This window comes from Streptomyces sp. NPDC028907 (genome assembly GCF_055564995.1).
On record NZ_JBVHVE010000025.1, the window covers coordinates 1 to 57671 of the forward strand.

47 protein-coding genes and 1 pseudogene (1 of these 48 running past the window's edge) are annotated in these 57671 nt (G+C 70.5%); 16 read left to right on the forward strand and 32 right to left on the reverse strand.

The annotated features are described in order from the left end of the window. The 13 genes and pseudogenes from ACZ4UU_RS42870 to ACZ4UU_RS42930 all read right to left on the reverse strand — a co-directional run. Window positions 1-164 (reverse strand): annotated as a pseudogene (locus tag ACZ4UU_RS42870) (ABC transporter ATP-binding protein); the annotation flags it as partial. A 41-nt stretch (window positions 165-205) separates the two neighbouring features. Continuing rightward, the gene (locus tag ACZ4UU_RS42875) at window positions 206-1306 is read right to left on the reverse strand and encodes an aliphatic sulfonate ABC transporter substrate-binding protein (protein WP_471908863.1); all 1101 of its coding nucleotides are present in this window, start codon (window positions 1304-1306) and stop codon (window positions 206-208) included. A gap of 207 nt (window positions 1307-1513) precedes the next feature. Next, window positions 1514-2848, reverse strand: a complete 1335-nt coding sequence (locus ACZ4UU_RS42880; protein WP_471908864.1) for a sulfate adenylyltransferase subunit 1 — start codon at window positions 2846-2848, stop codon at window positions 1514-1516. Between the two features lie 2 nt (window positions 2849-2850). After that, window positions 2851-3798 carry a sulfate adenylyltransferase subunit CysD gene (gene cysD / locus ACZ4UU_RS42885; protein ID WP_471908865.1) on the reverse strand — a complete coding sequence of 316 codons (948 nt, stop codon included), beginning with the start codon at window positions 3796-3798 and terminating at the stop codon, window positions 2851-2853. Beyond that, the gene (gene cysC / locus ACZ4UU_RS42890; RefSeq protein WP_471908866.1) at window positions 3795-4382 is read right to left on the reverse strand and encodes an adenylyl-sulfate kinase; all 588 of its coding nucleotides are present in this window, start codon (window positions 4380-4382) and stop codon (window positions 3795-3797) included. Before cysC ends, cysD begins: the two co-directional genes overlap by 4 nt. Window positions 4383-4385: 3 nt before the next feature. Continuing rightward, entirely contained in the window at window positions 4386-5096 is a 711-nt protein-coding gene (locus ACZ4UU_RS42895) for a phosphoadenylyl-sulfate reductase (protein WP_471908867.1), read from the reverse strand. Beyond that, on the reverse strand, window positions 5093-5272 hold the full coding sequence (locus ACZ4UU_RS42900) for a hypothetical protein (protein ID WP_471908868.1): 180 nt from the start codon (window positions 5270-5272) through the stop codon (window positions 5093-5095). The genes ACZ4UU_RS42895 and ACZ4UU_RS42900 overlap by 4 nt, the downstream gene beginning before the upstream one ends. A 31-nt stretch (window positions 5273-5303) precedes the next feature. Then, a complete protein-coding gene (locus ACZ4UU_RS42905) occupies window positions 5304-7001 on the reverse strand; it encodes a nitrite/sulfite reductase (protein WP_471908869.1) in 1698 nt (565 codons plus the stop codon). A 127-nt stretch (window positions 7002-7128) separates the two neighbouring features. Then, complete coding sequence (locus tag ACZ4UU_RS42910; RefSeq protein ID WP_310591794.1) at window positions 7129-7212, reverse strand: putative leader peptide; 84 nt, start codon at window positions 7210-7212, stop codon at window positions 7129-7131. A 127-nt stretch (window positions 7213-7339) separates the two neighbouring features. After that, window positions 7340-7912 (reverse strand): GNAT family N-acetyltransferase, encoded by a 573-nt coding sequence (locus ACZ4UU_RS42915; protein ID WP_471908925.1) that lies wholly within the window; start codon window positions 7910-7912, stop codon window positions 7340-7342. Between the two features lie 71 nt (window positions 7913-7983). Then, the gene (locus tag ACZ4UU_RS42920) at window positions 7984-9273 is read right to left on the reverse strand and encodes a hypothetical protein (RefSeq protein WP_471908870.1); all 1290 of its coding nucleotides are present in this window, start codon (window positions 9271-9273) and stop codon (window positions 7984-7986) included. 158 nt (window positions 9274-9431) lie between these two features. Then, window positions 9432-10721, reverse strand: coding sequence for a helix-turn-helix domain-containing protein (locus tag ACZ4UU_RS42925; protein ID WP_471908871.1), 1290 nt, complete (start codon window positions 10719-10721; stop codon window positions 9432-9434). A gap of 358 nt (window positions 10722-11079) precedes the next feature. After that, entirely contained in the window at window positions 11080-12714 is a 1635-nt protein-coding gene (locus tag ACZ4UU_RS42930) for an acyl-CoA dehydrogenase family protein (protein WP_471908872.1), read from the reverse strand. Between the two features lie 135 nt (window positions 12715-12849). Between ACZ4UU_RS42930 and ACZ4UU_RS42935 the strand changes: the two genes are divergently transcribed. Next, entirely contained in the window at window positions 12850-13995 is a 1146-nt protein-coding gene (locus tag ACZ4UU_RS42935) for a YihY/virulence factor BrkB family protein (protein WP_471908873.1), read from the forward strand. 19 nt (window positions 13996-14014) lie between these two features. On the opposite strand, the gene ACZ4UU_RS42940 is transcribed toward ACZ4UU_RS42935, so the two are convergent. Then, a complete protein-coding gene (locus ACZ4UU_RS42940; protein ID WP_471908874.1) occupies window positions 14015-14866 on the reverse strand; it encodes a Rossmann-fold NAD(P)-binding domain-containing protein in 852 nt (283 codons plus the stop codon). An 81-nt stretch (window positions 14867-14947) separates the two neighbouring features. Between ACZ4UU_RS42940 and ACZ4UU_RS42945 the strand changes: the two genes are divergently transcribed. Together ACZ4UU_RS42945 and ACZ4UU_RS42950 are read left to right on the forward strand one after the other, a co-directional pair. Beyond that, complete coding sequence (locus ACZ4UU_RS42945; protein WP_471908875.1) at window positions 14948-15925, forward strand: AraC family transcriptional regulator; 978 nt, start codon at window positions 14948-14950, stop codon at window positions 15923-15925. Window positions 15926-16057: 132 nt separating this feature from the next. Continuing rightward, window positions 16058-16735, forward strand: a complete 678-nt coding sequence (locus ACZ4UU_RS42950; protein ID WP_471908876.1) for a helix-turn-helix transcriptional regulator — start codon at window positions 16058-16060, stop codon at window positions 16733-16735. Here ACZ4UU_RS42950 and ACZ4UU_RS42955 read toward each other — a convergent pair. The 3 genes from ACZ4UU_RS42955 to ACZ4UU_RS42965 form a co-directional block, all read right to left on the reverse strand. Further along, on the reverse strand, window positions 16712-17119 hold the full coding sequence (locus ACZ4UU_RS42955) for a VOC family protein (protein ID WP_471908877.1): 408 nt from the start codon (window positions 17117-17119) through the stop codon (window positions 16712-16714). The genes ACZ4UU_RS42950 and ACZ4UU_RS42955 overlap by 24 nt on opposite strands. Window positions 17120-17181: 62 nt before the next feature. Beyond that, window positions 17182-17814 carry a VOC family protein gene (locus ACZ4UU_RS42960; RefSeq protein WP_471908878.1) on the reverse strand — a complete coding sequence of 211 codons (633 nt, stop codon included), beginning with the start codon at window positions 17812-17814 and terminating at the stop codon, window positions 17182-17184. 67 nt (window positions 17815-17881) lie between these two features. Next, a complete protein-coding gene (locus ACZ4UU_RS42965) occupies window positions 17882-18907 on the reverse strand; it encodes a DUF5954 family protein (protein ID WP_471908879.1) in 1026 nt (341 codons plus the stop codon). Between the two features lie 157 nt (window positions 18908-19064). On the opposite strand from ACZ4UU_RS42965, the gene ACZ4UU_RS42970 reads away from it, so the two are divergent. Then, complete coding sequence (locus ACZ4UU_RS42970; RefSeq protein ID WP_471908880.1) at window positions 19065-19715, forward strand: ThuA domain-containing protein; 651 nt, start codon at window positions 19065-19067, stop codon at window positions 19713-19715. Between the two features lie 63 nt (window positions 19716-19778). Here ACZ4UU_RS42970 and ACZ4UU_RS42975 read toward each other — a convergent pair whose 3' ends face one another. The 9 genes from ACZ4UU_RS42975 to ACZ4UU_RS43015 form a co-directional block, all read right to left on the reverse strand. Further along, a complete protein-coding gene (locus ACZ4UU_RS42975) occupies window positions 19779-20936 on the reverse strand; it encodes a ferritin-like domain-containing protein (protein WP_471908881.1) in 1158 nt (385 codons plus the stop codon). A gap of 190 nt (window positions 20937-21126) precedes the next feature. Continuing rightward, entirely contained in the window at window positions 21127-21591 is a 465-nt protein-coding gene (locus ACZ4UU_RS42980; RefSeq protein ID WP_471908882.1) for an SRPBCC family protein, read from the reverse strand. A 312-nt stretch (window positions 21592-21903) separates the two neighbouring features. Next, window positions 21904-22956 (reverse strand): LacI family DNA-binding transcriptional regulator, encoded by a 1053-nt coding sequence (locus ACZ4UU_RS42985; protein WP_471908883.1) that lies wholly within the window; start codon window positions 22954-22956, stop codon window positions 21904-21906. 162 nt (window positions 22957-23118) lie between these two features. After that, complete coding sequence (locus ACZ4UU_RS42990; protein ID WP_471908884.1) at window positions 23119-24726, reverse strand: glycoside hydrolase family 43 protein; 1608 nt, start codon at window positions 24724-24726, stop codon at window positions 23119-23121. Further along, entirely contained in the window at window positions 24723-25661 is a 939-nt protein-coding gene (locus ACZ4UU_RS42995; protein ID WP_471908885.1) for a carbohydrate ABC transporter permease, read from the reverse strand. The genes ACZ4UU_RS42990 and ACZ4UU_RS42995 overlap by 4 nt, the downstream gene beginning before the upstream one ends. Then, a complete protein-coding gene (locus tag ACZ4UU_RS43000; RefSeq protein ID WP_471908886.1) occupies window positions 25661-26545 on the reverse strand; it encodes a carbohydrate ABC transporter permease in 885 nt (294 codons plus the stop codon). The genes ACZ4UU_RS42995 and ACZ4UU_RS43000 overlap by 1 nt, the downstream gene beginning before the upstream one ends. Before the next feature lie 10 nt (window positions 26546-26555). Continuing rightward, window positions 26556-27893 (reverse strand): ABC transporter substrate-binding protein, encoded by a 1338-nt coding sequence (locus ACZ4UU_RS43005; RefSeq protein WP_471908887.1) that lies wholly within the window; start codon window positions 27891-27893, stop codon window positions 26556-26558. Window positions 27894-28343: 450 nt separating this feature from the next. Continuing rightward, window positions 28344-29435, reverse strand: coding sequence for a LacI family DNA-binding transcriptional regulator (locus ACZ4UU_RS43010; RefSeq protein WP_471908888.1), 1092 nt, complete (start codon window positions 29433-29435; stop codon window positions 28344-28346). Between the two features lie 601 nt (window positions 29436-30036). Further along, a complete protein-coding gene (locus ACZ4UU_RS43015) occupies window positions 30037-31050 on the reverse strand; it encodes a hydroxyacid dehydrogenase (RefSeq protein WP_471908889.1) in 1014 nt (337 codons plus the stop codon). Between the two features lie 594 nt (window positions 31051-31644). On the opposite strand from ACZ4UU_RS43015, the gene ACZ4UU_RS43020 reads away from it, so the two are divergent. From ACZ4UU_RS43020 to ACZ4UU_RS43050, 7 genes are all read left to right on the forward strand, one after another. Further along, the gene (locus ACZ4UU_RS43020) at window positions 31645-32994 is read left to right on the forward strand and encodes an extracellular solute-binding protein (RefSeq protein WP_471908890.1); all 1350 of its coding nucleotides are present in this window, start codon (window positions 31645-31647) and stop codon (window positions 32992-32994) included. Continuing rightward, window positions 32991-33998, forward strand: coding sequence for a carbohydrate ABC transporter permease (locus ACZ4UU_RS43025; protein ID WP_471908891.1), 1008 nt, complete (start codon window positions 32991-32993; stop codon window positions 33996-33998). The genes ACZ4UU_RS43020 and ACZ4UU_RS43025 overlap by 4 nt, the downstream gene beginning before the upstream one ends. Then, window positions 33995-34861: a carbohydrate ABC transporter permease gene (locus tag ACZ4UU_RS43030; protein ID WP_471908892.1), complete on the forward strand. Its 867-nt coding sequence runs from the start codon at window positions 33995-33997 to the stop codon at window positions 34859-34861. The genes ACZ4UU_RS43025 and ACZ4UU_RS43030 overlap by 4 nt, the downstream gene beginning before the upstream one ends. 34 nt (window positions 34862-34895) lie before the next feature. Then, window positions 34896-36428, forward strand: a complete 1533-nt coding sequence (locus ACZ4UU_RS43035; RefSeq protein WP_471908893.1) for a glycosyl hydrolase family 28 protein — start codon at window positions 34896-34898, stop codon at window positions 36426-36428. Continuing rightward, window positions 36425-39775, forward strand: coding sequence for an alginate lyase family protein (locus ACZ4UU_RS43040; protein ID WP_471908894.1), 3351 nt, complete (start codon window positions 36425-36427; stop codon window positions 39773-39775). The genes ACZ4UU_RS43035 and ACZ4UU_RS43040 overlap by 4 nt, the downstream gene beginning before the upstream one ends. A 27-nt stretch (window positions 39776-39802) precedes the next feature. Further along, window positions 39803-41050, forward strand: coding sequence for an alginate lyase family protein (locus tag ACZ4UU_RS43045; RefSeq protein ID WP_471908895.1), 1248 nt, complete (start codon window positions 39803-39805; stop codon window positions 41048-41050). Between the two features lie 127 nt (window positions 41051-41177). Continuing rightward, a complete protein-coding gene (locus ACZ4UU_RS43050; RefSeq protein WP_471908896.1) occupies window positions 41178-42758 on the forward strand; it encodes a carboxylesterase/lipase family protein in 1581 nt (526 codons plus the stop codon). A 93-nt stretch (window positions 42759-42851) separates the two neighbouring features. On the opposite strand, the gene ACZ4UU_RS43055 is transcribed toward ACZ4UU_RS43050, so the two are convergent. From ACZ4UU_RS43055 to ACZ4UU_RS43065, 3 genes are all read right to left on the reverse strand, one after another. Then, window positions 42852-43904, reverse strand: a complete 1053-nt coding sequence (locus tag ACZ4UU_RS43055) for a LacI family DNA-binding transcriptional regulator (protein ID WP_471908897.1) — start codon at window positions 43902-43904, stop codon at window positions 42852-42854. 88 nt (window positions 43905-43992) lie between these two features. After that, window positions 43993-44910 (reverse strand): homocysteine S-methyltransferase, encoded by a 918-nt coding sequence (gene mmuM, locus ACZ4UU_RS43060; RefSeq protein ID WP_471908898.1) that lies wholly within the window; start codon window positions 44908-44910, stop codon window positions 43993-43995. Window positions 44911-44971: 61 nt separating this feature from the next. Further along, a complete protein-coding gene (locus tag ACZ4UU_RS43065; RefSeq protein ID WP_471908899.1) occupies window positions 44972-47086 on the reverse strand; it encodes an autotransporter in 2115 nt (704 codons plus the stop codon). 202 nt (window positions 47087-47288) lie between these two features. On the opposite strand from ACZ4UU_RS43065, the gene ACZ4UU_RS43070 reads away from it, so the two are divergent. Both ACZ4UU_RS43070 and ACZ4UU_RS43075 read left to right on the forward strand, forming a co-directional pair. Beyond that, a complete protein-coding gene (locus tag ACZ4UU_RS43070) occupies window positions 47289-48395 on the forward strand; it encodes a glycoside hydrolase family 43 protein (RefSeq protein ID WP_471908900.1) in 1107 nt (368 codons plus the stop codon). Window position 48396: 1 nt separating this feature from the next. Then, the gene (locus tag ACZ4UU_RS43075; protein WP_471908901.1) at window positions 48397-49809 is read left to right on the forward strand and encodes an RICIN domain-containing protein; all 1413 of its coding nucleotides are present in this window, start codon (window positions 48397-48399) and stop codon (window positions 49807-49809) included. Window positions 49810-49816: 7 nt separating this feature from the next. Here ACZ4UU_RS43075 and ACZ4UU_RS43080 read toward each other — a convergent pair whose 3' ends face one another. Further along, window positions 49817-51481, reverse strand: coding sequence for a rhamnogalacturonan lyase B N-terminal domain-containing protein (locus ACZ4UU_RS43080; RefSeq protein WP_471908902.1), 1665 nt, complete (start codon window positions 51479-51481; stop codon window positions 49817-49819). A 218-nt stretch (window positions 51482-51699) separates the two neighbouring features. On the opposite strand from ACZ4UU_RS43080, the gene ACZ4UU_RS43085 reads away from it, so the two are divergent. Continuing rightward, window positions 51700-52758 (forward strand): rhamnogalacturonan acetylesterase, encoded by a 1059-nt coding sequence (locus ACZ4UU_RS43085; protein WP_471908903.1) that lies wholly within the window; start codon window positions 51700-51702, stop codon window positions 52756-52758. A 69-nt stretch (window positions 52759-52827) separates the two neighbouring features. Then, window positions 52828-54519, forward strand: coding sequence for a DUF2264 domain-containing protein (locus ACZ4UU_RS43090; RefSeq protein ID WP_471908904.1), 1692 nt, complete (start codon window positions 52828-52830; stop codon window positions 54517-54519). Here the strand turns inward: ACZ4UU_RS43090 and ACZ4UU_RS43095 are convergent. After that, entirely contained in the window at window positions 54509-55171 is a 663-nt protein-coding gene (locus ACZ4UU_RS43095; RefSeq protein WP_471908905.1) for a hypothetical protein, read from the reverse strand. The two genes, ACZ4UU_RS43090 and ACZ4UU_RS43095, sit on opposite strands and share 11 nt — an antisense overlap. 81 nt (window positions 55172-55252) lie before the next feature. After that, window positions 55253-56644: a hypothetical protein gene (locus ACZ4UU_RS43100; protein WP_471908906.1), complete on the reverse strand. Its 1392-nt coding sequence runs from the start codon at window positions 56642-56644 to the stop codon at window positions 55253-55255. Window positions 56645-57328: 684 nt separating this feature from the next. Here ACZ4UU_RS43100 and ACZ4UU_RS43105 point away from each other — a divergent pair. Continuing rightward, window positions 57329-57671: the 5' portion of an NUDIX hydrolase gene (locus tag ACZ4UU_RS43105; protein ID WP_471908907.1), read on the forward strand. 83 nt of this gene lie beyond the right edge of the window; the window shows 343 of its 426 coding nt (coding positions 1-343); the start codon lies at window positions 57329-57331; its stop codon lies beyond the right edge, outside the window.

Below are 57671 nucleotides of genomic sequence, written 5' to 3' on the forward strand. Positions count from 1 at the left end.
CCGAGGAGGGTGACGAACTCACCGGGCGCGACATCGAGCGTGATGTCGTCCAGGACGAGCTGCTGCCCGGCGGGGCCGGCGAAGGACTTCGAGACGTGGTCGATGCGCGCGGCGTGCTCGACGGACGCATCCGTGTCGGCGGCCTTGGCGAGGGCGGTAGCCATGGTCGTCACCTCCTGGGGAACTCGGAATCCGGAAACGGGACTTACTCGACGCCGAGCCCGGCGTCGTCGAACTCGGGTTCGCCCTCGGCCTTGAGGACCCTGTTCAGCGGTGTCAGGTCGTAGATGCCGGTCAGGTCCGGCTTCTGGAGCAGCCCCGCCTCGAACGCGTGCTGGGCCTCGGTGTTCAGCGTGGCCGCGAGCGGGTCGTCGGTGACCTGGATGGACTGCCACGCCGGGTCGAGCACGTCGGTCGGCAGCGCCTTCCCGGTGTCGGACTTCAGCTGCGCGTTCGCCGCGGCCTTCGCCTTCTCCGGGTTGTCGTCGATCCACCGGTTGGTCCGCACCGAGGCGCGCAGTACGGCCTCGACGGCCTCGGGGTGCTCCTTGAGGAAGTCCTGCCGCACGATGACGTTCGTGATCACGAACTTCTTGTCCGGCCACAGGTCGGCCTCGTCCAGCAGCACCTTCCCGCCCTCGGCGACCAGCTTCGACGCGGTCGGCTCCGGCACCCACGCACCGTCGATCGACCCCGACCGGTAGGCGTCCGGCGTGATCTTGTTGTCCGTACGGACGACGGACACGTCGCCCTTGCCGCTCTGCGCGTCGACCTTCCAGCCCTGCTCGGCGACCCAGTCGAGGAACGCCACGTCCTGGGTGTTGCCGAGCTGCGGCGTGGCGATCCTCTTGCCCTTGACGTCCTTCAAGGACTTGATCTTGTCGGGGTTGACGACGAGCTTCACGCCGCCCGAGGCCGAACCCGAGATGATCCGCAGATTCGTGCCGTCCGACCTGAGGTAGCCGTTGATGGCGGGGGAGGGGCCGATCCAGCCGATGTCGATGGACTTGGAGTTCAGCGCCTCGATCTCCGAGGGACCGGCGTTGAACGTGGCGTACTGCGCCGTCGTCCCGCCCAGCTCCTTCTGGAACAGCCCCTCGTGCCGCCCGACCAGTGCCGTGGCGTGCGTGAGGTTGCCGAAGTAGCCGATCCGCACCGAGTCCAGGCCGTCGACCTTGGCCGCCCCGGCGATGGCGTGCTCCGTGTTCTCCTTGGCCTGGGAGCCGTAGCCGCAGGCCGCGAGGGCCAGCAGCGGCAGCGCGGCCAGGACGGCGAACGTCCGTCGCAGGGCGGGGGTGGCAGGCACGGGAGGTGTTCCTCTCGGTGGCCCGGCGTCACGCCCGTGTCAGGTCGTGGCCGGGGAGTCGGCGGGATTGTGGGGACCGGCGCACACACGGTGCGCGCACGTCAGCGCGCACATCGCGCCACTCCGCCCTGCCCGCTGCCGAGGACGCCGCTGCCGACGCGGCCGCCCTCCTTCGCGAACGTGGAGTACACGTCGTGGGCCTTCATGTCAGAAGTCCCACCCGTCGTCCTCGGCCTCGTCCTTGACCGGCTCCGGCGAGGCGAACGACTCGCCGACCATGCCCGCGGTGAGCGTGGTGCCGTCGCTGGGGTCGATCAGGATGAACGATCCGGTGCGGCGCGAGTCGGCGTAGGAGTCGACCGGCAGCGGCTCGGCGGTACGGACCTTCACCCGGCCGATGTCGTTGGCGACGAGCTGCCCCGGGTGCGGGTGCAGGGACAGGTCGTCCAGCGTGAGCCGGGACGGGATGTCCTTCACGATCGCCTTGACCGTGCGCGTGCCGTGCTTGAGCAGCACCCGGTGACCGACGGTCAGCGGCGCGTCGGCGACATGGCAGACGGTGGCCTCGATGTCCTGCGTGGTCGGCGGCGCGTCCTTGGTCGGCACGATCAGGTCGCCGCGCGAGATGTCGATGTCGTCCTCCAGCAGGAGGGTCACCGACTGCGTGGTCCACGCGATGTCGACCGGCTCGCCCAGCAGGTCGATGCCGGAGATCTTCGACGTACGGCCCGACGGCAGCACGGTCACCGACTCGCCGACCCGGAACGAACCGGCGGCGATCTGACCGGCGTAACCCCGGTAGTCCGGGTGCTCCGCGGTCTGCGGCCGGATCACGACCTGCACGGGCAGCCGGGCGTGGCAGTGGCTCAGGTCGTGGGTGACCGGGACCGTCTCCAGGTGCTCCAGGAAGGTCGGGCCGCCGTACCAGTCCATGTTCGCCGACGCGTCCACCACGTTGTCGCCGGCCAGCGCCGAGATCGGGATCGCGGTGATCTCCGGGACACCCAGTTCCAGCGCGTACGCCGTGAACTCCTCGGCGATCGCGGCGAAGACGGACTCCTGGTAGTCGACCAGGTCCATCTTGTTCACGGCGAGCACGACGTGCGGCACCCGCAGCAGGGCCGCGATCGCCGCGTGCCGGCGGGTCTGCTCGACCACGCCGTTGCGGGCGTCGACCAGGATCACCGTCAGCTCGGCCGTCGACGCGCCCGTCACCATGTTGCGGGTGTACTGCACATGGCCCGGAGTGTCGGCCAGGATGAACCGGCGGCGCGGGGTCGCGAAGTAGCGATACGCCACATCGATGGTGATGCCCTGCTCGCGCTCGGCGCGCAGACCGTCCGTCAGCAGCGCCAGGTCGGGCGCCTCCTGGCCGCGGTTGCGGGAGGCGTGCTCGACGGCCTCCAGCTGGTCGGCGAGCACCGACTTGGAGTCGTGCAGCAGCCGGCCGACGAGCGTGGACTTTCCGTCGTCGACGGAGCCCGCGGTGGCGAACCGCAGCAGTGTGGTGGCCGAGAGCTCCTCGGTCGTGATCGTGCTCATGCTTAGAAGTACCCCTCGCGCTTGCGGTCTTCCATCGCGGCCTCGGAGAGCTTGTCGTCGGCGCGGGTGGCGCCGCGCTCGGTGAGCCGGGACGCGGCGATCTCGGCGATGACCTGTTCCAGGGTCACCGCGTCGGAGTCGACGGCACCCGTGCAGGACATGTCGCCGACGGTCCGGTAGCGGATGAGCCGCTTCTCGACGGTCTCGCCGTCCTTGGGCCCGCCCCACTCGCCCGCCGTCAGCCACATGCCGCCCCTGGCGAACACGTCACGCTCGTGCGCGAAGTAGATCTGCGGCAGCTCGATCCCCTCACGGGCGATGTACTGCCACACGTCCAGCTCGGTCCAGTTGGACAGCGGGAACACGCGGACGTGCTCGCCGGGCGCGTGCCGGCCGTTGTACAGGTTCCACAGCTCGGGCCGCTGCCGGCGCGGGTCCCACTGCGAGAACTCGTCCCGCAGCGAGAAGACGCGCTCCTTGGCCCGCGCCTTCTCCTCGTCGCGCCGACCGCCGCCGAAGACCGCGTCGAACTTCTCGCTCTGGATCTTCTCCGTCAGCGGCACCGTCTGCAGCGGGTTGCGCGTGCCGTCCGGGCGCTCCTTGAGTACCCCCCGGTCGATGTAGTCCTGCACCGACGCGACGTGCAGCCGCAGGTTGTGCTTCTCGACCGTACGGTCGCGGTACTCGATGACCTCGGGGAAGTTGTGCCCCGTGTCGACGTGCAGCAGCGTGAACGGCACCGGCGCCGGCGCGAACGCCTTCAGCGCCAGGTGCAGCATGACGATGGAGTCCTTGCCGCCGGAGAACAGGATCACCGGCCGCTCGAACTCGCCCGCCACCTCACGGAAGATGTGGACGGCCTCGGATTCCAGCGCGTCCAGGTGGGAGAGGGCGTACGGGGAGTCCGTACCGTCCTCGCCTCCCTTGACCGTGGCAACGGTCGTCGTCATGCCAGTCCCCTCTCGGTGAGCAGCGCGTGGACCGCGCCCGCGGATTCCTGGACGGTCTGGTTCTGCGACTCGATCCGCAGATCGGGCGACTCGGGCGCCTCGTACGGGTCGTCGACCCCGGTCAGCCCCGTCAGCTCGCCCGCGGCCTGCTTGGCGTACAGCCCCTTCACATCGCGTACGGAGCACACCTCGACCGGAGTGGCCACGTGCACCTCGAGGTACGCCGTCCCGCCCTCCTGGTGGCGCTTGCGTACCGCGTCACGGCTGTCGGCGTAGGGCGCGATCACCGGGACGAGCGCCGTCACGCCGTTACGGGCGAGCAGTTCGGCGAGGAAGCCGATGCGCTGCACGTTGGTGTGCCGGTCCTCGCGGCTGAAGCCGAGGCCCGCCGAGATGAACTCGCGGATCTCGTCGCCGTCGAGCACCTCGACGCGGTGGCCCTCCTCGCGGAGCCGGCCGGCCAGTTCGTAGGCGATGGTGGTCTTGCCGGCGCTCGGCAGACCCGTGAGCCAGACGGTGGCTCCGCTCGTCACGTGGTTCTCCAAATTCGCAGAAGGCGTGGGAAACGCCGAGGACTCGGTCATGGGTCAGCCGTGCAGTCCGCACTCGGTCTTGGCTCGGCCCGCCCAGCGGCCGGCCCGGGCGTCCTCGCCCTGCAGGACCCGGCGGGTGCAGGGCGCGCAGCCGACGGAGGCGTAGCCGTCCATCAGCAGCGGGTTGGTGAGGACACCGTGCTCGGTGACGTAGGCGTCGACGTCGTCCTGCGTCCAGCGGGCGATCGGGGAGATCTTGACCTTCTGGCGCTTCTCGTCCCAGCCGACGACCGGGGTGTTCGCCCGGGTCGGGGACTCGTCGCGGCGCAGGCCGGTCGCCCAGGCCACATAGTCCTTCAGGCCCCGCTCCAGCGGCTCGACCTTGCGCAGCTTGCAGCACAGGTCGGGGTCGCGGTCGTGCAGCTTCGGACCGTACTCGGCGTCCTGCTCGGCGACCGTCTGGCGCGGGGTGAGCGTGATGACGTTGACGTCCATCACGGCCTCGACCGCGTCGCGGGTGCCGATGGTCTCCTCGAAGTGGTAGCCGGTGTCGAGGAAGACGACGTCCACGCCGGGCATCGCGCGGGAGGCGAGGTGGGCGACCACCGCGTCCTCCATCGACGAGGTCACGCAGAAGCGCTTGCCGAAGGTGCCGACCGCCCACTGCAGGATCTCCAGCGCGGAGGCGTCCTCCAGGTCACGGCCCGCCTGCTCGGCGAGCGCCTTCAGATCGTCGGTCGTGCGCTCTTCCTGAAGCGTCGTCATATCCGTTTTCCCCCTGCGTCGTTGTGCTGAAGGCCCTGGGCGAGCAGCCCGAGGAACTTCAACTGGAATGCGCGGTTGCACGCCGCGCATTCCCACGCGCCGTGACCCTGCTCGCTGGGACGGAGGTCCTCGTCACCGCAGTAGGGGCAGTAGAAGGGGGCGGCCCGCTCGCTCATGGCCCCTCCTTTCGCTGTCGTTCGCTGACGCTCACGACAGTGCCTCCTCGGAGGCGCGCGCGGCCCAGGCGGCGAACCGCTCGCCGTCCTCGCGCTCGTCCTGGAAGCGCTTCAGCACGCGCTCGACGTAGTCGGGCAGCTCGTCGGAGGTGACCTTCAGACCACGCACCTTGCGGCCGAAGCCGGCCTCCAGGCCCAGCGCGCCACCGAGGTGCACCTGGTAGCCCTCGACCTGCTCGCCCTGGTCGTTGAGGACCAGCTGGCCCTTGAGACCGATGTCCGCCACCTGGATACGGGCGCAGGCGTTCGGGCAGCCGTTGAGGTTGATGGTGATCGGCTCGTCGAACTCCGGGATGCGGCGTTCGAGTTCGTCGATCAGCTGGGAGCCGCGCGCCTTGGTCTCGACGATGGCGAGCTTGCAGTACTCGATGCCGGTGCAGGCCATGGTGCCGCGCCGGAACGGGGACGGCTTGGCCGTCAGGTCCAGCGCCTCCAGGGCCTCGACCAGCGGCTCGACCTGCGCCTCCTCGACATCGAGGACGATCATCTTCTGCTCGACGGTGGTGCGGACCCGGTTCGAGCCGTGCGCCTCGGCCACCTCGGCGATCTTCGTGAGCGTGGCGCCGTCGACCCGGCCGACGCGCGGCGCGAAACCGACGTAGTAGCGGCCGTCCTTCTGCCGGTGCACACCGACGTGGTCGCGCCAGCGGCCCGCGGGGTCGGCGGGCGCGGGACCGTCGACGAGCTTGCGCCCCAGGTAGTCGTCCTCCAGGACCTGGCGGAACTTCTCCGGGCCCCAGTCGGCGACGAGGAACTTCAGGCGGGCGCGCGTCCGCAGGCGCCGGTAACCCCAGTCACGGAAGATGCCCACCACGCCGGCCCACACCTCGGGCACCTCGTCCAGCGGCACCCAGGCGCCGAGGCGGACGCCGAGCTTCGGGTTGGTGGACAGCCCGCCGCCTACCCACAGGTCGAAGCCGGGGCCGTGCTCGGGGTGCTCGACACCGACGAAGGCGATGTCGTTGATCTCGTGGACCACGTCCAGGAGCGGGGAGCCGGAGATCGCCGTCTTGAACTTGCGCGGCAGGTTGGAGAACTCCTTGCTGCCGATGTACCGCTCGTGGATCTCGTCGATCGCCCAGGTGCCGTCGACGATCTCGTCCTCGGCGATCCCGGCGACCGGCGAGCCGATGACGACACGCGGGCAGTCGCCGCAGGCCTCCGTGGTGGACAGCCCGACCGCCTCCAGGCGGTTCCAGATCTCCGGCACGTCCTCGATGCGGATCCAGTGCAGCTGGATGTTCTGCCGGTCGGTGATGTCCGCGCTGCCGCGCGCGAACTCCTCGGAGATCTCGCCGATCACCCGCAGCTGCTGGGTGGTGAGGCGTCCGCCGTCGATCCGCACCCGCAGCATGAAGTACTTGTCGTCCAGCTCCTCCGGCTCCAGGATCGCGGTCTTGCCGCCGTCGATCCCGGGCTTGCGCTGGGTGTACAGGCCCCACCAGCGCATCCGGCCGCGCAGGTCGTTGGGGTCGATCGAGTCGAAGCCCCGCTTGGAGTAGATCGTCTCAATGCGTGTCCGCACATTGAGACCGTCGTCGTCCTTCTTGAACTGTTCGTTGCCGTTCAGCGGGGTGTGGTGCCCCGCGGCCCACTGACCCTCACCGCGGTGACGGCTCACCTTGCGGCGGGGAGTCGCGGCGGCAGGTTTCTGCGGGGTGGCGGCCATGGTTGATACGTCCTTCGGGACAGGCGGAATGCGGCTCTGACCTGCGCATACGGGCGCATGGGTATAGGTGCGCGTCATTGCGCGGGAATGAAGCGAGAAGAGAGAGATGTCGGGCGCTGCGGGGCTGTCAGCGCGCCGGACAGATGGCGCTGGACATGCGGCCGAGGTCGACGTGCCGCCGACTCACCAAGGCAATTCCAGTTCCAGACATGACGGAAGCGTGTCACGGCGATCTGGACAGAGTCCAGCTTCGTCCAAGATGCGGACACCCTTGTCCCGGAGAGTGAGACAAGGGTGGTGTTGGTCACATGGCCTGTATCGGGCCTTTCCTCCCCAGCTCAGCCGGGGTAGGCGCCCGGCCACGGACCGGGCGTGGCCACCACGGCCTCCTCCTCGACCTTGGTGTCGAAGAGCTTGAAGCCACGACGCTGGTAGTTGGCCATGGCGTGCTCGCCGTCCTTGCTGCATGTGTGCAGCCAGACCCGCTTCGTCTGGGCGAGGCCCGGCCAGCGGTCCGCGAGGTCCCAGGCGCGGGCGGCGCCGTACGACAGCAGGTGCCCGCCGATGCGGCGTCCGCGGAAGGCCGGGATCAGGCCGAAGTGCTCGATCTCCACGACGCCGTCGTCCTGCGGGCTCAGCTCCAGGTAGCCGGCGGGCGTGCCGCGGTCGTAGGCCACCCAGGTCTCGACTCCAGCGCGCTCCAGGTGTGCCTGCCATTGCGCGTACGTCCAGCCGAGCTGGTCGGTCCAGAGGATGTCGCCGCCCACAGAGGTGTACAGGAAGCGGCTGAACTCGGGGGAGGGCACCTCGGAGCGGACGATCTTCACGTCGCCCTCCGGGGTCTGGGCCGGGAGGAGGTCGGTGGGCGCGGTCTGTTCCAGGGACCAGGTGGTCACGGCGATGTTGGGCATGTCGGCCAGGGAACCACCCGAGTGGCCGATCTGTCGATCGGCGGCCACGCGGGCCGCCCCTGGCCGGGCGGCTACCCCAGTGCTCGGTCGATCGACGTCAGCGGCACGGCGAACAGCATCCGCCCTGACTGGGACCAGACCTCCCCGGTCGCCTCCCAGTACGACAGCGGGCCGGCCCGGACGCCCCAGCAGCGGGGCGCGTCCTGCGAGCCGCAGCGGGTCGCCTCGGCGCCGTCGGTGTCCTGGCGCCACAGGCTGCCCTGCCGGTCCGTGGAGCCCGGGGCGCGGCTGACGTACCAGTCGGAGCGCTCCGTCCCGGCGGAAGGGCGGGACAGGACGCCCGCGATGCCGGACGCCTCCGTCTCGTACGCCTCGACCGCGGACGCGGATCCGGTGGCGTCGGTGGAGAGCAGGCCGGCGCGGGCCGGGTCCTTGCTGAAGTCGTAGCGCCACAGACGGGCGTGCCGGTCGCTGTCGACGGCGGTCCGCTCGCTCGCGACCAGGCTGTCGGGCGCCGTGGCCCGGTCCAGGGAGATGCCGCCGAGCGCGGGAGCGCTGCTTCCGCCGGTCAGCCGGTACGAGCCGACGGCCGGCAGGACGAACCGGTAGCCGTGCGCCGACCAGCCATCCTTGACGCGGCCCACCGCGGAGCTGTCCACCGTGGTGCGCTGGACGCGGTTCATGTCGTACACGTACAGGCCGTCGCCCGCGGTGACCAGCAGCTTGTCCTGGTACCAGACCATCCCCGACAGGCGGGACGGCAGGGCGCGGTAGTCGCGTCCGCCGTCCACCGGGACGACCAGGAGGGCCGACGCGTACCTGAGGCGGCTCAGGTCGTTCGCGTCGACGAAGGCGACCCGGGCGAGACCGCGGTCGGCGGTGCCCTGGCTCCAGCCGGAGAGCAGCACCCGGTTGTCGTTCCACCAGCCGTCGTCGTCGGCGTCGCCCGAGGTGGTGATCGCCCCCGCCCGCCAGGTCCGGGTGTCGGCGGCGTCCCAGCAGTACGCGCGGGTGGCCGCCGGCGAGATCGGCAGTGCCGTGCGCTCGTCGGCCGTGCAGCCGGACGCGGTACGCAGGCTCCGGTCGGCGGTCTCCAGGACGGCACTGACACCGACCGGCCTGCCCATCCCGGAGGCGAGTTCGTCGAGGGTGGCCTGCGGGACCAACTGCTCCTGCAGCCGGAGTGCGCGGGTCTCCGCCGCCCTGGTGAGGGGCTCCAGCGCCCCGGGGTTGTCGCCGACCGTGGCCTGTGACGCGCTGATCATCGTGGCGGCGGCGGTGAGCGCGAGGGCGGTTCCGGCGAGGAACGCGCGCACCGCGCGGCCCTGCTTGCGTCGACGATGTCTGCCGCGGTGCTTCATCACAACCTCCCGAGGCGGGCCAACTGCGGCTATTGGTCTGTGCGTTGACCAAAGGAGCAGGTGGGGCGGCCCGTACAGGGATGCTACGGCAGTTGAGCGTGGTTGCGGACTAAGACCCCGCAAATATGCGGAAGATGTACTCCGCGGGCCGTCCTGACTCAGGACACGTCGGCCGAGATCCGCCCCCGGGCCACCGCGGGTGCCGTCGAGTGCGGCAGCAGATCGCGCGGGTCGTCCGGCAGCAGCACCTCGACCTCCGCGTCCTCGCGGAAGCGGTACGGCCGATGCTCCAGGAACGCCCCGAGGTAGCGCCGTACCCGGGACATCTCGGCGCGCACTGTCACCGTACGCCCCGCGTCCCCGAACACGTCCTCGGCCAGCTCCGCGGCGCTGCGGCCGACCCGGTGCAGGGCCAGCAGGTACAGCAACTCGGCATGCCGGGGACTCAGTTCGTGGCTCCAGGACCCGGCGCCGCCGGACACCGTCACCGACCAGCGGCGCGGCTGGGTCAGGTCCAGCGCGATCCGTGTCGCCGCGGCCGGAACCGGCTCCACCGAGGCCCGCAGCAGCCAGCCGCCGGCCAGCGGCTCCACCGAGCACAGGCCCAGCGGCGGCAGCCACCGTCGGCCCGGCGACAGCGACTTGGGCAGCGCGATCCGGTGCGTGTACGGCATTCCGGACACCGCTGCCGTCCAGCCGTCGCGGTCCACCACCAGCGCCCGGCCGGGCAGCCGCGCCAGCACCGGCGCCGCCACCGCACGCAGCCGCTCAAGCGAGGTCAGATGCAGCTCTCGCAGCCGGGCCTCGGCGAGCTTGGCCACCGAGTCGACCCAGGCGAGCGTCGCCGGATGCATGGTCTCCAGCGGCCCGCTGATGTCCACCACGCCGATCAGCCTGCCGTCCCGGGGATCCGTGATGGGGGCGCCGGTGCAGGTCCAGGAGGTCTGCGAGCGCTGGAAGTGCTCGGAGGCGAAGACCTGCACGGGCCGGCGCACGACCGCCGGGGTCCCCACGCCGTTCGTGCCGACGACGCTTTCCCGCCAGTCGGCGCCGAGTTCGAAGCCGAGGTGGTCGGCCTTGCGCAGCACGGAGGAGTTGCCCTCCCGCCACAGCACCCGGCCGTCGTCGTCGGCGACGACCATGATGTGGTGGGCGACGTCCGCGACCGACAGCAGGCCCTCGCGCAGCACCGGCAGGACATGTCTGAGCGTGGTGTCCTCCCGGCGCCGCTGCACCTCCTCGCGGGTCAGCAGCCCGGACCTGAAGTCGTGGTCCGGGTCGACGCCGCTGCGCAGCATGCGTGACCAGGACTGCTCGATCACCGGGCGCGGCGCGACGGGGGCGCGCCGGCCGGAGAGCGTGGCGGCGCGGACCTCGCTGAGTACTCGGGCCGCCCGCGCCGCGTCCACGGCGGCCAGCTGCGTCACGTCCGTCGGCGAGTGCGCCAAGGGTCCTCTCCGTTCGGGTGTGTCCTGACCGTGTGTCTCATAGTGCCGCCCGCCGCTCGCGGAGGCACACACTCCGCACACAGACGCCAACAAGTTGCAACCCCTTGCAACCCTGGTGGACGGCTCTGGCCTGGTTGAAACTTGAGCAACGCCGTCCCGAGCGGCGTTCGCGGCCTCGAACGGGCCATGGTGGGGGTGGTGCCGTGTCGGCGCAGCACCACCCCCTACCTCCGGCGGTTGGGCCGTTGCGCCTTGGGCGGGCGCCGCGTGGGGTTTCGGGCGGCTGCGGGTGCGTCGTGGCTGGTCGCGCCCGCGCGGCGGAGCCGCAGATTGATACAGCCCCGCGCCCCTGGGTCGGTCAGCTCACCGGCGTCGCCCGGTTCACGATGGCCACCTGAGCGAGGTTGTGGGGCAGTGTGCCGAAGGCAAGGCCTCCGTCGGTGCCCAGGCGCGACGCGCAGAAGGAGTCTGCCACCTCCGGGGGAGCGAAGCGGACGAGCAGGGAGCCCTGAAGGACCAGTGCCAGTCGTTCCGTCAGCCGCCGGGCCCGTCCCTCGATGCCCTCCAGGTCGGCCAGTTCTGTCAGGAGGGCCTTGATCGCCGTGTCGAGGCGGTGGTCGGCGCCGCGGGCCTTGCCCACTTCCTGGAGGTAGGCGTTGAGGGCGGCGGGCTCGCGTTGCAGGGCGCGCAGGACGTCCAGCGCCTGGACGTTGCCGGCACCCTCCCAGATCGAGTTCAGGGGGGACTCGCGGACCAGGCGGGGCATGCCGGACTCCTCGACGTAGCCGTTGCCGCCCAGGCATTCGGCGGCCTCGACCGTGAGGGGTGTGCAGCGCTTGGTCACCCAGTACTTGGCGGCCGGTACCGCGATCCGCAGCAGGGCGCGCTCCTGTTCGCCGCCGTCGTCGTAGGCGGCGGCGAGGCGCAGTGCGAGGACCGTCGCCGCCTCGGACTCGACGGCCAGGTCGGCCAGGACGTTGCGCATCAGGGGCCGGTCGACGAGCTTTCCGCCGAACGCCTCCCGGTGGGCGCAGTGGTGGACCGCCTGCGCGACGGCCTGCCGCATCAGGCCCGCCGAGCCGAGGACACAGTCGAGGCGGGTCGCCGCCACCATCTCGATGATGGTGCGCACCCCGCGGCCCTCCTCACCGACCCGGCGCGCCCAGGTCCCGTCGAACTCGACCTCGGCGGAGGCGTTGGAGCGGTTGCCCAGCTTGTTCTTGAGACGCTGGATCAGGAAGACGTTGCGGCTGCCGTCCTCCAGTACGCGTGGGACGAGGAAGCAGGTCAGCCCCGCGGGCGCCTGCGCGAGGACCAGGAAGCCGTCCGACATCGGCGCCGAGCAGAACCACTTGTGGCCGGTCAGCGTGTACGTGCCTGCTTCGGCGAGCGGGGTGGCGGCCGTCGTGTTGGCGCGCACGTCGCTGCCGCCCTGCTTCTCCGTCATGCCCATCCCGAACAGGGCTCCGGCCTTCCGCCCGGCGGGCCGCAGCTCACGGTCGTAGATCATGGACGTCAGCCGTGGCTCCCACTCGGCGGCCAGGCCGGGATCCGTGCGCAGGGCGGGGACGGCGGCGTGGGTCATGGACAGCGGGCAGCCGTTGCCGGCCTCGACCTGGGTCCAGAGGAGGAAAGCCGCCGCCCGTCGGACGTGGCCGCCGGGACGCGCCCAGGCCGCGGTCAGCCCCGCCGCGACGCCCTTGCCGAGCAGCCGGTGCCAGGCCGGATGGAAGTCGACCTCGTCGATCCGGTGGCCGTAGCGGTCATGGGTGCGCAGCGTCGGCGGGTGCTCGTTGGCCAGCACCCCCCACTCCTGCACCTGCGCCGACCCGCTGGTCTTCCCGAGCGCCGCCAGCTCGCCCCGGACCTCGTCCAGCAGCTCCGGGTCGAGGTGACGTTCGACGGCTTCGCTCAGGGCGCGGTCGGAGGTGTAGGCGTCGTACCCGACAAGGGGCGGGGGCTGGTTGGTCACGGTGTGCGTGCTGCCTGCCATGGCTGTGAACCTATCCCTCCACGAGGCGTCGGTCTCCACCGTGACACGGCCCCGGCGAGGGGGACCGGGCAGGCGGCGAGGATCGCACCCGGCGCCGCGGTGAGTGCGCCCCCGCACGGCGGATACCTTTAGGTCGTGCAGCCAGCAAGTGAATCGTCCCCTCAGCAGCCCTCCGGGCGCCTCCACCGGGCGCGGGTCCTCTACCGGAACGTCTCGAAGCGCCGGACCGCCTGGCTGTTGATCAAGGACACCGTCAACTCCTGCATCGAGTACCGCATCCTGGGACTCGCCGCCGAGGCCGCGTTCTTCACGCTGCTGTCCGTGCCGCCGCTGCTGCTCAGCATGATCGGCCTCCTCGGCTACGTCGACGACTGGACCGGCACCGACACCATCAGCAGCCTGGAGGCCAACCTCATCGAGGCCTCGCGCACCGTCCTGTCCGACAAGGGCGTGCGCCAGATCGCCCAGCCGATCCTGGACGACGTGATGCACGGCGGTCGTCCCGACGTCATCTCCGTCGGCTTCCTGTTCGCGCTGTGGTCGGGGTCGCGCGCGGTGAACGTCTTCATAGACACGATCACCGTGATGTACGGCCTCGACGGCGTCCGCGGCATCGTCAAGACCCGGCTGGTGGCGTTCGCGCTGTTCATCGCGGCCCTGCTGATCGGCTCGGTGGCACTGCCGCTGATGGTGGCGGGACCGGACGCGGTGGTACGGATCGTGCCCTGGTCGGAGACCCTGGTGCAGGTCCTTTACTGGCCCGTCGTGATCGTCCTGTCGATCGCCTTCCTGACCACGCTCTACCACGTGTCCGTGCCGGTCCGCTCCCCCTGGATCGAGGACGTGCCCGGTGCGCTGGTCGCCCTCGGCATGTGGGTGCTGGGCAGCTTCCTGCTGCGCATCTACCTGACGAACACGATCGAGGGCGCGTCGATCTACGGCTCCCTCGCCGCCGCCGTCGCCGTGATGCTGTGGATCGGCGTGTCCGCGTTCGCCGTGCTCGTCGGGGCCGCGGTCAACGCCGCGATCGACCGGGTCTGGCCGGCCGCCGCGACGGCCGCGGCCCGCGCCGCCAACGAACGGCTGCGCGAGGCCCAGGTCGCCGAGTACGTCGCCCGGGCCGCCGCGGCCCACGACCACGACCCCGAGGACCCGGACATGCCGTCGGAGTTCCCCGAGCGCTGGACCCGCTTCCTCCCCCCGGAGGACGTCACCTCGCGGCTGCGCACCCACGCCAAGAGCACCCACCACCACCCTCCGCACAAGCCCGAGGACTCCTAGCCCGGCCGCGGCCGGACGTTCAGGCCTTCCACGCCCCCGCCGCCGCGGCCTCCCGCGCGAAGTCGGCGAAGTCGCGCGGCGCCCGGCCCAGTACCTCCCGGACGTCGTCCGTGACATGGGCGTTGCGGCCGTCCATGAGGGTGTCGAAGACCTCGATCAGGAGTTCGGCCTCCTCCGGCGGCACCCCGAAGCCGGTCAGGGCCTCGCCGTAGGCCCGGGTCGGGACCGGTGTGTACGTGATCGTGTCGCCCGTCGCCCCGGAGATCTCCGCGACCGCCTCCCGCCAGGACAGCAGCCGCGGCCCGGTCAGCTCCAGTGTCCGCCCCACGTAGCGGTCACCGGACGTCAGCACCGCCGTCACCACGTCCGCGATGTCCCGCACGTCGACGAACGGCTCCCGCACCTCGCCCGCCGGGAACACCAGCTCCCCGTGGACCATCCCCTCCACCAGCGGCCCCTCGCTGAAGTTCTGCGAGAACCACGACGCCCGTACGATCGTCCAGTCCGCGCCGGACGACGTCAGCGCCTCCTCGGTCGGCAACGCCTGGACCTCCCCCCGCGCCGACAGCAGCACCAGCCGCCGCACCCCGAGCCCGACCGCCTCCCGCGCCAGCGCCCCGATGCCCTCGGCCGCCGCCGGGGAGCCCACGTCCGACGGGTACATCAGATACGCCGCGTCCGCGTCCCGCAGGGTCTCAGCCCACGTCGTCGGGTCCTCCCAGTCGAAGCCCTGCGCGCGGGACGCGGCCCGCACCGCGAGCCCCGCCCCGCGCGTCGCTCGCGCCACCCGGCTCCCCGTACGACCCGAGGCCCCGGTCACCACTACCGTCATCCGCTGCGTGTTCGCCGTGTCGGCTGCGTTCTCCGTCATGCCTCCAGTCAACGGCCGCGCGTCCCAACAGCCCATCGCCGAACGGCTCATTCGCATGCGCGGCCGTCTACGCTGAACGCCATGGACGCCCTTGCAGGCCTGTTGGAGGGTCCACGCGCGCGTGGCGCCTTCATGATCCGCGCGTGCTTCGAACCGCCCTGGTCCATCCGTATCGAGGACCGCGCCCCGCTCACCGTCATGGTCATGGTCCGCGGCGACGCCTGGGTGATCCCCGACCAGGGCGAGCGAAGCGAGATGGGGTTCCCCCCGGCCGAAGGCCGGGGGAGGATCCGGCTGCGCCCCGGCGACCTCGCCATCGCCCGCGGCCCCGACCCCTACACCTGCGCCGACGACCCCGGCACCGCGCCCCAGGCCCTGATCCTGCCGGGCGCCGAGTGCCGCTACCCCGACGGTCGCTCCCTCAACGGCTCTATGGACCTGGGCGTGCGCACCTGGGGTGATCGGCTCGACGGGTCGGCCGTGATGCTGATCGGCACCTATCTGTGGCAGGGCGAGATCAGCGGGCGGCTGCTGAACGCGTTGCCGCCGCTGCTGTGCCTCCCGGCCGACGTGTGGGACTGCCCGCTCACGCCGTACCTCATGGAGGAGATCGTCCGCGACGAGCCCGGGCAGGAGGTGGTGCTGGACAGGCTGCTCGACCTGCTGGTCATCGCCGCGCTGCGGGCCTGGTTCTCCCGCCCGGAGGCGGAGGCTCCCGCCTGGTACCGGGCGCTGGCGGACCCGGTCGTCGGGCGCGTCCTGCGTTTGGTCCAGGACGATCCCGCGCATCCCTGGACGGTCGCCTCGCTCGCCGCCAAGGCGGGGGTGTCGCGGGCCGCGCTCGGGCGGCGGTTCACGGAGCTGGTGGGGGAGCCGCCGATGACGTACCTCACCGGGTGGCGGCTGGCACTGGCGGCGGATGCGTTGCGGGACACCGGGGACACGTTGGACGCCATCGCCCGGCGGGTTGGTTATGGGAGCGCGTTTGCGTTGTCCAGTGCGTTCAAGAGGGTTTATGGGGTCAGTCCGCAGGAGTATCGGGCGCGGGTCGTGGGGTAGGGCGGGGTTCGCCGTCGGGGGGCGGTGCTTCGCGGGGTGCGGGTTCGGTGTGGCTGGTCGCGCCCACGCGGCGGAGCCGCATATCGACACGGCCCCGCACCCCTCAAGGGGTGGCCGCGTAGCCTCGTTTGTATGTACGCGGAGTGGCAGTCTCGGCTGCCCGGCGCTGTGGTGTGGACCAATGCGCCCGGCGGGCCCGGGCGTGTGCTGCCCGACGGGTGTATGGATCTGCTCTGGCACGACGGGCGGTTGCTCGTTGCCGGGCCCGATACTCGGGCATACGTCACGGAGGGGGCGGTGAGTACCTGGGTGGGGTTGCGGTTCCGGCCGGGTGCCGCGCCTGCCTTCTTCGAGGCGCCGGCGTATGAACTGCGGGACCAGCGTGTGGAGTTGGCCGAGTTGTGGCCCGCGGCGGAGGTGCGGCGGCTGCAAGGGCGTGTCGCGGCGGCCGCTGACCTCGCCACGGCGCTCGAAGAGGTCGCACTGGAACGCGCGACGCCATCGGACCCTCTGCTGGACAGGCTGGTCGGGGCCCTCCACGCCGGGCGTCCGGTCGCCGCCACCGCCGACGAACTCGGCGTCGGCGCACGCCAGTTGCACCGCAGATCGCTCGCCGCCTTCGGGTACGGTCCAAAGACTCTCGCCCGGATCCTGCGGCTGCAAAGGGCTCTCGCGCTGGCCCGTGAGGGCGTGGGCTTCGCCGAGACGGCCGTGCGGACGGGGTTCGCCGATCAGGCTCATCTGGCCCGGGACGTCAAGGAACTCGCGGGGCTGCCGCTCGGGGAGCTACTCGGCCGGCGGGGCGGTTAGGGGCGCGAACAGGTCGACGCCGTTGCCGTCCGGGTCGTGCACGCAGGCGTAGCGCTGGCCCCAGAAGGCGTCCCACGGCTTGAGCTCGCCGTGGTAGCCGGCGCCGACCAGGTCCTCGTACACGGCGTCGACCTCCGTCGGGTCGTCGCAGCGCAGCGCAAGGGAGTGGCGGCCGCCACCGCTGGGCGGCTGCCAGTGTGGGAGGAAGGACCGCACCGTCGCCTCGGTGTCGAGCAGCAGGCGCAGCCCGCCCGGGAGCTCGGCCTCGGCGTGGGGCTCGTGTTCGGCGTCCTCGGGGAACGCGAACCCGAGGCGGCGGTAGAAGGTGACAGAGGCGGCCATGTCGGAGACGACGAGGCCGATGGCATCGAATCGTGGAGTCATGCGGCCAGCGTAGACAGCCGGGCGGCGGCCGGTCTTGAAGGAATCGGACAGCGAGCGGACTCCTAATGGAACGTGACCGGGCCCCTCGGCGTGTCCACCGTGAACGAGATCCCCACGGGACCCCGTGTGAGGTCGAGGTCCGTGCCGAGCGCCGACAGCAGGGGGTGGATCTCCTCCGGGTCGGGGGCGCTCGCGGACAGGGAGAGCAGAGGGGTGACCGGCAGGTCGGATGCGGTGGGGTGGACCGTGGCGCTCCAGTCGATCAGGAAGGGTACGAGGCCGGAGGGGTGGGCGTCGTCGCCGTCGGTCAGCCGCCACCGCAGCAGGGTGCCGTCGGGTCTGCGGCGGCTCATCGTCTGCGCCGCGCCGGGGTCGTACCCCTGGGCTCGGGCGGCCTCGATGGCAGCGTCCAGGTCGAGCGGGCTGATCGCCCAGGTCACCGTGCGCGCGGCGGTGAGCCCGTCGACCTCGAAGGGGCGCGGCTGCCCCGGCGTGGACTGCTCGGGGTCCGGACCGATGATCTCCAGATAGCTCGCGCCGCCCAGCGACACCAGGTAGTTGCGGGTGCCGAGCCCGATGTGCACGCCGCCCGGCGCCGGGGTCACGCCGGTGCGTCGGGCGAAGCCGGCGACCGTGGCGGACAGGTCCGGGGTCGCGAGGACGAGATGGTCCAGGAGCGCGGGAATGGCGTTCATCGCAGCCGAGGCTACGCAGAGCGGCGCGCGATATGGAACACCTGTGCGCCGGACGGCGGGTACCGGGTCACTCGTCGTGGACGAGCGTGCCGTCGTCGAGCATCGTCGGATGGATCTTCATGGGGCCGTAGTCGTCCAGGTCCGAAGGACGCGGGGTCTCCGGGCCGTCGGGGCCCATGCGGAGCAGGCGCTCGGCGCGGCAGATCCGGAAGACCCGGTCCTCCACCCGGGCCTCGTCGGCGCGTTCGAGCGCCCGGAACTCCTCGGCGGCCTTCGCGTACACGGCCTTCCTCGCGTCGTCGAACCGGTACAGCATGGGCCACATCTCGCCCAGCGCGTCGTACAGCACCCGCCGGGCGTCATGCGGGGTGGACTGCAGGGCGACGGCCGGCTCCCAGCCGGTGCGTTCGCGCTCGACGACGCCGAAGCAGGTGGGCAGCAGCACGATCCCTGGGTGCGAGAGTGCCGCCCGTTCCGAGTCACGGCGTACCAGGGCCGGGAACCGGATGCCCTGGTACGTGAAGTCCCGCAGCGCCGCCCGCAGGGCGCCCGCCATCGGGCCGCCGTCCAGGTAATCAGGGTCGAGGACGAAGTCCAGGTCGGGGGAGGGGGCGTGGTCGGCGCGCGGGTCCCAGGTCCGTTCCGCGGGTTCCGGGTCGGTGGGCCGGGGCGGCTCCAGCGCGTCCTGGTCGTCGCAGCGCGTGAACTCGTCCCCGCGCACGATCCGGTACCGCAGACCGCACGCAACGACCTCGTTCACCGGCTCCCGGCTCAACACGTCCACGGCGGCGAGCAGTTCACGCCGTACGGCCGAATCGTCGGTGTCGTCCTTCGCGCGGAACCACAGATACGTGTTCAGCGCGTCCCGGCACACCTGCGGCATGCCGTTCACGACCGGCTTCAGCACCCGCCACTCGGGCCCCGCCGCCGGATCCTGCACGGCGACGCCGAACACCGGCCCCCGCAGGGCGAACCCGGGATACCGCAGAGAGGCATCCATCGCGTCGGCCTCCCGCACCCAGGCGGCGGGGTCGTCACGCCGGACCAACTCCTCGTGGAGCGCGTGGATCTGTCGCTGCCAGTCATGGTTCATGCACGCATTGTCGCGAGATGTCGTCTGCCCGTGTGGGTGAACCGGCCCAACAAACCGGGTTGTTGGACCGGTCGACGCCGCTGCCGCACGTGATCCGAAAATTTCGGACCACTTGCGGCAGTGGGCACGTCCGCCCAGGTCACCTAGGCTCGGCCGCATGCCCGCACGACTCCTCGTCCACACCCGGACCACCGGCTACCGGCACGCGTCCATCCCGGCCGGCGTCGAAGCCGTACGTACCCTCGCCGACTTCGAAGTCGACCACACCGAGGACCCGACGGCCCTCGACCGGCCCCTGGACGGATACGCCGCCGTCGTCTTCCTCTCCACCAGCGGCGAGGTGCTCACCCCGGCCGGGCGCGAGCGGCTCGCCGCGTACGTCGAGGCGGGCGGCGGCTTCGTCGGGGTGCACGCGGCGGCCTGCACCGAGTACGACTGGCCGTACTACGGCGAACTGCTGGGCGCCCGGTTCGACCGGCACCCCGACTACCAGCCGGGCAAGGCGCTCGTCGAGGACCGCGAGCACCCGGCCACCCGGCACCTGCCCGCCGTATGGGACTTCGTCGACGAGTGGTACGACTTCCGCAGCAACCCCCGGGGCGCGGTACAGGTGTTGGTCAGCGCCGACGAGTCCTCGTACGAGGGCGGCGGCATGGGCGAGGACCATCCGCTGGCGTGGAGCCGTGAGCAGGGAGCCGGACGCGTCTTCTACACGGCCCTCGGCCACGCCCCCGAGGCCTACGACGACCCCGACTTCCGCGCCCACCTCCTCGGCGGCATCGACTGGGCGGCCCGGCTGGGCCGGTGACAGGGCGACCCGGCCCACGCTCCCGCCGCCTACGGGCCGAGCCGCCACAGCTGCTTGTCCGGGTCAGGAGGCCGAAAGCCGCTTGCGGAGCGCGCGGAACTGGGGGCCGTAGGTGCCGGGGACGTAGGGGTTCGGGGTCTCCATCAGTTCCACGGCGGGCCGCTCCAGGCCGCGCATGGCGTGGATGGCCGCGCCCAGGGTGCGGTGGCCGCCGCCCGCCCAGGCCGCGTCGAGGGTGTCCAGCACGGTGCTGTAGGTGGCGTCGAAGTGGTGCAGGAGCTGCCGCACCCGGGCCGGCGGGTCGGGCCAGCCGCCGGCCGGGATCGGGGCCATGGGGCGTACGTCGGGGAAGGGTACGGGCGCGCCGACGTAACTCCAGCCGTGGTCGGTGCGGCGCAGCTCCCGGCCGTGGTAGATCTCGCCGAAGGCGTAGTAGTGCGCCGGGTGGTCGTCCTCGAAGGAGGCCGAAGGCGAGCTGCTGGTGCCTTCGCCCTGTTCCATGATGATCTCGACGGCCTGCTCGACGTGGTCGGGGGTGACGATCGGCGACAGGTCGTCGGAGAAGACGTACTGCGACAGCTGCCCCCGCGCGGACAGTTCGGGTCGCACCGTCCGGAACGCCCTCAGCAGCTCTTCGTAGAACTCGCCGACGGTGGGTGAGGCCTGGGCGCTGCGGACGAGCGACTCCTCGGGGGCCTCGATCGCCATCATCACATCGCGTACGTAGGCCTTGGTCAGGCCCGACAGGTAGACGGTCACGCCGGCCCGTACACCGCCCGGCAGCGGGCCGGGGTAGACCGGCGCGGCGGCCTTGATCTGCGGCCTTCCGCCCACGGCCACCAGCAGGTTGCAGACGATGCCGAGGTGGTACATCTCGTCGCCGACGATGCGCTGGATCAGCCGCGCGACCTCGCTGCGGCGGTCCTTCACGGACCACAGGCCGCAGAAGTACGGCGGGATGGTGGCGAGTTCCAGTCCCACGGCCACCTGAAGGGCCGACCTGATCCAGTTGACCCCGCGGCTGTCCGCGGGAACGGCCAGCAGCCGTGCCACGGACCCGCGGGCGGGCGCCGCGAGCGCACCGCCCGTCGCAGGCGCGGCGGCCTGCGCGGGACCGGCGACCGCAACGGCGACCGGCGCGCCGCCCGCCAGCGCGGCAGACGCCAGGAAACTCCTGCGCCTGAACGGAGCAACCGCCTGACTGTCCGGCTCTTCGCTCATACCCGTCCCTCTCGACTCTCGCCTCAGCTGATGGCCATGGCCCCGCCTCGGCGCGATGCCCCCGGGACCCTCGGACAGCTCGCGAAGCTAGCAACGATCAACGCCGCCACCAGGGCGGACGGGCCGGTCGGCGCATCAACCACCCTGTCGGTCCAACGCGATCAAGGTCGGCGGCGCGCGCCGGGTCCGCTCAGTGAGCGTGGGCCGCGACGGTGCTGCCCTCGGCCTCGCGGACCGCGATGCGGGCGAGTTTCGTGAGCATCATGCCGTTGCGGATCCGGACGAGATAGTCGACGGGAAGCCCGTGCATCCGGATGCCGGGGCCGCGCAGGGCATGCCAGTCGAGAGTGAAGAGGGTGTTCTCGCCCCAGGGGATCAGCCGCATGGCGATCCGGGCCGCGCCGAAGGGATCCGCCTTGGCCTCCAGCTCCAGCCGGCGCTGCGGTTCGCAGATCCGCACGACACAGGTGTCGTCGAGGACCAGCGGCCCGACCCCGACCCGGACCTGGAGACGGGCGCCCACGTCGGGCCAGTGCGGGTCCGCCTCGAGGACCTGCTGCGTTCCCGACACCCATTCCCCGTAGCGATGGCCCTCGGACAGCAGGCCCCAGACCCTCGACGGCGAGCTCAGGATGAGACGGCGGTTACGGGCCACACCGACCACGCTCCTTCCGGACACTCCCGAACTGCTGGACCTGCCGTCCACCGGCCCCTCGACGCTAGGGCCTGTCCGGCGGACCAGCCCGGCGTCGCGGGGCCCGGCACCCGCATCCGCCGTGCTGCCGTCCGTCACCGACGCCCCGCGTCGACTTCCTCCATCGCCTGTCAGCCGCCCCCACCGGACCCCGCTCACCTGCGCTGATGGAGTGCCGTGCCGTGCAGCCGGCCTGATCCGCCGGACAGGCCCTGGCCGCCCACGCAGCCCGGCATCCGTAACCGTGGTCCGCTCGGCCGACCAGGTGAAGGCTCAGCGGGAGCGCGTGCGCGGCACGGCCGTGCTTGCCCGTTCCACCAACCGCGTCGACAGCTCCGTGCGCGTACTCTCCGGCCGCTCCCCGTCCATCATCCGCACCAGCAGTCGCAGTGCCGTCGCCGCCATCTCCGACAGCGGCTGGCGGACCGTGGTCAGGGCCGGGGCGATCCAGCGGGCCTCCGGCAGATCGTCGAAGCCCACGACGCTCATGTCGTCCGGCACGCTCATTCCCCGTTCCGCCAGCGCCTCGTAGACGCCGAGGGCCATCCGGTCCGAGCAGACGAAGACGGCCGTCGGCGGTTCGGGCAGGTCGAGGAGTTCCAGCATCCGGCGTCTGGCGACCCCCTCGTCGAAACTCGCGTGCCGGACGTACTCGGGACGGTGCCGCACTCCGGCCGACGCGAGCGCCGAGCGGTACCCGGCCACCCGGGCGGTGCTGCACATCTTGCGCTGATGACCGGCGACGACCGCGATCCGCTCATGGCCCAGCGCCAGCAGATGCTCGGTCGCCGTCACACCGCCGTGCCAGTTCGCCGCGCCCACCGAGACCACGCCGGGCGGGGGCTCCAGCACCGGGTCGATCATCACGAACGGGATGCGGTGCTGCTCCAGCCAGGCGTACTGGGACGCGGTCAGCTCGGCCAGGTTGAACAGCACCCCGGACGAGCCGCGCGCGGTGAGCTTGTCCAGCCAGCCCCGCTCCGGGCGCCCGCCCCGCGTCCGGGTCAGCCCGGCCGAGACCACCACCTCAAGTCCCGCGTCATGGGCCGCCGCCTCCACCCCGTGCAGCACCGCACCCGACCACGAGGTGTCCAGCGAGTGCACGACCAGATCGACCAGGCCGGGTGTCTTCGCCGCGTCGAAGCGCGGCCTGCGGACATAGCCCAGCCGGTCCAGCGCCTCGGTGACCCGGCGGCGGGTCTCCGGGGCCACGTCCTCCCGGCCGTTGACCACCTTGGACGCGGTCGGCACGGACACCCCGGCCTCACGGGCCACGACGGCCAGGGTCGGTCCGGCGGTCACGCTCGTTCCGCCCGTTCGGACCATCGGGAACCACCTCTCCGGCCCGCCCGAGGGCCATGAAAGTTTCGACCAGCGCGGAAACAGTAAGCGCTTCCTACCCTAGGTTCGCCACAATGAGTCCGGAAGAGGCCGGAGATCGCAGGTCTGCCAGGTCCCCGACTTTCGAAACTTCGAACACGCCCCGGGCTACCAGCAGGTGAGGCGGAATCCCGTGAAATCGGCCGTGAACAACGCGTCGACGAGATCCACGGCATGCACACCGGCCATCGCCCCGGTGAAACGCAGCTTGGAGCCGTAGTCGTCCGACAGCTTGGTGAAGTCAAGCGGCGGCCCGACCAGGGCGCGCACACCCCCGCGCACGTACCAGAACTGCGCCAGGCCGTCCTCGACGGTCACGCCCAGCGTCAACGGCGTGCTCGCGTCCACCTCCATGACGGCCATCTGGCGGGTCCCGAACTCCTCCCGCTCCACGAGCCTCAGTACCGTACGACCCCCACCGCGCCACTGCTGCCCGCGCTGCCCCTCACCCTCGGGCTCCGCCCAGGTGAGGTCGAGACTCAGATACGCCTCCGCGTTGTACCGCAGGACCAGCCCGGCGGCCTGTGTGAAGGTGCGGGGCGCGGCCTGAACGGTGACCTCGGCCTCCGCCCGGTGCTCGGTGATCCGCCGCGCCAGCAGACTGTGCGCCCAGCGCGACTCGGGACCGTGCCGGCCGCGCAGCCTGATCCAGCCGGGCCGGACGGTGGTGTCGGCCCAGCTCGGGTCGACCGGGCCGCGCAGGGTGCTCCAGGGCCAGCCGAGATCCGCGCCGGGCTCGGCGCCGCCCGCGCCGGGCTCGGCCTCCGCCTCCGCCTCGACGGGAGGCGTCGACACCTCGACCTCGACCGCCGGATGCCACCCGCCGTGCCGCAACCGCGGCCACCCGTCCCGGTCCCAGGTCACCGCCTGGATCGCGGTCTCCCGCCCGAGCGGACAGCGCGGACCGTCCGGCGTCCGCAACGGCCGCGCCGTGAGATGACTCATCACCCACTCGCCCTCGGGCGTCTCCACCAGCTCCGCGTGCCCCGCCTTCTGCAACGGCACCGCGGGGTCGTCACGCGTCGTCAGCAAGGGCTGGCCGTCCAGCTCGTACGGCCCGGTGATCGCCCGGCTGCGCGCGACCAGCACCCCGTGCTCCACACCCGTGCCACCCTCCGCCAGCACGAGATGGAACCAGCCGTCCCGCTTGACCAGTTTCGGCCCCTCGATGAGCCGTTCGTGCTGCACCAGCAGATGCGTGTCACCGACCGGCACCAGCGTCTCGCGATCGATCTCCGTGAGCACGATCCCGGCGAACCGCCGACCGCCCGGACGGTGGTCGTTCTGGAGGTTGAGCAGCCACAGCCGCCCCTCGTCATGGAAGAGCGCGGGGTCGAACCCATGGCCGGCGATCCGCCGCGGCGGCGTCCAGGTGCCGCCGACCTCCGTGGCCGTACTGACGTACGTGTCCGTGTCGAAGTACGGCGTGCCCACCGAGCGCACGACCGAGTACACCACCCAGAACCGCTCCCCGTCCCAGCTCAGCGAGGGAGCCCAGATGCCACCGGAGTCGGGGACCCCGGCCAGCGAGTCTCCGGGCGCCGCACCCCGCACGTGACCCGCGTACTCCCAGTGCGCCAGGTCCCGGGACCGGTGGATCGGGATCGTGGGGAACCACTCGAAGGAACTCGTCGCCACGTAGTACCAGTCGCCGGCCCGGACCAGGGAGGGGTCCGGGGCGAAACCGCGGATGACGGGATTGTGCAGCACGGTCACTTCAGGGCCCCCAGCGTCACGCCGCTCCGCCAGTAGCGCCGCATCGCGATCATCACGATGGCCATGGGGATGATGGACAGAAGCGCACCTGTCAGGACGAGGCTGGTCACGTCGATGCCCGACTCCAGTCGTTTCCCGGACCAGTTGTACAGACCCAGGTTGAGCGTCCAGTTCTCCTCGCCCCGCAGCACGGTCAACGGCAGGAAGAAGGCGTTCCAGGTGTTGACGAAGGCGAGCAGGAAGACCGTCGCACCGCCCGTCGTCATCATTCGCAGCACGATGCTGAAGAAGATCCGCAGCTCACCGGCACCGTCGATGCGGGCCGCCTCCAGTAGTTCGAACGGGATCGTGGCCTCGGTGTACACCTTGGCCAGATAGACGCTGAACGGGTTGATCAGACACGGGATCAGCATCGCCCACGGGGTGTCGACCATGCCGATCGCCGAGAAGAGCAGGTACAGCGGCAGGGTGAGCAGTGCGATCGGAATCAGGTAGGCCCCCACCACGGCGGCGAACACCGCGCTCCGCCCCGGGAAGTCGAAGCGCGCCAGCCCGTAGCCAGTGGCGAGGGCGATGAGCGTGCCGCCGAGCGAGCCGACACCGGCGTACAGGAGCGAGTTGGCGGTCCAGCGCAGGAAGATGCCGTCCTCGTACGTGAACACCTGTTGCAGGTTGTCCCAGAGATGCCAACCCGAGAACCACAGCCCGTTGCTCTGGTAGAGCCCCACCCGGTCCTTGGTCGAGGCGATGATCAGCCAGTACACGGGGAACAGGCTGTAGACACTGGCCAGGATCAGACCGAGCAGCAGGAAGCGCTGCCCGCCGCGGGAGCGCGCGGCCGGGTCGGGACGGGTACGCCGGCGCAGTCCGCCCCCACCGGCCGGCGCGGCCGGGGTCTGCGTGCCGTTTTCCTTACGGTTGGCGGTCAGCGCCATCAGTCCGCCTCCCTTGAGGTCAGCCGGTAGAAGAGCAAGGACGCGACACCGAGGATCAAGGCGAGCAGCACCGAAAGGGCCGCGGCGTAGTGGTAGTTGCCGGCGTTGAACGCCTGGTTGTAGATGATCATGATCGGGGTGAAGCTGTCGCTGACGGTCTGCGGCGTGACGTTCCGGAACAGCGCGGGCTCGTTGAAGAGCTGCAGCATCTGGATGATCGACAGCAGCGCCGTCAGCACGAGCGCCCCGCGCACGAACGGGATCTTGATGTTCAGTGCGATCCGCAGCTCGGAGGCACCGTCCAGTCGCGCGGCCTCGAAGAGCTCCCGGGGCACGCCCTGGAGCGCCGAGTAGATGATCACCATGTTGTAGCCGATGAAGTGCCAGGTCAGCAGATTGCCGATGGCCGGCCACACCATGGAGGGCGCGAAGAAGTTCCAGTCGAATCCGAAGAATTCACCGAGTGAGGTCAGGGGTCCCACCTCGGGGCTGTACAGATTGATCCACACGATGGCGGCGACGACACCCGGGATCATGTACGGCACCAGCAGCAGAATCCGGAACCGCCCGGCCACCTTCGCGCTGACCGCGTCCAGGAACAACGCCAGGACCAGACTGATGAGCAGGACGAATGGGATCTGCACACAGGCGAACAGCACGACCCGCAGGATCGACGTCATGAACGCCGAGTCGGTGAGCCCGTTCTGGTAGTTCTCCAGCCCCACGAACTCCGTGGTCGCACCTCCGAGCCCGAGCCCGGACTGCTTCTGGAGAAACAGCGACTGGTAGACCGCGTACCCGATCGGGAGCAGATACAGGAAAGCGAAGCCGAGCTGGAAGGGCACCGTGAAGGCGGCACCCTTCCAGCGCTGGGAGCGAATCATCGAGTCTGCCTCAGCCCTTGACGCTGATGCCGCGCTGCTTGAGGTCGTTGACCGTCCACTCCTGCATGTGGTCGAGCAGATCGGTGACCTTCTGCTCCTTGCTGACGACCGCGGCCCACTCGTCCTGCATCTCCGTGAACATCGCGGTCCAGTTCGGCCCGAAGGTCCAGTCCGTGGTGACGGTCCCCAGGCTGTCGGTCACCACCTTCTTCGCAGGCTCGTAGTTCTTCCCGAGCAGCTTCTCGGAGATCGCCTCGCTCACATACGAGCCACTGTCCTTGAGGGCCGGCATCACACCACTGCCGGTCTCGGGACTGGCCATGGTCTTCACGGCCCCCGTGTCCGTGGACATCCACAGCGCTGCCTGGGCGGCCTGCTCCTTGTTCTCGCACTGCTCGCTGACCAGCGTCAGATTGCCGCTCTGGTTGGTCGCGGCCGGCGTCTTGGCGGCCTCGCCCGCGAAGGTGGGCCACGGCGACAGCGCCCAGTCACCGAACGACTTGGTGAAGTTCTGCACCATGCCGGACATCTGCCAGGTGGAGATCTGCCGAGTCGCGGTCCCACCGTTGTCGTAGTTCCGCTGAACAGCGGCGTAATCGGCGAACGACAGCTTCGAGTTCAGATCGTTGTCGATGATCTCCTGGATCACCTTCGCGGCCCTGAGGGTGCCCTCGTCCTTGAAGTTCACCTTCCACGCGTTGCCGTCGATGGCGTACCAGTGGGCCCCGGCCTGCATCGCGAGCACCTCCAGGGTGCTCGGGTCCTCACCGGCGTAGTTGGTGATCTTGATGTCGTGCTTCTTCAGCTCCTTGCCCGCGGCGATGAAGTCGTCCCAGGTCGCCGGAGCCTTGAGCCCGTACTTCTCGAACAGGTCCGTCCGATAGATGGTGAACGCGGGAGCCGAGGCGGTCGGCACCCCGTACACCTTCCCCTGCACCTGCCCGGTGGCCCACGACCCGGCGTTGAACTTGTCCTTCTCGCCCTCGACGTACCGGGTGATGTCGGCGAGAGCGCCCTGCGAGACCCAACTGGTGACGTACTCACCGGTGTTCTGCAGCAGACAGGGCGCGTTGCCCGCCTTCACGGCGTTCGTCAGCTGCTTCTGCATGGTCAGCTGGTCGGTGACCTTCGTGTACTTGAGCTGAACGTCCTTGTGCGAGGCGTTGAACGCCTTGACGACCGCCTCCTGGCCGTTGGCCCAGCCCCAGAAGTCAAGGGTGACCGGACCGGAGGAATCGGACCCGGAGTCCTGGGAGCCGGATCCGCCACAGGCGGCGAGCAGACCGGACAGTGCGATTCCCGCGACGGCGGCGGAGGCGAACCTTCTCCGGGGGCTGGTGAAGTTCATCTGACCGTGATCCTTCGGAATGAGAGCGTTCTTGCGGAACGGCGGCGGCTCGGTGGCGCCGGCCAGGAACGGCGGCCGGAAATCATCGGCTCGCGGTTGCGGGGGGTCGGCCAAGCGGAAGCTGTAGTAAGCGGTTGCAGGGACGGTAGGCCGAGGGCTCGGCTCATAGCAAGAGGTGGGCGGAAATTTGTTACGCCTGCTTGTCCGTGCGGTTATGTCCTCGGGTGTCGGGAGGTGGATCCACGAGGGTGGGATTACCCGCAGGTCAGTGGGCTGCGACGGCGCCCGACGAGACGTCGGGAGCGCTCCCAAGCGCTGGAGGGAGCCAAGGAAATCGCAGCGGAAAACGCTTACGAAACACGAAGCGAACGTAGCCACCGAGGACACGAAGGCGACAGCCGACCGATAGGCCGGTGGGCCTGCCCCTGGTGGCCCTGTCCGTGCCCTCGGTCAGTCGCGGCGAGCGGCAGGCGGCCGCACGGAGTTCCGTACGACGACATGGGTGCCCAGCACCAGATGATCGCCGTCGCCGCCCTTCCGGCGCCCGGCGCCACCCTCGCGCCGGTCGGCCACGGCACGCAGCGCCACCCGTCCCATCTCCTCGTACGGCACGTGCACGGTGGTGAGTTGGGGCGTGAGCTGCGAGGCGAGCGGGATGTCGTCGTACCCGACGATCGACACGTCGTCCGGCACCCGAAGCCCAGCCGCCCGCAAGGCCTGCATGGCCCCCGCCGCGACGACATCGGTCCCGGCCAGCACGGCCGTGAACTCCATCCCCTCCGCCAAGGCCTCCTCGACAGCCTCGTACCCGTGCTCGTAGTAGTACGGACCGTGCCGCACCATGCCCGGTTCGAAGGGCACGCCATAGGCCTCGAAGGCCCGTCGGGCGCCGTTCAACCGGCCCTGCGCGGTGGTGAGTTCGGCATGTCCCGGCAGCACGAGCACCTTCCGGTGCCCGGCGGACAACAGATGGCTGGCCATGGCATAGGCGCCGCCCTCGTTGTCGTAGTCGACCGTCGTCGCCGGCACGTCGCCCTCCAGCGGCGGCCTGCCCACCAGCACCAGATGAGACCCCGCGGCATCGAGGGAACGCGCGAACCGGGCCATGCGCAGCTGGTACTCGTCGTAGTCGTACGCCCCGCCCAGCAGCACCACGGCCGCCACGCCCTGCTGCCGCATGAGGTTGACCAGGGCGAGCTCCCGCTCGGGGTCGTCCCCCGTGGTCCCCACCAGCGAAAGCCAGCCACGCAGCGTCGCGGCCCCCTCAACGCCCTTCGCCACATGGGCGAACGCGGCGCCGGTGATGTTGTTGATGAGGATCGCCACGGTGGGCGTCCCGCCGCCGGCCAGCGAACGGGCGTGGGCGTTGGTGACGTAGTCCAGGTCCCGGACGACCTTCATCACCCGGCGACGCAGTTCCTCCGACACCGGGTAGTTGCCCGACAGAACACGCGACACGCTGGCGACGGAGACCCCGGCGCGTTCCGCCACGTCCCGAATGGTGGCCCGACCGGCGTCGCCGGCCACCTTGCGCTGACTCACCCTTGCGGCTCCTTCACCGTTGCGCCTGCGTCGGCATACGGCCGGAAAACGCGCCCCCACCGATACAGAAACCGTATCCCATACACCACACCCAAGCCCCTGACGTCTCTCCACCCCGCCCACTGCAGCCGCATCAACGCCGGGCGAGTGCCAACCAACCGGCACTGTCCGCCGGACACCGGCCGCGAGGGAGCCGAAGGGGCGCGCCGGTGTCGAGACGGCTGGGGGTACCCCCTCTGGGGGAGCGCGGAGGCCTGAAGGGTCGAGCACGATCGCCGTCTCCCCGGCACAAGGCGCCCCGTAGGCGGCCGAGCCAGACATTCGGCACCCCAGCTGCAGGACTCGGCCAGGCAACGCCCCCAACCACAAGGCCTGAGCCGGCAACGTGCCCAACCAGAACTCGCCCCCGCCGCCCCTACCCGTCCCGTCCCTGGGGGCTGCGCCCCCAGACCCCCGCTGTCGGCCCTTCGGACCTCGTCCTCAAACGCCGGACGGGCTGGATGGTCTGGCCCGGCGTCGAGAGGCGCAGCCCGGGGCGGGTACCGGTCCGGCACGGTCGGGCCGTGTCCTCGAAACGCCGGACGGGCAGAAAGCACCACCCTCAAGCCACCCGAGCCATATCCGCGTGGACCACCTGATGCCGCAACGGCCCTCCACCTCCCACCCGCTCCAACTCCTCCACCACGATCCGCCCCAGCCGCTCCAGCTCGTTCCCGAGCGAACCCGCGATATGAGGCGTGAGGAAGACGTTGGGGAGGTGATACAGCGGCGACCCCGCAGGCAACGGCTCCGGCTCGGTCACGTCGAGTACGGCATGGAGTCGTCCGGAGACCAGCTCGTCCGTCAGCGCGTGGGGGTCGACCAGCGCACCGCGCGAGGTGTTGATCAGGACGCCTCCGTCCCGGATGAGCCCCAGCCGTTCCCTGTCGAGCATCCGGTACGTCTCGGGGATGTCCGGCGCGTGCAGGCTGACGATGTCGCTGTGCCGCAGGAGGTCGTCCAGGGAGAGCAGTTCGGCGCCCAGTTCGGCGGCCTCGGCGGCGCTGACGTACGGATCGTGCAGCAGGACCGTGAAGTCGAAGGGGCGTAGCAGTTCCAGGAGCCGTCTGCCGACTCGGGAGGCCCCGATGACGCCGACGCGGCGGCCGACGTTGCCGATCGCGGCGGTTTCGCGCTGCGTCGGGTAGGCGTGTGAGCTGCGGAAACGCTCCCGGTGGCCGAAGGTGTCCTTTCCGGCGAGCAGGATCATGGCGAGGGTGTACTCGGCGACCGGGAGGGCGTTGCCGGTGACCGCGCTGGAGACGGTGACGCCGGCCTTCCAGAGCGCTTCGCCGACGAGTGAGCGGACCGAGCCGGCGGCGTGCAGTACGGCGCGCAGTCCGGGTGCGGCGGTGAGGACGTCGGCGTCGAGGTGGGGGCAGCCCCAGCCGGTGATCAGTACCTCGGCCCGGGCGAGGGCGTCGGCTGCGGCCGGGTCGGTGAAGTCCCGCACGACGAGGGCGGGGTCGATCTGGGCCGCCTGCCTCAACCGGGCCATGAGCGGTGGGGGGAAGAGCAGGGGGAGGTGCACCGGATCCATTGCGAACACGGCCCTCGGCGGGTGCGGGCTGGGCATGACTCTCCTGAGGCGCTGGGTTGAGACGCTGATCGAGTACTGAGTGAGGCTGAGCCCGTGATGGGGGCGCAGCAGAAAATGTTTCAGAAAGCGCCTTCTACCGTAGATCTGCTGACTGACCCGGTCAATCAGTCAGATGGAGAGGGGAGTTTCCGGAACGCGCCGTCCGTGATCGTGGCGGTGGGCCACCCGCTGAGTGGTCTTGCCGGGTTCCGTACCGGAATCGGTTACTAACCGTTCCGCGCTTCCACGTTCCGTGCTTCCTCGTTCCGCTTCCTGGTTCCGCGCTTCCTCATCCTCGTGAGTCGCGCTGGCAACCGGCTTGGCAACCGGTTTCCATCAGTTCTCGCCCTGGCTGTCGCCCCAACATCCCAGCTCAGACCCAGTTCCCCGGCCCCCAAGCAAGCCCACCCCTCATGAAGCCGAGGTTACACAGACTTTTCGAAAATCCGTCAAGCCTCTTGACGCGCCCCCCGCCCCAGAAGAAGCTCTGCCCCAACGCCATAGCAACCGGTTGCCAAGTTGGCTGGTTCTGACCGGCAGACCGCTTGCTGGCCGATATATCGAACGAACTGAGCAGGAGGTGGTGCGCTCATGCGCCCACAGGCCGGCGCCCCCCTGAGTCGCCGCCGTTTTCTCGCCCTCTCCGCGAGCGGTGCCGCGGGCGGCGCGGCGGCGTTGAGCGGCTGCGCGCTCCAGGTGTCGAGCGGGGTGAGCGGATCCGGTGAGACCGTGACCGTGATGGTCAACTCCGGGGACATCCTCCCGGAGCAGGTCCAGCAGGCGAAGAAGGCCCTCGGCATCAAGATCTCCCTGGTGAAGTACGACATCACCAAGCTGATCGCGATGCTCACCAGCGGCAACCCGCCCGACCTGGTGCGCGGCGTCGGCGCCGTGGACCTGCCGTACTTCGCGGCGCGGGACGTGGCCGAGGAACTGGACCCGTACTTCGCCCGGAGCGGCGTCCTCAAGCTCGACGACCTCGACCCCGTGAACGACCTGTGGCGCTTCGACGGCCGTACCCAGGGCAAGGGCCCGCGCTACGGCATGGCGAAGGACTTCTCCCAGGACTCCATGTTCTGGTACAACACAGCGGCCTTCGACAAGGGCGGCGTCGACTACCCGCCGGAGACCGAGCCGGTCACCTACGAGGAGTGGCTGGAGGACGCCAAGCGCCTCGTGCAGCGCAAGAACGGCCAGACCACCGTCTTCGGCGGCAGTTTCAACGGGCTGACCCGGTCCACGCTCCTGGCGACCCTGACGGCGTCCGCCGGTGGCAACCTCTTCAGCGACGACTTCTCCCGGGTCGACTTCACCACGCCCGAGGCCCGCAAGGCGCTGGCCTGGTACATCGGCTACTGCAAGACCAAGGTCGGCCCGAGCCAGATCCAGCCCGACCCCAACGGCTGGGACGGGCCCACCTATCAGGCCGGGCGGATGGGCATGTCGAACTCCGGCTATTGGCTGGGCGGCATGATCTACCCGGACAAGAAGCTGGCGGAGGTGTCCCGTCTGGCACCCGCCCCGTTGTTCGCGGGCGGCGAGCGGATCAGCGCCTGCCAGGGCGGCACCGGTCTGTGGATGCCGCGCGGGGCGAAGAACAAGGACGCCGCGTGGCGCGTCTTCGAGTGGTTCTTCGGTGAGGAACCGGCCAAGGCGCGTGCCTCCGGCGGCTGGGGCATCCCGTCGCTGAAGTCGCTGCGCCCGCTGATGCCGGCGCAGGAGGACTACCAGAAGCGGGTCCTGAAGGTGCAGGAGAACGAGCTGAAGCATTTCTCGGTCGTGTCCTTCACCCCGTACACCAGGGCGGACGCGATCGACGCCCTCTTCAACCAGATCGCTCCTGCCGCGATGAACGGCCAGATCTCCGTCGACACCCTCGCGGGGCGTCTGAACTCGGCCATCAACGAGCAGATGAAGCGCGGTAAGGAGCAGGTGGGATGACGGTCGACCAGATCTCCCCGGTCGCGGACCGGCCCGGCGGTCGCGCGGCGGCGAGCGGTGCCGGACGCGCACCGGCCACCGGCCGGCCGCGGGTCTCGATGACCGCGCGCAGGCATCGGGCGTTCTACCTGTTCACCTCGCCCTGGATCATCGGGTTCCTGCTGCTGACCATCGCGCCGATGGCGTACGCGCTGTGGCTGAGCTTCACCACGTTCGACGGTATCTCGCCCAACTGGAAGTACGTCGGGCTCGGTAACTATCGTGAGCTGCTGAACGATCCGGTGACCTGGGACGCGCTCGGGCGCGCGGGCTTGTTCGCGATCACCTCGGTGCCACTGTCGATCATCGCGGGCCTCGCCCTCGCCGTCCTGGTCAACCGGCCGATCAAGGCGCGCGGACTGTTCCGCACCCTGCTGTATCTGCCCGCCGTGGTGCCGCCGGTGGGCGCGGGCCTCGCCTTCAAGCTGCTCTTCGATCCGAACTCCGGTGCCACCAACGGCGTCGTCACCTTCTTCGGCTTCGAGGCCGTCGGCTGGCTCGCCGACCCCTACGTCCGCTATGTGCTGCTGATGACGGTGCTGTGGGCTGCCGGAAACGTCATGATCATCTCGCTGGCCGGTCTCCAGGACGTCCCCCGGGAACTCCACGAGGCCGCCCGCATCGACGGGGCGAGCCCTTGGCGCACGTTCCGCAGCATCACCGTGCCGCTGCTGTCGCCCGTCCTGCTCTTCCAGACCGTGACCGGGATGATCGCCTCGGTGCAGACCATCATGCCGCTGCTGCTGGCCCCGCTCGGCGACACGAGCGGTATCACCACGGTGCCGCAGTCCAACTACCTCTACATGATGCACGTGTTCGCGCAGTACTTCGCGCTCGGCCGCTACGGCTACGCCTCCGCGCTGCTGTGGGTGCTCTTCGTCCTGATCCTCATCGCGACCGGACTCATCTTCAAGTTCACGTCCGGAGTCGTGTTCTACAACGTCGACCCGGAGGCGAAGAAGTGACCGCCACGACCGCCGCACCCGCCGACATACCCGTGCGGGTGAGGGTGCGCACCAAGCGCCTCGCCCTCTACACGGTCCTCGTCTCCGTCACCGGACTCTTCCTCGGCCCCTTCGGCTGGCTGGTCCTGTCCGGCCTCAAGACCCAGGGCGAACTGGCCGCCTCGCCCGTGCACTGGCTGCCGGACACCTTCCAGTGGCACAACTTCGCCGACGCGTTCACCCAGATCGACTTCCTCGGCTACGCCCGCAACTCCCTGATCATCGCCCTGCTCTACGCCACCCTCGTCACCGTCAGCTCGGCCTGGGTCGGCTTCGGTTTCGCCCGGCTCGACGCGCCCGGCAAGAAGGTGCTGTTCGGGGTGCTGCTCGGCTCGATGATGCTGCCCCAGATGGTCACCCTGCTGCCCACGTACCTGATCTTCGCCAAGCTCGGCATGGTCGACACGTACTGGCCGTGGGTGCTGTGGGGCCTGTCCGCGGCGCCGTATCTGGTCTTCCTCTTCCGGCAGTTCTTCGCGGGCATGCCGCGCGAGCTGGAGGAGGCCGCGATCGTCGACGGCTGCGGTTACACGTCGATCTTCTGGCGGATCTTCCTGCCGCAGTCCTGGTCCGTGCTGTCCGCGAGCTTCATCATCGCCTTCACCTGGACGTGGGGTGACTACATCGCCCCGCAGCTGCTGCTGTCCACCGACCGCACCACGCTCGCCGTGGCCGTGATGACCGCCTACGTCAACGAGGGCGGTACCCCCGTCCCCGAACTCCAGGCCGCCGCCTCCGTGATGTACGTCGTCCCGATCCTGCTGATCTTCCTCATCGCCCAGCGCGGCTTCGTCGCCGGGATGTCCACCTCCGGGCTGAAGTGACCCCTCTTACCGAACCTTTTGCAAGGAGTTACGCATGAACGCGCCCCTCTCACGCCGGAACGCCCTCCAGGCCGCCGGTGTCGTCGCTGCCGCCGGCTTGGCCGGCAGCATCGTGGGTACCGCACAGGCCGCCGCGGCCGAGGAGACCGGCACCACCGGCGACAGCGTGGTCATCCACCCGCCCCTTCCGCAGGTGCCTGTCAACAACTCCTTCACCGTCAAGGTCCGGCCGCTCGGCGGCACCTGGCAGAAGCTCGGCGTCTACCTTGCCAAGCTCGCACTGATCGACCCGAACACCGGCAGCAACAGAGCCCAGAGCTCCTCCTGGGCCGCCTTCGACTTCTCCGGCACCGTCGAGGTCGAGGTCACGTACAACCCGGGCGGCGGCGAGAAGGTCCGCATCCGCCCGGACTCGTACGGCATCAAGCCCGAGGTGCTCGGCAGTACCGCGCGCTTCACCCTGGACCGGCCCCGCAACCTCGTCGTCCAGGTCGACGACAAGATCTTCGACTGCCTGCACCTGTTCGCGAACCCGCTCGAGAAGGACGTGCCCGCCGAGGGCGACAAGAAGGTCATGTACTTCGGGCCCGGTCTGCACACCCACCCCGACCGGACGCTGAAGGTGCCCACCGGCACCACCGTCTACCTGGCCGCGGGCGCCGTCCTCACCTCCGCCGTGATCTTCGAGGGCGTGGAGAACTCCCGGCTGATCGGCCGCGGCGTGGTCTACGACACGACCGGCGGCGCGGTCTTCGTCCGCAAGTGCGAGAACGTCACGATCGACGGCGTCACGATCCTCAATCCCCGGTACGAGAACATCAGGGTCGCCGAGTCCAAGAATCTCACCATCAAGAACCTGCGCGCCTTCAGCCACCAGGGCTGGGGCGACGGCATCCAGCTCTACTGCTCCGAGAACGTAACGATCGACGGCTGCTTCCTGCGCACCTCCGACGACAGCATCGCCCTGTACACCCACCGCTGGGACTTCTACGGCGACACCCGCAACATCACCGTCAAGAACTGCACCCTCTGGGCCGACGTCGCCCACCCGATCAACATCGGCGTGCACGGCAACACCGACACCCCGGAGATGCTGGAGAACCTGAACTACGAGAACATCGACATCCTCGACCACCGCGAGCCGCAGGTGACCTACCAGGGCGCCATCGCCTTCATGGTCGGCGACAGCAACCTCGTCCGGGACGTCAAGTTCGACAACATCCGCGTGGAGGACTTCCGCTGGGGCCAGCTCATCCACATGCGCGTCGAGTACAACCCGAAGTACAACACTTCGGCAGGCCGCGGTATCGAGTCCGTCTACGTCAAGGACCTCAGCTACAACGGCAAGAACGCCGACCTCTCGATCATCGCCGGCCTCGACGCGGAGCACGCGATCAAGGACGTCACTTTCGAGAACCTCCGCGTCAACGGCAAGGTGATCGCCGACAGCACGGGCAAGCCGAAGTGGTATCTGGCCTCGGATGGCGTGCCCATGTTCGTCAACGAGCACGTGACGAACCTGAAGTTCCTCACCACCGCCGAGGCCGAGGCGGCCGCCGCGTCATGAGCACCCTGAGACCCATCCCCGCCACGAGCCGCCGGAGCTTCCTCGGCGGCGCCGCGGCCCTGCTGCTGGCGTCGGGCACGAGCGGACTGCTCCTGCCCGGCACCGCCGGAGCCGCAGTACGCAACTCCACCGGCACCGGCCCGTTCGCCCACCCGGGCCTCCTGCACACCGCCGACGACCTCGCCCGGATGAAGGCCGCGGTCGCCGCCCAGGAGTCCCCGGTGTACGACGGCTACCTCGCCTTCGCGGCCCACGCCCGTTCGAAGTCGACGTACACCGTCCAGAACAACGGCCAGATCACCTCCTGGGGCCGCGGCCCCACCAACTTCCAGAACCAGGCCGTCGCCGACTCGGCCGCCGCCTACCAGAACGCCCTGATGTGGTGCGTCACCGGCGTGCGCGCCCACGCCGACAAGGCGCGGGACATCCTCAACGCCTGGTCGGCCTCGCTGACGATGGTCACGGGCGCCGACGGTCCGCTGGGCGCCGGCCTTCAGGTCTTCAAGTTCGTCAACGCCGCCGAGCTGCTCCGGCACAGCGGCTACGACGGCTGGACGGACGCGGACATCGCCCGCTGCGAGCGGTCCTTCCTCGACGTCTGGTATCCGGCGATCTCCGGCTACATGCTCTACGCCAACGGCAACTGGGACCTCACGTCCGTCCAGTCCGTCCTGGCCATCGGCGTGTTCTGCGAGGAACGCACCCTCTTCGACGACGCCCTGCGCTTCGCCGCGGCCGGCGCCGGCAACGGCAGCGTGCGCAACCGGGTCGTCACGGACGCGGGCCAGGGCCAGGAGTCCGGCCGCGACCAGGGCCACGAGCAGCTCGCCGTCGGCCTGATGGGCGACGCCGCGCAGGTCGCCTGGAACCAGGGCGTCGACCTGTGGGGCTTCGACGGCAACCGCATCCTCGCAAACGCCGAGTACGCCGCCCGCTACAACCTCGGCGGCGACGTCCCCTTCACCCCCGACCTGGACCGCACCGGCAAGTACATCAAGGCGACCGTCTCCAACAAGGTCCGCGGCGCGCTGCCGCCGGTCTACGAGATGTACTACGCCCACTACGCCGGCGTCCGCGGCCTCGACACCCCGTACACCAAGGCGGCCGTCTTCCGCGGCACGGGCGGCGCCCGCTTCGTCGAGGGCAGCAACGACGACCTGCCGAGCTTCGGCACCTTCACCTACGCGGGCACGAAGGCCCCGACGCCGACTACGCCGACGGCCCCGTCCGGTGTCACCGCCCTCGGTGACTCCGACGCCGTGACCCTGGCCTGGCTGCCGTCCGCCTGGGCGACGACGTACACCGTCCGCCGGGCGAGCAGCCCCGAAGGGCCGTACGAGAAGGTCGCCGACGGGACCGCCGAGCCGGAGTTCAGGGACACCGACGTCCACGCCGGACGGACGTACTACTACACCGTTACGGCCGCCAACGCGCAGGGGAGCAGCGGCAGTTCGAGTCCCGTCGCCGCCACCGCCGGTCTCCCCGGACCCTGGTCCACCCGGGACGTCGGCCAGGTGCGGGTCCCCGGCTCCGCCGCCTTCGACGGGGAGCGGTTCCTGCTGGAGGCGTCCGGCACCGCCGACACCTACCGCTCCGTGCACCTCCCGCTGCGCGGCGACGGCACGGTCACCGCACGGATCGTGTTCCCGCTCAGCTCGCAGTACGCCAAGATCGGCGTCACCCTGCGCGACTCCCTCGACGCGGACGCCGCGCACGCCTCGATGCTGATCCAGGGACTGCCGCTGCACACCTGGAGCGGCGTGTGGACCGTACGCCCCGAGACCGGGGCGGCCGTCTCCGGCACCGGCAGCACGCCCGTGCCGCCCACCCAGCAGCAGGCCATCACCACGTCCGCGGCCTTCCCGATCTCCGACCTCGGTGAGCTGCCCGAGTCGGCGACACCGCTAGAGGCTCCGTACGTCGAGGGCGCGGGCGACGGCTACCGGCTGCGGGCGCCCTACTGGGTCCGGGTGACCCGCAGGGGGCGCCGCTGCACCGGCGCGATCTCCCCGGACGGCATCCGCTGGACCCAAGTCGGCTCCAGCGAGGTCGAGTTGGGCCGCACGGTGTACGCCGGGCTGGTTCTCACCTCCTGCCTCGGCGTCGACGCGGACTACGCCGAGACCGGCACCGGCGCCTTCGACAACGTCAGTGTGACCTCCGCGTCCTCCGGCGAGGTCTGGTCCGTGCCCCGCCCCACGCGCACCGCCACCGGCCTGACGGCGTCCACCGGCGCCGACGCCGTGGAGCTGGCCTGGACCGACCCGGACCTCTCCGCCCGCTACAACGTGCTGCGCTCCACCTCCGCCGACGGCCGCTACGAGAGGATCGCCACCGGCATCGGCCCGGTCGGCTTCGGCACCCGGATCCGGTACGCGGACGCCACGGGCACGCCCGGAAGGACGTACCACTACGTCGTGGCGAAGACGAACCACGGCGGCCGGGGCCCGCTGTCCGAGCCGACGTCCGCACGGATGCCGGCCCCGGGCCAGCCCCAACTCGCCTCCGTCACCGCGGCGTTCGCCAACAAGGGCGTGCCGTTCCGGCACCTCCTGCGCGGCTCGCACGAACCCGTACGGTTCACCGCGGCCGGGCTGCCCGACGGACTGCGGCTGGACAAGCGCACCGGCATGATCTCGGGCACACCGACGGAGACCGGCGAGTTCACCGTCACCACCACCGCGGGCAACGCCACGGGAGAGGGCACCGGCACACTCGCCCTCAGCGTCGGCACACCCCCGCCGGACCCCTGGACGTACGGTGACCTCGGTGACCCGGTGCTCGACGAGCGAGCCTTCGGCACACTCGGCGTGGTCTCGATCCGCACTCCGGGCAGCACCTCGTACGACGGCGGGACCTTCACCGTGCGCGGGGCCGGTGTCGACCTGAGCACCAACAACCAGGGTATGACCGGCCAGTTCGTACGACGGCCCGTCACCGGCGACTGCGAGATCACCGCCCGGCTCGGCTCCCGCACGGGCGCGAGCGCCGACCAGGTGGGACTGCTGATGGCCAAGTCGCTGTCGCCGTTCGACCAGGCAGCCGGGGCCGTCGTCACCGGCGGGAGAACCGCACAGCTCATGCTGCGCACCACCGTCGCCGGAAAGTCGGCCTTCACCGGAAACGCCACCACCACCCTCCCCGGCCTGCTGCGGCTGAAGCGCGTAGGGACCGCCTTCACCGCAGCCCTGTCCACCGATGACGGCGCCACCTGGACCACCCTCGCCACCGGCGAGATCCCCGGGTTCGGTGACGCCCCCTACTACGTGGGCCTCGTGGTCTGCTCGCGCAACCAACTGGCCCGCTGCACCACCGAGTTCAACGAGGTGAGCATCACCACCGACTGATCCCCCCACGGATTGGAGTGCACCACCATGAGCCGCACTTCCCCCCACCAGCACCACCCCACAGGTGAGCTGAGCCGTCGCGGTCTGCTCAAGACCGCCGGCGGTCTCACCGCGGCCGTCGCTCTGGGTACCGCGTCCGTCGCCACCACGGCGGACGCGGCCCCCGCGACCTTCACCCACCCCGGCATGCTGCACAACGCCGGTGACATCAACCGGGCCAAGGTCAGGGTCGCCGCGGGCACCGACCCCTGGCGGGCCGGCTGGAACCGGCTGACCGCCAACTCCCACTCCCAGTCGACCTGGACGCCCCGCCCCACGGCCACGATCATCCGCGGCGGCGACGGCCAGAACTACCCCCAGCTCTACAACGACATCCACGCCGCCTACCAGAACGCGCTGCGCTGGCACGTCGGCGGCACCGCCGCGAACGCCGACTGCGCCGTGCGCATCCTCAACGCCTGGTCGTCCACGCTCACCAGCATCACCGGAAACGCCGACCGGTTCCTGGCCGCCGGCCTCTACGGCTGGCAGTTCGCGAACGTCGCGGAGCTGATGCGCGGGTACGCCGGGTTCGACCTGGGCCGGTTCAAGACGATGATGCTCAACGTCTTCTACCCGCTCAACAACCAGTTCCTCACCGGCCACAACGACGCCTGCATCACCAACTACTGGGCCAACTGGGACCTGTGCAACATGGCCTCCATCATGGCCATCGGGATCCTGTGCGACGACGGAGCCAAGTACGACCAGGCCGTCAACTACTTCAAGAACGGAGGTGGCAACGGCCAGATCCGCCGCGCGGTGCCGTTCCTGTACCCGGGCGTCGAGGGCTACGACCTCGGCCAGTGGCAGGAGTCCGGCCGCGACCAGGGGCACACCGTCATGGGCATGGGCCAGATGGGCGCCCTGTGCGAGATGGCCTGGAACCAGGGCGAGGACCTGTACTCGTACGACGGCCGCCGCTTCATGAAGGCCGCCCAGTACGTCGCCAAGTACAACCTGAACATGAACGTGCCCTTCACCACCTACACCTGGGGCAGCGGCCAGAACTGCGCCCAGCAGTCACACACCGTGATCAGCACCATCAGTCGCGGCCAGGTCCGCCCGGTGTGGGCCATGCTCCACTACCACTACGGGCGGCGCCTGCTCCTGGACGACAAGTACATCGCCCAGATGTGCTTCTCCGTCGCGCCCGAGGGCGGCGGAGGTGACTACGGCACCACCAGCGGAGGCTTCGACCAGCTCGGCTTCGGCACCCTGATGTACGCCAAGTAGCCGTGCACACTCCGTAGCGGGGTACGCCGAACAGCCCCCACACCCGCTCGTGCACCGGAATATCGGGCCACAATGAGTTGCTCTGATCTTCACGGTGCACGAGCGCGGTGAGGAGGCTGGTGGACGTATGACAGCAGTCCAGGCGGACCCCGTGGTGAGCACGCCCTACGGTGCGGTACGGGGCCGGTACGAACAGGGCGTCGCGGTGTTCCGCGGCATCCCCTACGCGGCGCCCCCGTTCGGCCCGCGCAGGTTCCGGCCGCCCGAGCCGCCGGAGCCCTGGGACGGTGTGCGCGAGGCCGCGGCCTTCGGGCCGACCCCGCCGAAACCGCCGTACTCCGAGGCCTTCGCGCAGTACCTGTCCGACCCCGTCGTGCCCGGCGACGACTGCCTCAACCTCAACGTCTGGACCCCCGAGCCCGGCCCGGGCGCCCGGCTCCCGGTCATGGTGTGGCTGCACGGCGGCGCCCTGACCCGCGGCACCGCGGGCATGCCCGTGTACGACGGCCGGCCCTTCGCCCGCGACGGCGTCGTCCTCGTCTCGGTCAACTACCGGCTGGGCATCGAGGGCTACGGCTACTTCCCGGACGCCCCCGCCAATTCCGGCCTGCGCGACCAGCTCGCCGCCCTGAACTGGGTGCACGAGTCCATCGAGGCCTTCGGCGGCGACCCCGGCCGCATCACCCTGTTCGGCCAGTCCGCCGGCGCGATCAGCATCGGCGCGCTGCTCGCCGCCCCGCAGGCCCAGGGCCTGGTCCGACGGGCGATTCTGCAGAGCGGGCCGCCCGAGACCGCCGACCGGGACAAGGTACGGCGGATGGTGCGCCGGATGGCCACCCGGCTGAAGATCCCCGCCACCGCCGTCGCCTTCGCGGACGTCGACCGTGAACTGCTGCTGCGCACCCAGGCCGAGGTCGGCCGGCTCAGCAGCCCCGTGGTGGGCGGGCCCGCCTTCGGGATCGTCGTCGACGGCGACATCGTGCCCCGTGAACCCCTCGCGGCGATCACGGAAGGTGACGCCGCCGTCGGCGTCGACCTGATGATGGGCTGGACCCGGGACGAGTACCGGCTGTGGCTGGTCCCCGGCGGGCTGCTGGAGCGCGTCGACCGGCTCGGCGCGGTCGCCCTGGCCGGCGCCATGGCCCGCTGCCACGCCGGTGCCGACATCCCCCGCGGCTACCGCACCCTGCACCCGGAGGCCGGCACCGCCGAGATCGTCGGCCAGATGGTCACCGACCACCTGCTGCGCATCCCCCTGCACCACCTGGCCGACGCCCGCCCCGGGGCGTCGTACGTGTACGAGTTCGCCTGGCCCTCCACCCTCCCCGACCTCGGCTCCTGCCACGCGCTGGAACTCGGCTTCGTCTTCGACACCGGCGACGCCCCCGAGTCCCGCAGGCTGGCCGGTGACGGTGCCCCCCAGGAGCTGGCCGACGAGATGCACCGGGCGTGGGTGCGGTTCGCGGTCGACGGCGACCCGGGGTGGCAGCCCTGGGACGACTCGCATCCGGTGCGGATCTTCGGCGACGGAGAGACCCGTACCGCACACGGCCCGCGCGACGCCGAGCTCGCCCTGTGGGCCACCGCGGCGACACCCCCGCAGACCCCCGCCGCCCCCGCCCCTCCTCTCGGTCCGGCCGGGCGGGGCACGGAGCTGCGGGCGGTCGTCCGACGGCTGCGGTTGCCCGGCGCGGTGCGCCGGCACTGACTCCCGGGGCTGGTCGCCGCGGTCGACGAACGGGCGCGAGGAGGCGCGCCTGTGGTGGCCGGCCGCCTCCCGTCCCGAACCGCGCTGACGTTCCTACTTCGCCGGCGCCACCGAGTCCCGCACCACCACATGCGTGCCCAGCAGCAGATGCTCGTCCGGGTTCTCCGGGGTCCGGCCGAGCGCGGTGCGTACCGCGAGGCGGCCCAGCTCCTCGTAGGGGACATGGACCGTCGTCAGGGCGGGGTGCAGGTCGCGGGCGAACGGGATGTCGTCGTAGCCGGCCAGCGACACGTCGCCGGGCACGGCCAGGCCGGCCTCGTGCAGGGCGGTCAGCGCACCGGCCGCGACCATGTCGGTGGCGGCGACCACGGCCGTGAACTCCAGGCCCTGCTGGAGGGCCTCGCGCATCAGCCGGTGCCCGGAGTCCCGGGTGAAGTCGCCGTGCAGCAGCAGCGCCGGGTCGGGGTCCAGGCCGCGGGCGCGGTGGGCGGCGAGATAGCCGCGCTCACGGCCCTGCGCGGTGGTGTGGTCGGACGCGCCGCCGAGGAACAGCACCCGCTGATGCCCCTGGGTGAGCACGTGGGCGACCAGGGCGCAGGCCCCGCCCTCGTTGTCGTACTCGATGACCGTGACCGGCGCCCCGGGTCCGAGCGGCGGCCGCCCGCACAGCACCAGCCGGGAGCCCGCCGACGCCAGCGAGTCGGCCATACGGCGGGTGCGCTCGCGGTACTCGGGGGTGTCGGCCGAGCCGCCGACCAGGATCACGGCGGCGGCTCGCTGGGCGCGCATCATCTCGACGAACTCCACCTCGTGCTGGACGTCGCCCTCCGTGGTGCACACGAGGCACAGATGCCCGAGCCGCCGCGCCTCCCGCTCCACCCCGTACGCCATGTGCGCGAACGACGGTCCGGTGATGTCCTCCAGCACGAACGCCAGCGTGGGCGTGCCGACGCCGGCGACCGCCTTCGCCCGCGCGTCGGCGACGTAGTCCAGGTCCCGCACCGCCCGCATCACCCGCGTCCGCGTCGCCGAGCTCACCGGGTACACGCCGCCCAGCACCCGCGACACGGTGGACGCGGACACCCCTGCCCGGGCCGCCACGTCCCGGATGGTGCTGCGCCCCGCGTCCGCGCTCTTCCTGGTCATCCCTGCCTCGCCCCCTCGAACTGCGGAAACACGGTGGCAACCGGTTCCCATCGGGAGGCTAGCAGTGTGTTGGGGGAGTCGGCAGACGTTATGCCTTCAATGCCCTCGCGATCCCCGCGACCGCCTCGGGCCCGACCCGGCAGCACCCCCCGATCAGCCGCGCCCCGGACGCGCGCCACCCGAGGACCTCCTCCGGGGTGAAGGAGGAGCGGCCGTTCCAGGCCCGCGCCTCGGCGTCCCAGGCCTCCCCGCTGTTCGGGTAGACCACGACCGGCTTGCCGGTGACCCGGGCGGCGATCTCGACGGCACGCTCGACGTCCTGCGGCGCGCAGCAGTTCACGCCGACCGCGATCACCTCGTCCGCGTCGGCGGCCAGGGCGAAGGCCTCCTCCAGCGGCTGCCCGGCGCGGGTGCGCTCCCCGGCGACGGAGTACGACAGCCAGGCCGGCACACCCAGCCCGCGCACCGCCCGCAGCAGCGCCTTGGCCTCGTCGGAGTCCGGGACGGTCTCCAGCGCCAGCACGTCGGGACGGGCCCCGGCCAGCACCTCCAGCCGGGGGCGGTGGAAGCGCTCCAGCTCGTCGACGCTCAGCCCGTACCGCCCCCGGTACTCGGAGCCGTCCGCGAGCATCGCCCCGTACGGCCCGACCGAAGCGGCCACCCACAGCGGCCGCGCGACCCCCTTGCGCCGCGCCTGCCGGGCGGCCTCGCGGGCCAACTCCACGCTCAGCACCAGCAGTTCGGCCGCCCGTTCACGCCCGATCCCGCGCTTGCCGAACCCCTCGAAGGTGGCCTGGTAGCTCGACGTGATCGCCACGTCCGCCCCGGCCTCGTAGTAGGCGAGATGCGCCTCGGTGATCGCCTCGGGTCGCTCCGCGAGCAGCCGCGCCGACCACAGTTCGTCGCTCAGGTCGTGCCCGGCGGACTCCAGCTGGTTGGACATGCCGCCGTCGACCACGACGGGTCCGGCGGCGAGGGCTTCGGCGAGGGTGATGGTGCTGGTCATGGTGACGACGGTAGTCGAGCCGGGGCGGCCGACCGGAATGTGGGACACCCCGGGGCGTCCCCTAGGCCGCGTGCCGTCCGCCCCGCCGTCGCCCGCGCCCCCGCCCGAACCTCGTCGCCGGGACCGCTAGCCCGACGAGCAGGCCCGCGGCCAGGACGTACGGCCACCAGCCGAGGCCGCTGCTCGCGGCGCTCGCGGTGCGGGGGCCGGGGGAGGCGAGGGTGTCGGTCGCCGTGCGGGGGGTGTCCGAGCCAGGGGAGGGGGCGGCGGTGACGGCGGTCAGGACGACGTCGTTGCCGTCGCCGCCCCGGTAGCTGATGCGGTAGGTGGTGTCGTCCAGCTGGAGCTTCCTGCCCTCCTTGAGGCCGGTGAAGGTGCCGGACGTCTTCGCGCGGCCCTGGTGGTCCAGGACGGTGATCCTCCCGGCATGCTTCGTCGAGGTGGCGGCGGCCGCGAGGTCCAGGTCACCGGCCAGGCGGACCGCGCCGGTCACCTTCAGCGGGCCGTCACGCAGGACGAGTTCGCCCTTCGACGACTGCGTGTAGTCGCCGGAGACGGTCAGGCCGCCCGCGACCACACCGTCGTTCCTCACCGCCCCCTTCACTGTGCCCTTGCCGGTCAGCGTCTTCGTCTCGCCCACGCGCAGTCCCGAAGTCCCCGCGTCCAGACGGGACTTCGGCGAGCTGAGCCGGATCAACCTGCTGCGGGCGAGCGTCGCGCCGCCGCGCAGGGCAAGGGTGCCCTTCTTGACCGTCGTGGTGCCGGTGTACGTCACCGAGCTTCCCGTCAGGGTCGTCGTCGCGGCCCCTGACTGGGTGAGCGATCCGCTGCCGCTGATCCGGGACAGGGACAGGGCCTTGCTCGTGTTGTTCAGCACGAGCGAGCCGTTGTTGACGACCTTGTAGAGGTCGCCCCGCGTGTAGAGCCCGCCGTCGCCGCCGGACCTGCCGCTGCCTAGCCGCAGCACGGCGCCCTTCTCGACGGTCGTCGAGCCGTCGTAGTACTGCACGGCGGCGAAGGTGACGTCGTTGCCCTTCGTCCCCTTGATGACGATGTCCCCGGCCCCGGGCGCGGCCAGCGTGTCGTGGAACCTGCCGCCGCCGATGGGGGCGCCCAGTGTCACCGGTCCGTTGTAGTCGAAGGTGAGGAGCGAGCGGGAGCGGGCGGCGAGCAGGTTGATGTAGACGGTCTCCGCCGTGCCCGGCATGAAGATCTTGCTGGTCGTGCCGTCGCCCCACTGGACGTTCGCGCCCTTGATGTTGGTGCCGCGCTTGTTGACGTTCTTGCGCGCGGGCGTCCAGTTCAGGGCCGGGTCGCTGAGCGAGGGGTCGGTGTCGCCGCCCTGATCGGACCAGCTGTACTGGCCGGTGAGGACGACCTTGCTGCCCGGCCGGGACTGGACGTTGATGTCGCTGCCGTACTCGCGCTGGTAGAAGTCCATGCGCATGGTGACGGTCTGTCCCAGCGGGGTGTCCACCGTGTACGTGCCCTGGTTGAGGATCTTGCGCACGTTCGGCAGCGACGTCGCGAACTCCGGGCGCCCGGCGTTCACCTGCGTGCCGTTGTCGATCACCCCGGAGAAGGAGTGGGCGCCCGACAGGTCCCAGGTGCCCCACAGGAAGCGCGGCTGGGTGATGAGCCCGGAGCCGCTGATCGTGCCCAGGTTGTAGGCGCTCCTGAGTGACAGCCGCAGGGTGCCGTCGACCCTGATGTTGTTCTGGTTGAGCCGGAACGCCGGGGTGTTGTACGGGAAGTGGCCGATCAGCCCGGCCGTACCGCCGTTGCCGTACTGCAGGGTCGCACCGCGCTCGACCGTGACGGCGGGCGGGTCGGCGTCGGTGGTGGTGACGTACGGGTGGTTGCCGCCGAGGACGCTCACCTTCTGCCGATGTCGGGACTTCGGCAGGGTGAAGTCGCTGTCCTTGGTCAGGACCAGCGTCCCACTGCCGCGCACGGTGAGGGTGCCCTCGCCGCGGAAGACACCGTCGTACGTCGTCGTCCCCGACGGCACGGTGACCACCGTGTCGCCGCTGAGCGTCACGTCCCGGTCCGCGAGGACGTCGGACGAGACGTCCCGGGGACCGGCGGCGGCCGCCGGGGGAGCGATGACGGTGAGGGCGGCGACCGCCGCGAGGGCGCCGGCGGCCGTTGCTGTCTTGTGGGTATGGCTGCGCACGTCATCGGAGACGGGTGGGGAGGATGCCGATAACAGAAAATCGCGGCTCTTGGGTAAGCGCTCTCTTCATCACGTCGAACCCGTTGACCTCCTGGTTCCACACCTTTACCTTTTCGGCGTTCGTAATAACAGATGATGTCCGTCATTTCGAACAACTCCCCCTCGAACACCTCCCCCTTTGAGAACCCGAGAGGCAGTCCGCATGAGCCGCGCAGACGACCTGCCCCAAGCTCCTGAAGTCCCCCAGGCCCCTCAAGTCCCCAGCCGCAGACTGCTGCTGAAAGGCGCCGCAGCCGCCGGCGCCCTCACCGCCGCGTCCGCCCTCCCCGGGGTCGCCCACGCCGCACCCCCCAAGGCAGCCCCCTTCGTGAACCCCCTCGTCCAACAGCGCGCCGACCCCCACATCCACCGGCACACCGACGGCTTCTACTACTTCACGGCCACCGCCCCCGAGTACGACCGCATCATCCTGCGCCGCTCCCGCACCCTGAACGGCCTGACCACGGCCGCCGAGTCGGTCATCTGGCGGGCCCACGCCACCGGCGACATGGGCGCGCACATCTGGGCGCCGGAGCTGCACCGCATCGGCGGCAAGTGGTACATCTACTTCGCCTCCGCGCCCGCCGAGGACGTCTGGAAGATCCGCATCTGGGTCCTGGAGAACTCCCACCCCAATCCCTTCAAGGGCACCTGGGTGGAGCGCGGCCAGGTCAAGACGGCCTGGGAGACCTTCTCCCTCGACGCCACCACCTTCACCCACCGCGGCACCCGCTACCTGGCGTGGGCGCAGCATGAGCCCGGCATGGACAACAACACCGGCGTCTTCCTGTCCGAGATGGCGAACCCGTGGACCCTGACGGGGCCTCAGGTGCGACTGTCCACCCCCGAGTACGACTGGGAGTGCATCGGCTTCAAGGTCAACGAGGGCCCGTACGTCCTCAAGCGCAACGGGCGCCTGTTCATGACGTACTCGGCCAGCGCCACCGACTCCCACTACTGCGTAGGCCTGCTGACCGCCGACGCCGACAGCCACCTGCTGGACCCCACCAGCTGGTCGAAGTCGCCGACCCCCGTCTTCACCAGCAACGACACCACCAAGCAGTACGGCCCCGGCCACAACTGCTTCACGGTCGCCGAGGACGGACGCACCGACGTCCTCGTCTACCACGCCCGCCAGTACAAGGAGATAGACGGCGACCCCCTGAACGACCCCAACCGCCACACCCGCGTCCAGAAGCTCGGCTGGAAGGCCGACGGCACCCCCGACTTCGGCATTCCGGTCGCCGACACCGCGACGGCAGGAGACTGAGATGAGACGTGCGTACGCGACCCTCCTCGTCCTGTGCCTGGGCCTGTTCGGAGCGCTCGCCACCGCGAGCCCCGCGCAGGCGGCACCCCAGACCGTCACCAACGGCACCCAGTTCACCGACACCTCCGGCAACCCGGTGCACGCCCACGGCGGCGGCGTCATCAAGGTCGGCGCCTACTACTACTGGTTCGGCGAGCACCGCAACGCCGACAACACCTTCCGGTACGTGGACGCCTACCGCTCCACCGACCTGAAGAACTGGGAGTTCAGGAACCACGTCCTGACCCAGTCGAGCGCCGCCGAGCTGGCCACCGCCAACATCGAGCGCCCGAAGGTCATGTACAACGCCGCCACCGGCAAGTTCGTCATGTGGATGCACAAGGAGAACGGCGTCGACTACAGCGAGGCCCGCGCCGCCGTCGCCGTATCGGACACCGTGGACGGCGACTACACCTGGCAGGGCAGCTTCCGTCCGCTCGGTCAGCACATGTCCCGCGACATCACGGTCTTCGTCGACACCGACGGCACCGGCTACATGGCCTCCGCCGCCCGCGAGAACTACGACCTGCAGATCTACCGCCTGACCAGCGACTACACCGGCATCGCCGCCCTCGTCGCCGACCCCTGGCACGGCGGCCACCGCGAGGCCCCCGCCCTGTTCAAGCGGAACGGCGTCTACTTCATGCTGACGTCCGGCGCCACCGGCTGGAACCCCAACCAGCAGCAGTACGCCACGGCCACCAGCATCGCCGGTCCGTGGACCGCGATGAAGAACATCGGCGACTCCACGACCTACGGCTCGCAGACCGCGTACGTCCTTCCCGTGCAGGGCAGTTCGACGACGTCGTACCTCTACCTGGGCGACCGCTGGGGCAACTCCTTCGGCGGCACCGTCAACGACTCCCGCTACGTCTGGCTGCCGCTGACGTTCCCCTCCTCGACCTCGATGTCCATGTCCTGGTCCCCGGAGGTCACCATCGACACGGCCACCGGCTCGATCAGTGGGACCAGCGCCACCTACAACACGCTGATCGCGCGGCACAGCGGCCGGTGCGCCGATGTCACCAGCCAGTCGCTGTGGGCCGGCGCCCAGATCAAGCAGTACGACTGCAACGGCGGCAACAACCAGAAGTACTGGTTCAAGTCCGTCGGCAGCGGCTACTACCAGCTGATGGTCAGGAACAGCTCCCTGTGCGTCCAGGAGAACGCGAGCACGGTCACCCAGGAGAACTGCAACGCCTCCTCGACCGGCCAGCAGTGGTCGCTCACCACCACCGGCTCCTACGTGAACGTCAAGTCCCGCGCGAGCGGGGAGTGCCTCGACGTGAACGGCGCGTCCACCGCCAACTCGGCCGCGATCATCACGTACACGTGCAACGGCGGCACGAACCAGCAGTGGACGCGCGGGACATGAGGTGCCGTCAGGCGAGCAGGTCGATCGCGTCGATCGCCGTGCCCGCGCTGAGATAGCCGGTCAGCCCCGAACCGCTCACCACGTCGATCTTCAGCACGTTGTACTGGCCGGTGTCCGTCAGCCAGGCGGACGCCGGCACGCTGTACGTGAACGTGTGGTTGTTGCCCCGGTACGAACCGTTGGTCAGCGACCGGGTGTCCGGCTGGGCGGGCGGCGAGGGGATGGCGGATGTCCACTTGCCGTTGACCGACACCTGGGGGCGACCGTTGGCGTACGCCGTCGTCACCCCGATCCGCAGGGTGTGCGCGGCCGCCGCCTGGGCCGCCGTCAGCCGGAAGTACACCAGGATCCCGCTGTTGACGTCCTTCCAGAGGTAGCAGGGGAAGGCCGCCGTCTCGTTGTTGCCGATGACGACGTTGCCGGTCCAGGAGGCGGCCCGGACGTCGGACGGGTGCGCGTACGTCATCAGGTCGGCGTTCTTGAACCCGCTCGGAGTGCCGTTCCAGTCGCCGATCCGCCAGATCGCGCTCGCGTTGCTCGGGTCGTTCGAGGACGGGATCGCGATGGTGTTGAGGGTGGTCGTGCCACCGGCCGTGACCGTCACCGACCCCGTGTGCACGGCGAGTTCGCCCTTGAAGACGGTCAGGGTGTACGTCCCCGGCAGCACTCCGCCGATCGAGAAGTAGCCGTCCGAGGACCGCGCCGAAGCCCAGTACTGGGCCGTCGGGTTGGCGAGCCCGACCGTGTACGGGTACGCCGTGTTCCGCCCGGAGATCCCGACCCCGGCCACCCGGCCGCGCCCGCCCGCGCCGACGTACCCGGACATGCCCAGCGAGTCCGCCCACGAGGTGGTGAGCGTGCCCGGGAACAGCGACGAGGAGGGCGCACCGCCGTCGGTGAGGGCGATGACATACGGGCCCTGGAGGCCGAACCGCTGGGCCTCGGTCTGGTTCTGGCCGTAGTAAAGGATCTCGTACAGGCCGCCGCCGTCAGCGCTCTGGTGGCGCAGCAGCGAGCGGTAGAAGGGGCCGCCGGACGCCTTCTCGTGGTTGCTGCGCACGATCCACAGGCCGACGCTGCCGGTCTTCCAGCCGATGTAGTCGTAGTCCATCACCCGGAGCCTGGAGTAGTGCTTGGAGCGGGTCTGGCCGTCGGACTTCGCGAAGACGTCGGAGGCCTCGATGGTGCTGTTCGTGTACGTGTAGGAGTCCGGCTCGTCGTTGAGGAACAGGCCCTTCTTCACGCGCAGGATGTAGCGGGTGGCGGAGACCGAAGTGTCGGCCTTGTTGGTCCACAGGTAGATGTTGTTCTCGCCGCTGCGGGCCGCGTAGTAGTGCCGCAGCGTGCCGTACGCCACCGAGATCAGGATCGTCGAACCCGACTGCCTGATGGACACGGTGGACGAGCCGAGGCCGGACTCGATGTGCGAGTTCATTCCGCCGTAGCCCTGGTACTCCGTGCCCCGGTAGACCAGCGAGGTCAGGTCGCCGTTGGACTTGCTGACCTTGAAGACGAGGTTGGCGCCGGTGTCGACGACGTAGTTCGAGCCGTCGTCGCTCCAGCCGAAGGCCGCGGCGGCCGCGGTGCCGCTCAGCGCGGCCGTGCCCGCCGCGGCGGCGGTGCCGAGCACGAAGGTACGGCGTCGGACCGGTCTGTCGGTGGATCCGGACATGGGGGGTGCCTCCTTCGAGAGGTGTTCGAGAGGTGCCTTCGAGCGGTGTGGGGGTGGTGCGGGTGAGAGCGAGGGTGACAGTTGAATCGATTTCGCGAAAGGGCTTTCGTAGCGGAGAAGTTGGCAGTCTTGTGAAATCGGGCCGAGGTCTAGAAAGCGCTTGCAGAAACGGGTACGGTCCAGCGCCAGGCCTTGTCGTCCTGTGGAGGAGTCGACGCATGAGACGTTTCAACCTCGCCGTCCTGGCGGCGCTGACGCTGAGCACCGGCCTGGCGGCCGTACCGGCCCAGGCGCAGGCACACGGGTCGTACGACGGCCGGCGCCCGCTCGGCCTCGCCAACTGCACCGCCACCGCCTGCCACTTCGACGTCCCGCCCGGCACGTACGACGTGAGGGTCCTCCTCGGCGGCGGGGCCGCGTCCAGCACCAGCGTCACCGGTGAGACCCGCCGCGCCCTGCTCCCCGAGACGCCCGCTCCGGCCGGCGAGCGCGTCGCCCGCAGCTTCACCGTGAACGTCCGCACCCCCGAGGGCGAGCCCACCGGTCCGGACGGAACCGCCGGGCTCGACCTCAGGCTGGGCGGCGCGGCCCCCGCGCTCGCCGACATCAAGGTCACCCCGGCCCGGCACGCCCGCCAGATCTTCCTCGTCGGCGACTCCACGGTCTGCGACCAGCCCGGCGACCCGTACACCGGTTGGGGCCAGCAGCTCCCGCAGTACCTCCGCAAGGGCCTGTCCGTCGCCAACTACGCCGACTCCGGCGAAAGCACGGTCACCTACCTCGCGGACTCCCGCCTCTGGGCCACCGTCCAGCCGCAGATCCGCCCCGGCGACCTGGTCCTGATCCAGCTCGCCCACAACGACAAGACCACCGACGAGGCGACCTACCGGGCCAACCTGGAGGCACTGGTCGCCGGTGTCCGCGAGAAGCGCGGCGAGCCCGTCCTCGTCACCCCGATCGTGCGCCGCTGGTTCAACGCCGACGGCACGCTCGACAACGGCACCGCCCTGCTGGTGAACGGCCTCGGCGTGGACCACCCGGCCGTCATCCGCTCGGTGGCCGCCGCCCACGACGTCCCCCTGATCGACCTCACGGCGAAAACCAAGGCACTGGTGGAGTCCCTGGGCGTCGAGGCATCCAAGGCGCTGTACCTCTACAACGAGAAGCGCGACAACACCCACACCTCCGTGCGGGGCGCCACGGCGTACGCGGAGCTCGTCCGCGACGAACTCGTCGCCCGGCATCTGGTGTCGGAGGGCCTGGTGCGGGTGGGATGAACCCCTGGGGCGTTCCGACCGGAACCGGGACGCCCCAGGTCTGTACCGAGCCGGCGAGAAAGAGAACCGATGCACCTGCCTCCCGAAGACCGCACCCTGAGCCCGCGCACCGGCTACACCCGCGCCCACTGGGAGGCGGCCGCCGACGCCCTGCTCGCCGCCGTGGAGCCGTACGCCACCGAGGACCGCGCCCTCTACCACTTCCCCGGCGAGCGCCAGAGCTGGTCGGGCCGCCTCTCCGACGGCCTGGAGGGCTACGCCCGAACGCTGCTCCTCGCTGCGTTCCGCCGCGACGAGACGGCGTTGCAGCGCTATGCCGACGGTCTCGCGGCCGGCGTCTCGGGCGTCTGGCCCCGCATCGAGGACCGCAGCCAGCCGCTGGTCGAAGCCGCGTCGATCGCGCTCGCCCTGCGGCTGACCCGGCCGCTGCTGTGGGACCGGCTGGACGACGGGGTGCGGCAGCGGGCGGCGGCCTGGCTCGGGGACGGGCTGACGGCGCAGGCCTGGCCCTGCAACTGGGAGCTGTTCCCCGTCACGGTCGGCGGCTTCCTCCAGGAGATCGGGTACGAGGCGGAGGAGTCCCGCAAGGCGATCGACCGGGGTCTCGAACGCATCGAGGACTGGTACGTCGGCGGCGGCTGGTACACGGACGGCGACGGCCGGAAGTTCGACTACTACAACGGCTGGGCCATGCACCTCTACCCGGTGCTGCACGCCTGGCTGGCACAGGACGAACGGCTGCTGGACCTGTACGGCGGCCGGCTCTCCCGCCACCTGGAGGACTACGCCCGGCTCTTCGGCGGCGACGGCGCCCCCATGCACCAGGGCCGCTCCCTGACCTACCGTTTCGCGACCACGGCACCCTTGTGGCTCGGAGCCCTCACCGGCCGTACACCGCTCACGCCGGGAGAGACCCGGAGGCTGTCCTCGGGCGCCCTGAAGTACTTCCTGGAGCGCGGCGCGGTGGACGCGAACGGCCTGCTGACCCTCGGCTGGCACGGCCCCGACGAGGCGGTCCTGCAAGGCTATTCGGGCCCGGCGTCCCCGTACTGGGCGAGCAAGGGCTTCCTCGGTCTGCTCCTCCCCGCTGACCACGCGGTGTGGACGGCGGTGGAGGAACCCGCCCCCGCCGAGCGCACGGATGCGCTCACCGCCATCGCCGCCCCCAACTGGCTCCTCCAGTCCACCGGCGCGGACGGCCTGGTCCGCCTCCACAACCACGGCAGCGAGGACGTCCGCTACGACCCGTACTACACGCGCCTGGCCTACTCGACGGTGACCGCGCCCGCCCCGACGTACGACAACAGCGTGATCGTCGGCGGCGAGCCGAGCCGTACGGACATCGTGCCGCTGGGCGTCGGCGACGGCTGGGTGGCCTCCCGGCACTCGGTCGGGGACGGGACACGGGTGACGAGCGTGCTCCTCGCGCAGGGGGCCGTGGAGGTGCGGGCCCATCTGGTGGCGGGCGTGGCGGCCGGAACGTCGGTCCGGATCACGGGGTGGGCCGCACGGGACGGGATCCACGCCGAACTCCGCCCGGTCGCCGGACTCGACGACGACCTCACCGGCGCCACCGACGCCGCACCCACCCTCTTCGTTGCCCTCGCCCGCCTCACGGCGGAACCGGAACCCGCGCCGCTCGACGAGCTGGTGACCGTGCGCGTGGACGACGGCGAGATCCACGTCCGCTGGCAGGACGGGCGTGCCGTCCGCGTGCGGTTCGCGGACGACGGCGTGCGGGTCGAGGCGGCTAGCGCCTGACCTCCTGAGCCGTGATGCCCGCCCGGTCCAGTGCTCCGGCGACGGCGGGCGGGTCCAGCGGGTCACCGTCGGCATGGGAGCGCAGGCGCTCCAGCAGCAGCCGGGCGTCCAGCCGGTGCGCCTCGGCGTCGGTCAGGAGGCTTGCCCTGCCCGAGCCGTCGGCCGTGTCGTCGAGGTAGAGCGCCAGCTGCCGCAGCAGGTCGCCGCGGTCGACGAAGTCGCTCATACCGCAGTCCAGGCCGTCGTCGTCGAGGCTGTCGGGGTAGGGCGCCCGGCTCCACGCCCCGTTCTCGTACCAGTAGACGCAGCCCAGTTCGTTCCCTTCCAGCCGGTCCCGCAGATCCTCGTAGGGCAGCCAGTCGGGGCCGCCCGCCAGCATGTCGATCTGCGGTTCGTGCCACTTCACGCCGCTCGACTCGTCCTCGCCGTACAGCACGAAACGGCCCTCGCCCATCCTGGACATGACCCACCAGGTGCAGCCGGCGTCGTCCCAGTGCAGGCCCGCCTCGTCGATCCAGTGGCCGGTCCGGTGCACGGTGGGGATCTTTTCCCGCTCGGTGGTCGTCCCGACGGCGGCGAGCAGCGCCCACCGCGCCCACAGCACATCGCCCGGCGGAAGGTCCTCCGGCTGCCCTGGTCGGTGAATGGTCATGAGAGCCCCCGTGTGTTCTGACCGTGTTCGCGCCGCGATGATGATCGCCGCAAGACTACGACCTTCCGGACCTCGGCGACCTCAGGGCTTGAGGCGAGCGATCTGAAGGGTCTTCGTGGTCGGCGACGCGCCGGTGAGCGGCGTCGCGTACGACGGCTTCACGGGCACGGACGCCCACGCCAAGGTGCCGTCCTTCTGGACCGCGATGTCGCCCGTGATACGGCTGTTGACGACCTTCGTGGCGCTCTTGGACCTGCCGTTCCAGTCGATGAGCCGGAAGTTCGTGCCCGCGAACGTGCCGGTGCAGGTGCCGGCCTTGCACTTGGCGTTCTTCAGCGACTCCCAGGACAGCAGGAGGCGGTCCTTGCCGTACGGGGCGAGGCGGACGTTGACATGCTCCGTGCCCAAGGTGTCGGAGAGTCGGATCGCCTTGCCGGGGCCGGAGTTGCGGTTCTTGAGGAAGGCGACCGCCACCTGGTGGGTGCTGGTCTTCGGGGTGACCGTCCAGCCGCGGCCAGACGAGTCGGCGGGGTTCTTCTTGGCGGCGGCGGCGCCGCGTGAGGCGAAGGCGGTGGCGTAGCGGCCGGTGGAGGACTTCACGAGGTCGCCGGTCCGGCCGGGATAGGTGCCGCCGCAGTAGCCCGCCCAGCACTGCTCGCGCTGGACGGCCGGGGCGACGTCGGGCGCGCCGATCCCCGTCGACACGAACAGGCCCGAACGCCAGTCGTCGAAACAGAGGGAGGTGAAGGCACCGGTCTTCTCAGGGTGCAGGGCGATGCCCTCGTTGTGGCTGCACCCCCAGCTCCAGCCGCCGCTGAGCTTGGCGCCCTTGGCACTGACGTACGACAGCTTGTCGCCGAAGTGCCCGTCGGCGAAGCCGCCCGCGCCGTGCACGACGAAGTAGGCGCCGTACTTGGTGCCGTTCCAGGTGAGCTGACCGTCAAGGGTCGGGGACGTGTCGTGGGAGGCGGTGCCGGTCAGCTTGGTGCGGAAGGTCTGCTTGCCGTTGGTGTAGCGCACGATCGCGGCGGCCGTCTCCTTCCACTTGTTGGTGTCGGCGACCCGGGTGAGCAGGGCGAAGCCGTCGTTGTGCGCGACGAGCCCGCCGACCTCCTTGGTGCCCTTGACGACCGTGTCCGCGCCCGAACGCCTGCCGGCCGCGGTCAGCGGCGTGACATGAACGCCGTCCGCCGCGGGCCAGGCGACGCGCAGGGTGCCGTTCGGGGCCACCGCGGTCGCCGTGCGCGTCCACTCACGGGTGTTGTTGTAGCCGGCCGACAGGTACGGGAACTTGGCCGACAGGCTCACCGAGGTGGTCGTGGGCGTCAGCTCGGGGGCAGTGCTCGAGGCGGCGCCCGCGGTGGCGTACCAGGCTCCGACCAGGGCGGCGGTGGCGGCGAGGCCCGCGATGAGGGGCTTGCGGGCCGCGTGGGACCGGCGATGGCCGGGCGGCGAGAGTCGTGCGGAAGTCATGCCCTGCGGTCGCCGCCGAGTACAGATCAGGTTGCTGAAGATTCAAGAATGTGGTCCGGATCACTTCGGCCGAACCGAAACGATGGGCGCCTGGCGTTTCGGCATGACGGAGCTCCCTTCAACCCCGCGAGGGCGGCGTACCCCCACACACCCGCAGTCGCGCACGGCGGGAAGGGGACGTGTCGGGGGGTGTCCGCCCGCAGCGGCCGGCGTCCGACACCGCGCACCCCACAGCCCACCGAGCCGCCGGACCGAGGACGGACACCCCCCGGCGCGGCCCCGACCCACAACGCACCGAACCGCGCTACGCGAACCCCCACCGAACGGCAACGGGCCGCCGCAGGCATCAGGGGCGCGGGGAACTGCGCAAAAACGCCCGCCCCCACCGAACCCGCGCAGGCATCCCCGGCCCGACACCCCAGGACCCCGGTCCGTCGACGCGGAGGACGGCTGCAGCGAAGGCCCGGCCGAGATGAGGGAGTTCGACCGGCAGCCGGCAGCCGGCAGCCGGCAGCCGGCAGCCGTCGGCATCAACCCGCCGTTCCGTCCTACGACGCCGTGGACGCGCTCAGCCGTCAGGAGGCGACCCGACTCACAGCGACGCACGGCCGGTTCCTGTTACCGTTGACGGTTTCCCGGGTATCAGACCCTTTGGACTCATCACCGGCGAGGGACCGAGGAACCATGACCATGGACATCCCCGGCGACAGGCGACTGGCGGCCGCCGTCGTGATGGACGACGAACAGCGCGTGCTCCTGGTGCGCCGCAGTGAGAGAGAACGGTTCCTGCCCCGGGTGTGGGGTGTCCCCTGCGGAAAGCTGGAGCCGGGGGAGAGTCCAGGGGACGGCGCCCTGCGAGAGCTGAAGGAAGAGACCGGACTGCTCGGCGAGATCGTCCGCAAGGTCGGCGAGTCGTCCTTCCTCAGCGACTACCGAGGGCACGAGATCAAGAACTGGCAGGAGAACTTCCTGGTCAGGCCCTTGACCGCGGCGATCACCCTGCCCGAGCCCGACCAGGACGCCGCCT

What these genes read in the sequence shown, in the direction of transcription:
- ACZ4UU_RS42880 (WP_471908864.1), bottom strand. Translation starts at nt 2,848, where the DNA reads ATGAGCACGATCACGACCGAGGAGCTCTCGGCCACCACACTGCTGCGG.
- cysD (WP_471908865.1), bottom strand. Translation starts at nt 3,798, where the DNA reads ATGACGACGACCGTTGCCACGGTCAAGGGAGGCGAGGACGGTACGGAC.
- cysC (WP_471908866.1), bottom strand. Translation starts at nt 4,382, where the DNA reads ATGACCGAGTCCTCGGCGTTTCCCACGCCTTCTGCGAATTTGGAGAAC.
- ACZ4UU_RS42895 (WP_471908867.1), bottom strand. Translation starts at nt 5,096, where the DNA reads ATGACGACGCTTCAGGAAGAGCGCACGACCGACGATCTGAAGGCGCTC.
- ACZ4UU_RS42900 (WP_471908868.1), bottom strand. Translation starts at nt 5,272, where the DNA reads ATGAGCGAGCGGGCCGCCCCCTTCTACTGCCCCTACTGCGGTGACGAG.
- ACZ4UU_RS42905 (WP_471908869.1), bottom strand. Translation starts at nt 7,001, where the DNA reads ATGGCCGCCACCCCGCAGAAACCTGCCGCCGCGACTCCCCGCCGCAAG.
- ACZ4UU_RS42910 (WP_310591794.1), bottom strand. Translation starts at nt 7,212, where the DNA reads ATGTCTGGAACTGGAATTGCCTTGGTGAGTCGGCGGCACGTCGACCTC.
- ACZ4UU_RS42915 (WP_471908925.1), bottom strand. Translation starts at nt 7,912, where the DNA reads ATGCCCAACATCGCCGTGACCACCTGGTCCCTGGAACAGACCGCGCCC.
- ACZ4UU_RS42920 (WP_471908870.1), bottom strand. Translation starts at nt 9,273, where the DNA reads ATGAAGCACCGCGGCAGACATCGTCGACGCAAGCAGGGCCGCGCGGTG.
- ACZ4UU_RS42930 (WP_471908872.1), bottom strand. Translation starts at nt 12,714, where the DNA reads ATGGCAGGCAGCACGCACACCGTGACCAACCAGCCCCCGCCCCTTGTC.
- ACZ4UU_RS42940 (WP_471908874.1), bottom strand. Translation starts at nt 14,866, where the DNA reads ATGACGGAGAACGCAGCCGACACGGCGAACACGCAGCGGATGACGGTA.
- ACZ4UU_RS42945 (WP_471908875.1), top strand. Translation starts at nt 14,948, where the DNA reads ATGGACGCCCTTGCAGGCCTGTTGGAGGGTCCACGCGCGCGTGGCGCC.
- ACZ4UU_RS42950 (WP_471908876.1), top strand. Translation starts at nt 16,058, where the DNA reads ATGTACGCGGAGTGGCAGTCTCGGCTGCCCGGCGCTGTGGTGTGGACC.
- ACZ4UU_RS42955 (WP_471908877.1), bottom strand. Translation starts at nt 17,119, where the DNA reads ATGACTCCACGATTCGATGCCATCGGCCTCGTCGTCTCCGACATGGCC.
- ACZ4UU_RS42960 (WP_471908878.1), bottom strand. Translation starts at nt 17,814, where the DNA reads ATGAACGCCATTCCCGCGCTCCTGGACCATCTCGTCCTCGCGACCCCG.
- ACZ4UU_RS42965 (WP_471908879.1), bottom strand. Translation starts at nt 18,907, where the DNA reads ATGAACCATGACTGGCAGCGACAGATCCACGCGCTCCACGAGGAGTTG.
- ACZ4UU_RS42970 (WP_471908880.1), top strand. Translation starts at nt 19,065, where the DNA reads ATGCCCGCACGACTCCTCGTCCACACCCGGACCACCGGCTACCGGCAC.
- ACZ4UU_RS42975 (WP_471908881.1), bottom strand. Translation starts at nt 20,936, where the DNA reads ATGAGCGAAGAGCCGGACAGTCAGGCGGTTGCTCCGTTCAGGCGCAGG.
- ACZ4UU_RS42985 (WP_471908883.1), bottom strand. Translation starts at nt 22,956, where the DNA reads ATGGTCCGAACGGGCGGAACGAGCGTGACCGCCGGACCGACCCTGGCC.
- ACZ4UU_RS42995 (WP_471908885.1), bottom strand. Translation starts at nt 25,661, where the DNA reads ATGGCGCTGACCGCCAACCGTAAGGAAAACGGCACGCAGACCCCGGCC.
- ACZ4UU_RS43000 (WP_471908886.1), bottom strand. Translation starts at nt 26,545, where the DNA reads ATGATTCGCTCCCAGCGCTGGAAGGGTGCCGCCTTCACGGTGCCCTTC.
- ACZ4UU_RS43005 (WP_471908887.1), bottom strand. Translation starts at nt 27,893, where the DNA reads ATGAACTTCACCAGCCCCCGGAGAAGGTTCGCCTCCGCCGCCGTCGCG.
- ACZ4UU_RS43015 (WP_471908889.1), bottom strand. Translation starts at nt 31,050, where the DNA reads ATGCCCAGCCCGCACCCGCCGAGGGCCGTGTTCGCAATGGATCCGGTG.
- ACZ4UU_RS43020 (WP_471908890.1), top strand. Translation starts at nt 31,645, where the DNA reads ATGCGCCCACAGGCCGGCGCCCCCCTGAGTCGCCGCCGTTTTCTCGCC.
- ACZ4UU_RS43025 (WP_471908891.1), top strand. Translation starts at nt 32,991, where the DNA reads ATGACGGTCGACCAGATCTCCCCGGTCGCGGACCGGCCCGGCGGTCGC.
- ACZ4UU_RS43035 (WP_471908893.1), top strand. Translation starts at nt 34,896, where the DNA reads ATGAACGCGCCCCTCTCACGCCGGAACGCCCTCCAGGCCGCCGGTGTC.
- ACZ4UU_RS43040 (WP_471908894.1), top strand. Translation starts at nt 36,425, where the DNA reads ATGAGCACCCTGAGACCCATCCCCGCCACGAGCCGCCGGAGCTTCCTC.
- ACZ4UU_RS43045 (WP_471908895.1), top strand. Translation starts at nt 39,803, where the DNA reads ATGAGCCGCACTTCCCCCCACCAGCACCACCCCACAGGTGAGCTGAGC.
- ACZ4UU_RS43050 (WP_471908896.1), top strand. Translation starts at nt 41,178, where the DNA reads ATGACAGCAGTCCAGGCGGACCCCGTGGTGAGCACGCCCTACGGTGCG.
- ACZ4UU_RS43055 (WP_471908897.1), bottom strand. Translation starts at nt 43,904, where the DNA reads ATGACCAGGAAGAGCGCGGACGCGGGGCGCAGCACCATCCGGGACGTG.
- mmuM (WP_471908898.1), bottom strand. Translation starts at nt 44,910, where the DNA reads ATGACCAGCACCATCACCCTCGCCGAAGCCCTCGCCGCCGGACCCGTC.
- ACZ4UU_RS43070 (WP_471908900.1), top strand. Translation starts at nt 47,289, where the DNA reads ATGAGCCGCGCAGACGACCTGCCCCAAGCTCCTGAAGTCCCCCAGGCC.
- ACZ4UU_RS43075 (WP_471908901.1), top strand. Translation starts at nt 48,397, where the DNA reads ATGAGACGTGCGTACGCGACCCTCCTCGTCCTGTGCCTGGGCCTGTTC.
- ACZ4UU_RS43080 (WP_471908902.1), bottom strand. Translation starts at nt 51,481, where the DNA reads ATGTCCGGATCCACCGACAGACCGGTCCGACGCCGTACCTTCGTGCTC.
- ACZ4UU_RS43085 (WP_471908903.1), top strand. Translation starts at nt 51,700, where the DNA reads ATGAGACGTTTCAACCTCGCCGTCCTGGCGGCGCTGACGCTGAGCACC.
- ACZ4UU_RS43090 (WP_471908904.1), top strand. Translation starts at nt 52,828, where the DNA reads ATGCACCTGCCTCCCGAAGACCGCACCCTGAGCCCGCGCACCGGCTAC.
- ACZ4UU_RS43095 (WP_471908905.1), bottom strand. Translation starts at nt 55,171, where the DNA reads ATGACCATTCACCGACCAGGGCAGCCGGAGGACCTTCCGCCGGGCGAT.
- ACZ4UU_RS43100 (WP_471908906.1), bottom strand. Translation starts at nt 56,644, where the DNA reads ATGACTTCCGCACGACTCTCGCCGCCCGGCCATCGCCGGTCCCACGCG.